The sequence below is a fragment of the Streptomyces sp. NPDC005151 genome, assembly GCF_053599875.1.
Map to the genome: position 1 here is coordinate 1 of NZ_JBSFYR010000068.1, position 42,104 is coordinate 42,104.

Annotated in this window: 28 protein-coding genes, 1 tRNA gene and 3 pseudogenes; 12 read left to right on the top strand and 20 right to left on the bottom strand. The window is 69.6% G+C overall.

Annotation, left to right across the window (positions count from 1 at the left end; genetic code table 11):
* The first annotated feature begins 190 nt into the window (after positions 1 to 190).
* The gene (locus ACWD6R_RS28770; RefSeq protein ID WP_451821385.1) at positions 191 to 853 is read left to right on the top strand and encodes a DUF6461 domain-containing protein; all 663 of its coding nucleotides are present in this window, start codon (positions 191 to 193) and stop codon (positions 851 to 853) included.
* 145 nt (positions 854 to 998) lie between these two features.
* Here ACWD6R_RS28770 and ACWD6R_RS28775 read toward each other — a convergent pair whose 3' ends face one another.
* A complete protein-coding gene (locus ACWD6R_RS28775) occupies positions 999 to 4,031 on the bottom strand; it encodes a Tn3 family transposase (RefSeq protein WP_451821363.1) in 3,033 nt (1,010 codons plus the stop codon).
* A gap of 280 nt (positions 4,032 to 4,311) precedes the next feature.
* On the opposite strand from ACWD6R_RS28775, the gene ACWD6R_RS28780 reads away from it, so the two are divergent.
* The 3 genes from ACWD6R_RS28780 to ACWD6R_RS28790 all read left to right on the top strand — a co-directional run bounded on the left by ACWD6R_RS28780 (position 4,312) and on the right by ACWD6R_RS28790 (position 5,415).
* Positions 4,312 to 4,383: a putative leader peptide gene (locus ACWD6R_RS28780; RefSeq protein ID WP_309544753.1), complete on the top strand. Its 72-nt coding sequence runs from the start codon at positions 4,312 to 4,314 to the stop codon at positions 4,381 to 4,383.
* 73 nt (positions 4,384 to 4,456) lie between these two features.
* Complete coding sequence (locus tag ACWD6R_RS28785; protein WP_451821364.1) at positions 4,457 to 5,011, top strand: cysteine dioxygenase; 555 nt, start codon at positions 4,457 to 4,459, stop codon at positions 5,009 to 5,011.
* Positions 5,008 to 5,415: a rhodanese-like domain-containing protein gene (locus ACWD6R_RS28790; RefSeq protein WP_451821365.1), complete on the top strand. Its 408-nt coding sequence runs from the start codon at positions 5,008 to 5,010 to the stop codon at positions 5,413 to 5,415. The genes ACWD6R_RS28785 and ACWD6R_RS28790 overlap by 4 nt, the downstream gene beginning before the upstream one ends.
* Before the next feature lie 61 nt (positions 5,416 to 5,476).
* Here ACWD6R_RS28790 and ACWD6R_RS28795 read toward each other — a convergent pair whose 3' ends face one another.
* Together ACWD6R_RS28795 and ACWD6R_RS28800 are read right to left on the bottom strand one after the other, a co-directional pair.
* Positions 5,477 to 8,050, bottom strand: coding sequence for an FtsX-like permease family protein (locus tag ACWD6R_RS28795; RefSeq protein WP_451821366.1), 2,574 nt, complete (start codon positions 8,048 to 8,050; stop codon positions 5,477 to 5,479).
* Positions 8,047 to 8,658 (bottom strand): ArsR/SmtB family transcription factor, encoded by a 612-nt coding sequence (locus ACWD6R_RS28800; protein ID WP_451821367.1) that lies wholly within the window; start codon positions 8,656 to 8,658, stop codon positions 8,047 to 8,049. Before ACWD6R_RS28800 ends, ACWD6R_RS28795 begins: the two co-directional genes overlap by 4 nt.
* Positions 8,659 to 8,899: 241 nt before the next feature.
* On the opposite strand from ACWD6R_RS28800, the gene ACWD6R_RS28805 reads away from it, so the two are divergent.
* Complete coding sequence (locus tag ACWD6R_RS28805) at positions 8,900 to 9,538, top strand: DUF6197 family protein (protein WP_451821368.1); 639 nt, start codon at positions 8,900 to 8,902, stop codon at positions 9,536 to 9,538.
* Between the two features lie 146 nt (positions 9,539 to 9,684).
* Here ACWD6R_RS28805 and recX read toward each other — a convergent pair whose 3' ends face one another.
* Both recX and recA read right to left on the bottom strand, forming a co-directional pair.
* A complete protein-coding gene (gene recX, locus ACWD6R_RS28810) occupies positions 9,685 to 10,413 on the bottom strand; it encodes a recombination regulator RecX (protein ID WP_451821369.1) in 729 nt (242 codons plus the stop codon).
* A gap of 3 nt (positions 10,414 to 10,416) precedes the next feature.
* Positions 10,417 to 11,547 (bottom strand): recombinase RecA, encoded by a 1,131-nt coding sequence (gene recA, locus ACWD6R_RS28815; protein WP_451821370.1) that lies wholly within the window; start codon positions 11,545 to 11,547, stop codon positions 10,417 to 10,419.
* Positions 11,548 to 11,838: 291 nt separating this feature from the next.
* Between recA and ACWD6R_RS28820 the strand changes: the two are divergent.
* Positions 11,839 to 12,680, top strand: a pseudogene (locus ACWD6R_RS28820) (SDR family oxidoreductase).
* 99 nt (positions 12,681 to 12,779) lie between these two features.
* On the opposite strand, the gene ACWD6R_RS28825 reads toward ACWD6R_RS28820, so the two are convergent.
* A complete protein-coding gene (locus tag ACWD6R_RS28825; RefSeq protein WP_451821371.1) occupies positions 12,780 to 13,949 on the bottom strand; it encodes an AI-2E family transporter in 1,170 nt (389 codons plus the stop codon).
* A gap of 183 nt (positions 13,950 to 14,132) precedes the next feature.
* Complete coding sequence (locus tag ACWD6R_RS28830) at positions 14,133 to 14,327, bottom strand: DUF3046 domain-containing protein (protein ID WP_451821372.1); 195 nt, start codon at positions 14,325 to 14,327, stop codon at positions 14,133 to 14,135.
* Positions 14,328 to 14,406: 79 nt separating this feature from the next.
* Between ACWD6R_RS28830 and ACWD6R_RS28835 the strand changes: the two are divergent.
* A pseudogene (locus ACWD6R_RS28835) lies at positions 14,407 to 15,322 on the top strand (hypothetical protein).
* A gap of 60 nt (positions 15,323 to 15,382) precedes the next feature.
* Here the strand turns inward: ACWD6R_RS28835 and ACWD6R_RS28840 are convergent.
* The 3 genes from ACWD6R_RS28840 to ACWD6R_RS28850 all read right to left on the bottom strand — a co-directional run bounded on the left by ACWD6R_RS28840 (position 15,383) and on the right by ACWD6R_RS28850 (position 17,401).
* Positions 15,383 to 15,688, bottom strand: a complete 306-nt coding sequence (locus ACWD6R_RS28840) for an AzlD domain-containing protein (RefSeq protein ID WP_358858896.1) — start codon at positions 15,686 to 15,688, stop codon at positions 15,383 to 15,385.
* On the bottom strand, positions 15,685 to 16,422 hold the full coding sequence (locus ACWD6R_RS28845; RefSeq protein ID WP_451821386.1) for an AzlC family ABC transporter permease: 738 nt from the start codon (positions 16,420 to 16,422) through the stop codon (positions 15,685 to 15,687). The genes ACWD6R_RS28840 and ACWD6R_RS28845 overlap by 4 nt, the downstream gene beginning before the upstream one ends.
* An 85-nt stretch (positions 16,423 to 16,507) precedes the next feature.
* Positions 16,508 to 17,401 (bottom strand): AraC family transcriptional regulator, encoded by an 894-nt coding sequence (locus tag ACWD6R_RS28850; RefSeq protein WP_451821373.1) that lies wholly within the window; start codon positions 17,399 to 17,401, stop codon positions 16,508 to 16,510.
* A 150-nt stretch (positions 17,402 to 17,551) separates the two neighbouring features.
* Here ACWD6R_RS28850 and ACWD6R_RS28855 point away from each other — a divergent pair, with 150 nt between their 5' ends.
* The 3 genes and pseudogenes from ACWD6R_RS28855 to ACWD6R_RS28865 form a co-directional block, all read left to right on the top strand.
* Positions 17,552 to 22,219 carry a DEAD/DEAH box helicase gene (locus tag ACWD6R_RS28855; RefSeq protein WP_451821374.1) on the top strand — a complete coding sequence of 1,556 codons (4,668 nt, stop codon included), beginning with the start codon at positions 17,552 to 17,554 and terminating at the stop codon, positions 22,217 to 22,219.
* 88 nt (positions 22,220 to 22,307) lie between these two features.
* Positions 22,308 to 23,108, top strand: coding sequence for a DNA-formamidopyrimidine glycosylase family protein (locus ACWD6R_RS28860; protein ID WP_451821375.1), 801 nt, complete (start codon positions 22,308 to 22,310; stop codon positions 23,106 to 23,108).
* A gap of 107 nt (positions 23,109 to 23,215) precedes the next feature.
* Positions 23,216 to 23,445, top strand: a pseudogene (locus ACWD6R_RS28865) (SDR family oxidoreductase); the annotation flags it as partial.
* Here the strand turns inward: ACWD6R_RS28865 and ACWD6R_RS28870 are convergent.
* The 9 genes from ACWD6R_RS28870 to ACWD6R_RS28910 all read right to left on the bottom strand — a co-directional run bounded on the left by ACWD6R_RS28870 (position 23,393) and on the right by ACWD6R_RS28910 (position 37,776).
* A complete protein-coding gene (locus ACWD6R_RS28870) occupies positions 23,393 to 23,707 on the bottom strand; it encodes a hypothetical protein (protein ID WP_384140525.1) in 315 nt (104 codons plus the stop codon). The pseudogene ACWD6R_RS28865 and the gene ACWD6R_RS28870 overlap by 53 nt on opposite strands.
* 481 nt (positions 23,708 to 24,188) lie before the next feature.
* Positions 24,189 to 24,572: a helix-turn-helix domain-containing protein gene (locus ACWD6R_RS28875; protein ID WP_018105285.1), complete on the bottom strand. Its 384-nt coding sequence runs from the start codon at positions 24,570 to 24,572 to the stop codon at positions 24,189 to 24,191.
* A 109-nt stretch (positions 24,573 to 24,681) separates the two neighbouring features.
* Entirely contained in the window at positions 24,682 to 25,191 is a 510-nt protein-coding gene (locus ACWD6R_RS28880; RefSeq protein ID WP_451821376.1) for a CinA family protein, read from the bottom strand.
* A complete protein-coding gene (gene pgsA, locus ACWD6R_RS28885; protein ID WP_451821377.1) occupies positions 25,188 to 25,892 on the bottom strand; it encodes a CDP-diacylglycerol--glycerol-3-phosphate 3-phosphatidyltransferase in 705 nt (234 codons plus the stop codon). Before pgsA ends, ACWD6R_RS28880 begins: the two co-directional genes overlap by 4 nt.
* Positions 25,889 to 27,367 carry a 30S ribosomal protein S12 methylthiotransferase RimO gene (gene rimO / locus ACWD6R_RS28890; protein ID WP_451821378.1) on the bottom strand — a complete coding sequence of 493 codons (1,479 nt, stop codon included), beginning with the start codon at positions 27,365 to 27,367 and terminating at the stop codon, positions 25,889 to 25,891. Before rimO ends, pgsA begins: the two co-directional genes overlap by 4 nt.
* A gap of 123 nt (positions 27,368 to 27,490) precedes the next feature.
* Positions 27,491 to 28,291 (bottom strand): helix-turn-helix domain-containing protein, encoded by an 801-nt coding sequence (locus ACWD6R_RS28895; protein WP_451821379.1) that lies wholly within the window; start codon positions 28,289 to 28,291, stop codon positions 27,491 to 27,493.
* 204 nt (positions 28,292 to 28,495) lie between these two features.
* Entirely contained in the window at positions 28,496 to 31,258 is a 2,763-nt protein-coding gene (locus ACWD6R_RS28900) for a DNA translocase FtsK (RefSeq protein ID WP_451821380.1), read from the bottom strand.
* Between the two features lie 166 nt (positions 31,259 to 31,424).
* The gene (locus ACWD6R_RS28905) at positions 31,425 to 32,102 is read right to left on the bottom strand and encodes a response regulator (protein WP_451821381.1); all 678 of its coding nucleotides are present in this window, start codon (positions 32,100 to 32,102) and stop codon (positions 31,425 to 31,427) included.
* A 244-nt stretch (positions 32,103 to 32,346) separates the two neighbouring features.
* On the bottom strand, positions 32,347 to 37,776 hold the full coding sequence (locus ACWD6R_RS28910) for a HAMP domain-containing protein (RefSeq protein WP_451821382.1): 5,430 nt from the start codon (positions 37,774 to 37,776) through the stop codon (positions 32,347 to 32,349).
* Positions 37,777 to 38,189: 413 nt separating this feature from the next.
* Between ACWD6R_RS28910 and ACWD6R_RS28915 the strand changes: the two genes are divergently transcribed.
* Positions 38,190 to 40,805: a SpoIIE family protein phosphatase gene (locus ACWD6R_RS28915; RefSeq protein ID WP_451821383.1), complete on the top strand. Its 2,616-nt coding sequence runs from the start codon at positions 38,190 to 38,192 to the stop codon at positions 40,803 to 40,805.
* Between the two features lie 41 nt (positions 40,806 to 40,846).
* Entirely contained in the window at positions 40,847 to 41,752 is a 906-nt protein-coding gene (locus tag ACWD6R_RS28920; RefSeq protein WP_451821384.1) for an oxidoreductase, read from the top strand.
* 44 nt (positions 41,753 to 41,796) lie between these two features.
* Here ACWD6R_RS28920 and ACWD6R_RS28925 read toward each other — a convergent pair.
* Positions 41,797 to 41,869 (bottom strand) — tRNA-Thr (locus ACWD6R_RS28925).
* Positions 41,870 to 42,104: the final 235 nt, after the last annotated feature.

Genomic DNA, 42,104 nt, shown 5'->3' on the forward strand with positions numbered 1-42,104 from the left:
AGCTTCCTACGCCCCTGCGGCCCCCGGTCCGCGCGTATCTCGAAGTCCATTGCATCCCCTGAGCTGGGGTGTTGCAACGACCACTAGAACTCAAGATGATTCTCGGGGCCCTTCCGTAGAGCTGAAGGAGATCAACGTGGAAGACTCGCCGCCCATGCCGTGGGCATGGGTCACAGATCCGAGCACGGTGATGTGGTGCGTGACCTTCACCCGCTGCATCACACCGCACGACGTCCTTGCCCGGTACGGGGCCGACAGCCGAACCGCCCAAATCCTGACTCGACAGCAAGCCGTGCAGCTCAGCGGGAAAGAGGGATCGGTGCTACGTGCCGGGGCCCTGGACGACTGGTCGTTCTGCTTCGAGGAGTACGGGGTCATGGGCGCAATGTCCGGCCCTCTGTCGGCACTATCCCAAGGCACCGAGACCTTCAGCGTCCTACGGGGCGGGGACGGCATGAATGGCTTCGCGCGCTGGCGCGACGGTCAGTGCACCGAGCGTTTCGAGCCCGGCTACACCTACACCAGACCACCTGCACCACACCCCTGGTGGGACGCGGTGCAGGAACAGCTCGACGCAGAGGGCACGGAGCATCCCGGTCTGGTACCCGTGCTGAAAGCTGTAGCCCACCACACCGAGGCGGCGCTCGGCACCGACACCCTCAACGGCCCGCTGCTAACCCTGCTCCTCGACGACAACAGCCGAACCCCCGATCCACCACCTCGGCCGCACCCTGGACCCCTTCAGCCACCGGGACGTCTGCTGGGACCTGCCCTGCCTCCGCCGCCTGCGGCACGGCACGCCCCCAACGTCTCCACCATCCAGCACACGCACAGCCTCAAGACCGAGGAATAGCAGCATCGCCCTTGGCGAGCGCGCACGTAATGGTGCGTGGCCCAGATTATGCCAACCCCAGGTCTACGGCCGTGGCTACGCAGGATCGAGGTAGTCCGTTCCACCAGGCTGGACTGACGGAACGAGGGGCAGCCGACCATCCTCATCAGCTCCCGGCCGCAGCTGCCTCATCCTGCGGACTGCGCGGGCCGGGCACCGTGGCGGCGAGGTCCAGGTCGAGACGGCTGTTCATATCCAGTTCGAATCTTCCATACGGATTCACGTGGGTCCAGAACAGAGGCGACAGTGCCCGCCGGTCTGCCTCGGTGAGCTTGCCGGCCCACTTCGGGTCGGCCAAAACCTGCTGTACCAGCAAGGTGTTGACATGCACGAGACTGCTCTGCAAGAGGTGCAGGGCGAGCATCGAGACCTCCTGGCTCTCCTTGTCCGCCCCCGTCAGATCGCCGTCCTTGCCATAGAACAGGTCCTGGTTCGCCGAGTTCCAGTTCTCCACCACCTGCAGGCCCTCACCGATCTCCTTGCGCATGTCCGCGTCCGAGAGGTAGTCGCAGATGAACGCCGTGCGCACCGCGCGCCCCAACTCCTCGATCGCCTGGTAGGTCGGGTGCTTGGGGCCGCCCTTGGTGAACCGGCGCAAGACCTGCTCGGCCTCGGCGGTGCCCAGCCTGAGCGCGGTGGTGTACTTCACGATCTGGTCGTACTGCTGGGCGATCAGGTCCCAGTCGATTGTTCTGGTGGAGAGCACCGGGGCCAGGTGGGGCCAGTTCTTGTCCTCACCCGCCGCCGGCCGGTACAGCCGGGCCCGCCCGATGTTCTTCAGCCTGGGCATCAGCTTGAAGTCCAGCATGTGCGCGAAGGCGAACCCGACGATCGAGGCGCCGTGGGTGTCGGTGTACTGGCGGTCGACCTCCATGTCGGTGCAGTGCCGCAGCACGCCCTCGATCATCGCGGCGACCTCGGAGGCCGAACAGGACTTCAGCTGGCTGTAAATGCACACGGACTTTCGTTCCACATGCCAATAAATCATGACCCCGGGGCCCCGGTAGCGCTGGTGCCACTCCGTCATGAAGTTCGACGACCACGCGCCGAACTTGCGGCTGTCGGAGGCACACGCCGTACCCGTGCCCCACCAAATCTCATCGCGGACCGCGAAGGTGGCGTTGACCAGCTTCACCAGCGCGGCGCGCATGTTGGCCCGGTTCACGAACAGGTGCCGTACCCGGCGCAGCGTCGCTTCCGACTCGCCGTGCTTGCCCGTCACCGCGACCCTCTTGATGCCCATGTTGGTGCCCAGCCCGAAAAGGACCAGAAGCAGCCTTCTGCGAAGGACGTCCCGGGACAGGTTCTCCCTCGTTGCCACCGAGGTGAACTCGGCGATGAAGTCGGTGTCGAACTCCGCGTACTTCAAGATGTCCAGGAGGTCGATGGTGCCCCAGCGCCGTTCGATCTCAGCCTTCACCGCGACCAGGTTTTCCGGTTCCTCCTGCTTGGGCCGCGGCGAGACCTTGATCCACCCCTCGCCGTTCTTCTTCACGATCGCCACCCCGCCGGTGGTGTCCGTGGCCAGCGCGGCCTCGAACCGGTCCAGGGCTTCGCGGTGCTTGTGCTGCAGGGCCGCGATGAACTTCGCCGGGTCCTGGGGCTTTTGGATCGCGTCGTAGTGCACGTCCCGGTTGTCCTCGAAGTCCTGCGGCAGGTCGTCCTCCGGGTTGCGCCACCGGTTCGCCCCCACCACCCATATCTCCCGGCGCCGCAACGCTTCGCGCAGGCTGACCAGCGCGCACAGCTCGTACGGGATGCGCTCCACGCGGCCCTTGTCGTCCACCACCGCGGCCCGCCACTGATCGGGCACTACGCCCTCCAGCGGCACACTCTCCGCTGCGTCGAAGAACGCGCCCTCCTTGGCGATGGGCTGGTCCAGGTACCGCTGGAGCAGGTCGATCGAGTCCATCACCGGCCGGTACGCGGTGTTGTTGCACTTGAGCGTCAGCGCCTTCAGCAGCGGCTTGAGCATCCGGCGCCAGTGCGCCGAATACGCCGATCGTAGTACCGTGCGAATCCGCGCCTTGTACTTCGCCTCGTTCGCCGCCGCCTCCGCGGCCAGGGCCTTGAGCGTCTTCTCCCCGCCGACCACCGGATAGATCACCCTGCGGACCGTGCCCGAGGGCTCGGACAAAGCGGCCTCGGCGACCCGCAGCATCATCGCCTCCTTGCCCCGCACCTTCTTCAGCTCGCCCGTCAGCTCCTTGTCGACCTTCTTCTCCGCCCTGGTATTGATCTTCAGCACAAGCTGGATGAACAGCTCCACCAGCGAGTCAGTGATCTCCGTGTGCCGCACGTGGCACAGCGCAGCCAACAAGGTCAGGCGCATCGGCGGCTTCATCCGCTCCAGGTTCGCTGGGTACTCCTTCGCCGCCCGCGCCCGCCAGGCGTCCACCTGCTTCTCCGACACGTCGGCGAACAAGTCCGCGGGCAGCTCCAGCTTCCGCACCCGCTGGAGCTTGTCCACCTCCGCGAACAGGCTCTCCAGCCCCGGCGCCCCCGGGTCGGCCTTGAGCTCGGTGAAGAACGACCGCCCGCCACCGGTTGTCGCCTGGCCCCCCGACGGTTCCGTGCCCGCCTCACCGTCCGCGACCAGGTCCTCCAGCCGTGAACGCGTCGCGTGGGACAGCCGGTCCACGGTGTTGCGGCAGAACTGCGCGTCGAAATCCCTGACGGCCTTGCCCACCAGCCGGCCGACCTGACCGGGCGTCGGCGGCTCGATGTGGTCATTGCGGCAACGGGCGACGACCGCCTCCGCCAGCCGCTCGCGGGACATCTCCACCCCGCACAGTTCCGCCGTCAGCCACTCGGCCAGCTTCCCCTGGTCTTCCTCGGTGTTCGCCCGGAAACCGAAGGCGTCACGGATCTCCGTCCGGTGGCGGGTGGCTGCCCGGCCCCGCCAGTCGTACCCCGCCCACTCCTGCGCCGGCACCTTCACCTGCTGGGCCACATAAGCCACCGCAGCGGCCGGGACTTCCCCGCCGGTCTCCGGGAAGCGGGCCTCCACCTCGAAGAACTTCAGCAGCATCGCGAAGCCCAGCCTGTTCGCCCCGGACTTGTTCCGCAGCCGCTTCATATCGTCTTCGAGAAGTGTCCAGACCTCGATGAGCTCTTCCGGTTCCCAGTCCTGACGCACCCATTGCTCCTTCGCCCAGCCAGTTGGATCACCACATCGTGGCGATCCGTCAGCAGAAGCGGAACGAGCGAATCCAAACCGACGCCGGATGGTTGCTTAGCGTTACTAGTCTGGTGGCCGTAGCTATACGAGAACTGGGCCGGAACAACCCGCTTCGCGGGACGTTCCCGAAAACCGGGATCAACCCCTACAAGCCGACCCCACCGGGGTTGACGAAACAGATAGGGGCACCCCCCCCCGGGCAGCACATGGTGTACTCCGAAATGTGACCGACACCGATGTGCGCCTGTGGCGGAGGGTCCATATGGACCTCGTCCGCTATGCGGGCTGCGTGTGTCGCCCGTCCTGCTGAATCGCCTCTCCCCGCCGCGGCGTGTGCTCTGTCGCACGCCGGGCATCACGCGCGAACTCTCAGGACGGTCCCTGTGTCTGTCTCTCCCCCACCTTCTGTACGCACGCCTTCTTCCGGCCCGGACTCCGGTGCCGGTCCCACGGCTGCGGAACTGCTCGACTTCGTCCGTCGTACGGCGGCGGACCCCGGTCTGATCGCCTCGCTCCCCCTCGATCCCGAGGTGGGCCGCACCTGGATCCGGCTCGACGGCCCCGGCGGCAGCGAGGCCTGGCTGATCGGCTGGCCGCCGCGCACCGGCACCGGCTGGCACGACCACGCCGACTCGATCGGCGCCTTCACCACCGCGGCCGGCACGCTCACGGAGCGTTCGCTCGCGGCCAGGCTGCCCGCCGACGGCTGGAAAACCCTCGAAGTGGCCGAAGGCGTCGACCGGTCCCGGCAGTTGACGACCGGCCGGGGCAGGGCGTTCGGGCAGCACCATGTGCACGAGGTGCTGAACGAATCCGGCACCGAGCACGCGGTCTCGGTCCATGCGTACTATCCGCCGCTGCCGCAGATCCGGCGCTACAGCCGTACCGGTGCGCTACTCCGTCTTGAGCACATCGAACGCCCGGAGGACTGGCAGTGAGCGACGAGCGCAACAACGGTGCGGAGCGGCTGGGGATCGACGAACTGCTGGAGCGGGTCCGGGCCGGATACGACCGCATCGGTCCGCACGAGGCGATCGCCGCCGCAGCGGACGGCGCCCTGCTGGTGGACATACGCTACGCGGCGCTGCGCGAGCGGGACGGGCTGATTCCGGGGGCGCTGGTCGTCGAGCGCAACGAGCTGGAGTGGCGGCTCGACCCGCAGGGCAGCCATCGCGCGCCGGAGGCGGTCAGCCACGATCTGCGGGTGGTGGTGGTCTGCAACGAGGGGTACGCGTCGAGTATCGCGGTCGCGTCCCTGAGGCAGTTGGGGCTGCACCGGGCGACCGATCTGATCGGCGGGTTCCAGGCGTGGCGGGCGGCGGGGCTGCCGGTCGGCGCCTGACCGGTGGCGGGCCCGGCCGCGCTGCTCCCTGCGCCGTTCCGCCCGCCACCGGCCGGCGGTGTCACTGCTTGGACGTCGCCACCTCCACCGGGCTGACCTTGAGTGCCAGCCGGCCGGGCAGCGTCGAGGCGACGAGTGCCAGCAGTGCGGCTGCGCCCACCACTGTCGCGTACACCGACGGCAGGACGGTGGGCGCCGCACTGCCGGTCATGCCGATGCTGAAGGCGGTCAGCACGGCGAGGGCGATGCCGGTGCCGAGGGCGGCGGCGATCAGCAGAACCGACAGGGCTTCGATACGGAGCATCCGCAGGACCTGGCGTCGAGTGGCACCGGCCAGCCGGAGCATGGCAAACTCCCGGATCCGCTCGGACACGGACATGGCGAGGGTGTTGACGACCGCGATCGCGGTGAAGGCGAGAACCAGGCCCATGGCCAGATAGTTGACCTCTGCGTTCTGCTGCTGCCGGTCCGCCTGGAGCCGGTCGGCGGTGGCAGGGGCGAGCACGGCGATGCCGGGGAACTTCCGCAGCGCGGCGGCGAGGCGGCTGCGGTCGCTGTCTCCGGCGACCAGGACCGTGGCGGCGAGGGGGTTGTCCATGTGACGGGCGACCAGGTCGTGGGGCAGGGTCAGATCGCCGAAACCGAGGCCGCGGGTATAGACCGCGGCGACGGTGAGGGTGGTGGGTGTGCCGTCGCCGAGGTGCACTGTCAGTTCGCTGCCGGCGTGCAGCCCCAGCTGTTCGGCGGCGAGTTCACTGATCGCGGCGGTGCCGGGACGGGCTGCGAAACCGGCGAGCGAGCCGCTGGTCACCTCGGGGTCCCAGGTGTGGGCGAGACCGGCCTGGGTGACGCCCTGAGCAGTGAACTTCTCGAGGCCGACCCTGACCGTGGTCCGTACGACCTCGGTGGCGGCCGTCACACCCTGCGTCCTGCGCACGGCCTCGACGGCGGCGGACGGGACTCCGGGCCCCTGGGAGGAGAGGACCCAGGTGGCACGGGTTCCTTCGCGGGCCTGGGCGCGGGCGGCGTCACCGAGGGTCGGCTGGACGAAGAGAACCGTGCAGGTCATCGCGATGAGCAGGGTGAGCGGGGTGACGACGGCGGCCATCCGGGTGGAGTTTCCACGGATGTTCGCGGTGGCGAGAGTGCCTGCGGAACCGGTCGGCCGGAGCGGGCCCGCAAGCAGTGCCGCCGCCACCTTGACGAGAAGCGGTCCGAGTAGCGACACGGCCGTGGCCAGCACCACGACGGCCAGGAAGGTGACGGGGGTCGAGGCCGCCTCGTTGCGCAGGCTGCCGAGTACGGCGACGAGCGCTCCGCCGCCCGCGAGCAGCACCAGACCTGCGGCGATCCGGACCGCGGCCGGCCGCTCGCGCTCGACCGTGGACTCGGCCATGGCCTCGGCAGGGCGGATACGGGCGATCCTGCGGCCGGAGATCCTGGCGGCTGCCCAGGCACTAAGAAGGGTGACGGCGAGGGCGGCGAAAACCGGGAAGATGCCCGCGGTGCGTTCCAGCGACGGTGGGATCGCACCCATGTCGATGAATCGACTGTGGAGCCAGCCGGCGAGCGGCAGTCCGGCGAGCGAGCCCAGCACGCCGGCCACGGCCCCGACGACCAGCGCCTCACGCCCGAGAAGACGGCGGACCTGGCGCGGTGTGGCGGCGATGGCGCGCAACAGGGCCAGCTCACGGTGGCGCTGCTGGATGGAGAGCGCAAAGGTGCCGACGACCACGAGGATCGCGACGAGGAGTGAGGTGCCACCCATCGCACCGCCCATGGAAACGAGCTTGATCCGGGCGCCCGCGGCATCCAGGAACTCGACGGGGCCCCGGTCGTCGCCTGTGGACACCTGCGCGGTGGTGCCCCTGAGCGCCTGCTCCACCTGCTGCTTCAGCCGGTCGAGGTCCGTGCCCGGCGCGGGCACCACACCGAGGGCGGTGACCTGGCCGGGACGGGCGGAGAGGCGGGCGGCCTCGGCGCCGGAGAAGAAGAGGGAGGTCTGCTGCCGGAGGTCGCCGCGGTGGGCCGGGGCCGCGACACCGCTGATGCGGTACGGGCGGGGAGCGCCGGTGGACTGCACGGTGAGCCGGTCTCCGGGCTTCAGGCCGGTCCGCTCGGCGAGACCCCGGTCGATCACCACGTCGTCGGCGGAGACGGGGGGACGGCCTGCGGTGAGAGCGAAGGGCGTGAGGGAGGCGGAGGCCCAGGAGTGTCCGTACGAGGGCGTGGAGGATGTGGCGGGCTTGGCGACAGGCTTGCCGGCGGACTGGGCAACGGGCACGGCGAGGAAGGTGAGTTCGGGGACCACCTTGCGTACGCGGTCCACGTTCCGGATCCGGTCCGCGGTGGCTGCGGGGAGCCAGGCGCGCTCAGCGACGGGTTTCGCCTTGTGCTTGACCTTCGTCTTCCCGTTGCCCTTGTGCTTGACGGTGGTCCGGTGGACATTCTGGTCGGCGGAGACGATGAGCGGAGCCGCGGCATAGCGCTCGGTCGCGATCCGTCCGCGCAGGCCGGTCTCCAGAAGCGTGCCGCAGGCGGTGACAAGGGCAGCGGCGCACATCAGGGCCAGCAGGGCGCCGAGGAACCCGCCCTTGCGGTCTCGGATCGTCTGCAGGGCGTAGCGCAGCATCATGATGCGTCCGTCTCTCTCGTGCGGTTGTCGGCCGTAAGGGGCGGGGCCGGGAAGGCGAGCAGCCGGGTGTGGACCGTGCGGGCGCCCGGCGGAGTGTCGGCGTCGGACCGCTTGTAGCGGTTCATGAGGGCGATGTACTCCTCGAAGAACGCGTGGAGCTCGGGGAGCGTGAGCCGGATGGCGCCGCGCGAGTACGGGAACGCGTCGGCCCACTCGCCCCGTTCGCCGCTGTCGCGCTGAAGCTGCTCGAAGAGGGCGAGGTCGGCGGCGTATGCATGGCGGTTCAGCTCGTCCATGGCGAGCCGCACCTCGGGGCTCTGGCGGGACCGGGGCGGGAAGCGCCGGTCGCCGGGAACGGCCCGCCACCACCTCGTCCGACGCCCGTCCGGCTCCTCGGCCGGGATGTCCTCCACGAAGCCGTACCTGGCCAGTTCGCGCAGGTGGTAGCTGGTGGCCCCGGTGTTCAGCCCGAGAGCGCGGGCAAGGATCGCGGACGTCGCGGGGCCGTGCAGGGTGAGGTGCTGAAGGATCTGCTGCCGCCTCGGCTGCGCGAGCGCTCCGAGAGCGGCCAGTTCTGTGATGCCGGTGCCACCGGACTTCTCTGCCATGCGTCACACAGTGCTCTGTGCACAGGTACCTGGGCACTGGAGCGCGTCGGCGTCTTCGTACGGGGGTTTTCCCCCGGCAGCCGCTGTCCCGCCTCCCCTCGGAACCGCTCCGGAACCGACCCGGGACCGACCGGGATCCGACCCGACACGCACCCGAATGGCTCACCCCGGTGGAGCGCATTCACCACAAGACGGACATTCGCCTCATACAAGGGATCGATATGACGGAGATGCCACGCAGATGCCGACCACCGCCCTCACCCCCGACCAGCTCGACCGTCAGGCCGCCCGCCTCCATGACACGGAGGCCTGGCAGCAGATCGTCACGGGCTGGGACATCACCGTCCCCGAACCGGTGCGTTCCGCCTCACCCGGCTCCGTGCCGCACCCGGCGGACCGGCATCCGGCCGACTGGCGCGATCTGTTGTCCGTGCCCGTCGACCAGCTGATCGCCGACTCGGTCCGCTCCGTGCCCCCGGCCGCCCCGCGCGAGCGCCCCCTCCCCGGGCGCCTCGGCGCGATCCTCCCCGACCGGTTCCACAGCTGGCGCCGCATCGGGCAGCCCGAACTGCGGCCCTCCACCCACCTCGCCTATGCCCGGCAGATCCTGACCGAGTGGGGCTGGCAGAACACCCCGTACCGGCTGCGGAACGCCCGCGGCGCCCGGTGCGTCTGCGGCGCCCTTCTCACCGCACACCGCCTGGGCTACGGCTCCCTCGACACCGTGGACCGGGCCGGCGCCTGGATCGTCGCCGAGCTCCGCTCGCAGGGCTGGACCGACCTGATCGGCCCGTGGAACCGACACCCCGGCCGCACCGCGGCGGATGCTGTGGCCCTGCTGGACGCCACCATCCGCCGCTCCTCACATGCCGGGCAGTGACCGCCGCGCCTCCCCCGACCCGCAGCAACCCCCGGCGTGCACACCGTCACCGTGCACGCCCTCCGCGCGCAAGGCCCGCGCCGTGTACATCCGCTGCGTGCACGCCCCCTGTGTACGCAGCCCTGCACATCCCGATAGGGACGCCGTCAGAACGGCTCGTCCAGGCCTTCCGTGTCCTCGCCCTCTGCTTCGAGTGCCTGGCGCACCACGCGCAGGGCCATCCCCTCCCCGTACCCCTTGCGCGCGAGCATGCCCGCAAGGCGGCGCAGCCGCTTGTCGCGGTCCAGTCCGCGAGTGGAGCGGAGTTTGCGCGCGACGAGCTCGCGGGCCGTCTCCTCCTCCTGCTCGGAGTCGAGCTGCCCGACGGCCTCGTCGATCACCGCCGAGTCCACCCCCTTGGTGCGCAGCTCCCGGACGAGAGCGCGGCGGGCCAGCCCCCGGCCGTGGTGCCGGGACTCCACCCAGGCGTCGGCGAACGCCGCGTCGTCGATCAGCCCGACGTCCTCGAAACGCGACAGCACATCTTCGGCTGCCTCGTCCGGGATCTCCCGTTTACGCAAAGCATCCGCAAGCTGCTTGCGGGTGCGCGGAGTCCCGGTGAGCAGCCGCAGACAGATATTGCGCGCCTGCTCGACCGGGTCTCGCGGCTCCCCCTTCTCGGCCCTCGACGAGGAAGGGGAGCCGCTGTTCCTGGAGCGGGAGCGGGCACAACGGTCCGCGCCCTCGCCGACTCGCCCGCCCGAGCCGGTGCCGTAACCGGGACCGGCCTCCGGCCCGTATGCGGACTCGGACGCGGAATCGGCCGTGCGCCCGGCGGCTCCTGGGCCGGGACCGGCGCCGACAGCGCTGTCCGGCCACTCCGTACGACGCGTCACGGTCTAGCTCTTGGCCGCCGCAGCCTTGGCCGGCTTGGCCTTGCCGGCCGGAGCGGGCACCGACTTCGCGCCGTCGGCCGGAGCCGCAGCGCCGCCCGCCGCGTCCGCACCGGGCTCGACACTCAGAGCCGCGTCCGGCCTGACGCCGATGCCCAGCTTTTCGAGAATCTTCTTCTCGATCTCGTTGGCGAGGTCGGGGTTGTCCTTGAGGAAGTTACGGGCGTTCTCCTTGCCCTGGCCGAGCTGGTCGCCCTCGTACGTGTACCAGGCGCCCGCCTTGCGCACGAAGCCGTGCTCCACGCCCATGTCGATCAGACCGCCCTCGCGGCTGATGCCCTGGCCGTAGAGGATGTCGAACTCGGCCTGCTTGAACGGCGGCGCGACCTTGTTCTTGACGACCTTGACGCGGGTGCGGTTGCCGACCGCGTCGGTGCCGTCCTTCAGCGTCTCGATGCGGCGGATGTCGAGGCGCACCGATGCGTAGAACTTCAGCGCCCGGCCACCGGTCGTGGTCTCCGGGGAGCCGAACATCACACCGATCTTCTCGCGGAGCTGGTTGATGAAGATCGCGGTGGTCTTGGACTGGTTGAGCGCGCTGGTGATCTTGCGGAGCGCCTGGCTCATCAGACGGGCCTGCAGACCCACGTGCGAGTCACCCATCTCACCCTCGATCTCCGCGCGCGGCACGAGCGCCGCGACGGAGTCGATGACGATCAGGTCGAGAGCGCCCGAGCGGACCAGCATGTCCACGATCTCGAGCGCCTGCTCACCGTTGTCCGGCTGGGACAGGATCAGGTTGTCGATGTCGACGCCGAGCTTCTTCGCGTACTCGGGGTCGAGGGCGTGCTCCGCGTCGATGAAGGCCACCGAGCCGCCGAGCCGCTGCGCATTCGCCACCGCGTGCAGCGTCAGCGTCGTCTTGCCGGAGGACTCCGGCCCGTAGACCTCCACCACACGGCCGCGCGGCAGTCCTCCGACGCCGAGGGCGACGTCGAGCGCGGTCGACCCGGTGGGGATCACCTCGATGGGCTCGTTCGGCCGCTCACCGAGGCGCATCACCGCGCCCTTGCCGAATTGCCGTTCAATCTGTGCGAGTGCGGCGTCCAGCGCCTTCTCGCGGTCGGTTCCTGCCATGGGTTCCACCCGATTTGCTTGAGTCGATCGCTTCACGTCAAAGACGCTAACCCCTGCCACTGACAATGGGCCTCGACGTCCTCCCGGCCTGTGGACAACTCCACGGTCGGGCCCGGGAAAACCCGGCCGGAATCCCATGAGAATGGATGTTCGATTTCAGTGTCAAGCGCACCGCGCCGGACCGGCCCGCCCCCAGAGTAGCGCCTTAGCATCGCGCACTTTGGGAGTCAAGGAGACGTGGTGAACCTCATGCTAGATTCCGGCCATATGGTGACATCACCGGCAGAAAGAATGGCCCTGGTCGCTGGCGCCACGCGCGGTGCGGGCCGAGGCATCGCCGTTCAGCTGGGGGCGGTCGGAGCGACTGTCTATGTGACCGGGCGGACGACCGGGACCCAACGGTCGGAGATGAACCGTCCGGAGACCATCGAGCAGACCGCGGCTCTCGTGGACGAGGCGGGCGGCCACGGGATCCCTGTGCGGGTGGACCATCTCGTGCCCTCGGAGGTCTGCGCACTGGGGGCGCGCATCCGGCGGGACCACGGCTGCCTGCACGTTCTCGTGAACGACATCTGGGGAGCAGAGATCAAGTGGGGCAAATCGGTCTGGGAGTCCTCCCTGGACACCGGCCTGCACACCCTGCGCCTTGCCGTCGACACCCACGCCATCACCAGCCGCTACGCGCTTCCGCTCCTCATCACGAGTACAACGCCGCCACCTACCGGGTCTCCTTCTTCTACGACCTGGCCAAGGCGTCAGTGAACCGGATGGCGTTCGCCCTGGCACACGAACTGAAGCCGCACAGTGCGACCGCCGTGTCGCTCACGCCCGGCTGGCTGCGCTCCGAGGCCATGCTCGATGCCTACGGCGTCACCGAGGCGAACTGGCCCGACGCGATCGCCCGCGCGCCGCATTTCGCCATCTCCGAGAGTCCCGCATTCGTCGGCCGGGCCGTGGCCGCGCTCGCGCAGGACCCGGAGGTCGCACGCTGGAACGGACAGTCGTTGTCCAGCGGGCACTTGGCGCAGGTCTACGGCTTCACCGACCTCGACGGCAGCCGCCCCGACGCCTGGAGGTACGTCCCCGAGGTCCAGGACGCGGGCCGTCCGGCCGACGTGACGGGCTATCGCTGAGCCCGCCCGCGAACCGCACCCCCCACGCCCCCGCAACCCGCGCTCCCGCACCGCACGCGCGACGCAACCTGCCGGACCACGTGCCGTCCGGTTGTCGTTTCAGCCCTGCGGATCCGGGACGTTCGGCCGCTCGGCATCCGCGTCACCGTCGTTCCCCGGATCCCGGGTCGCCACGCGCCGCAGCCGTGGGAGCACCGACTCGCCGCGCCCCCACAGATGCCGGCCGTGCACCCGTGGGTCGTCCGTCACGTCGTAGCGCTTCACATAGGCACCGAGGAATGCCTGCAGCGTGGCGACGGCCGGGATCGCAATGAGCGCGCCCACGGCGCCCATCAGAGCCGTACCGGCGATGACCGAGCCGAAGGCGACCGCCGGATGGATGTCCACGGTTTTCGAGGTGAGCTTGGGCTGCAGCGCATAGTTCTCGAACTGCTGGTAGATCACGACGAATCCGAGCACCCACAGGGCGTACCAGGGGTCGACGGTGAACGCGATCAGCATCGGCAGGGCGCCCGCCAGATACGTACCGATCGTGGGAATGAACTGCGAGACGAGGCCGACCCAGACCGCGAGCGCCGGGGCGTACGGCACACCGAGGATCACCAGCAGGACGTAGTGCGCGATCCCGGAGATGAGCGCCATCAGTCCGCGCGAGTAGAGATAACCGCCGGTCTTGTCGACCGCGATCTCCCAGGCCCTCAGCACTTCGGCCTGCCGGGCGGGCGGCAGCACGGAGCACAGGGCGCGGCGCAGCCGGGGACCGTCGGCCGCGAAGTAGAACGAGAACAGGAAGATCGTCAGCAGCCGGAAGAGCCCGCCGAGCACGGTGGTCGAGACGTCGAGCACACCGGTCGCGCTGTTCTGGACGTACTTCTGCAGCCAGTCGGAGTGCAGCAGGCTGTCCTGAACCTCGACCCGGGAGAGATCGGTGTGGAAATTCTGGTTGATCCAGTTGATCACCGAGTCGAGGTACTTGGGGAACTCCTCGACCATGTCGACGATCTGGCCCGCGAGCATCGAGCCGAGCAGCACGACGAACCCGGCCCCGGCGATCAGCACCACGAGGAAGACCAGGAAGGTGGCCATACCGCGGCGCACGCCGCGCGCCGACATCCGGCTCACCGCAGGCTCTATGGCGAGCGCCAGGAAGAAGGCGATCAGAATATTGATCAACAGCCCGATGAGCTGGTCGAACGCCCAACTGCCGAGCTGGAAGCAGGCGTAGAGCGCCAGGGCGAGAACCATGGCTCGCGGCAGCCATGCGGGCATTCGGGCCGATCCGCCGCCGGAAGGCGGGGTCAATGGCGCGGCCGGCGGGGCGGGCGGGGTCAGGGGCGGCTGGGTCTGGGCTGTCTCGTCTGTCGGTACCACGGATCCAGTCTCGCCTACGGCTGTGACAGCCAGCCGCCCACCCCGGGAACAGCTGAGGTCCAGAGGTGGGCGGGCACGGCGTCAGCGTTTGTCGGCGGGAATGCCGACCGCCGTGCAGATACCGCGCCAGACGTCCTTCGCTTCCCAGCCCTCGGCCAGCGCCTGGTGCACCGTACGCCCGCCGAGCTCGGCCATCACATGGTCGCGCGCAAAGGAGTCGGCGTACCCCGCACCGAAGTGGTCCGCCATCCGTTCCCAGAAAATCGTCAACCGCATGACTTCAGTATCCCGCTCCTGAGAGTGCAGCCGGGCCGCTACGCATTGTCGAGAGCGCTTACCAGCCTACGGTCGGTCCATGGCCGGAACAGGAGCAAGCCCCCTCAAGCGTGCCGAGCAGTTCGTCTGGCTCACGGCCCGCGTCCTCAAACAGCGGCGGTTCGCCCATCACTTCCTGGGAGGGAGCGCGGACGCAGTGGAGACCGCGCTCGCCGCCTATCTCAATGAGGACGGCGGATACGGTCACGCACTCGAACCGGATCTGCGGGGACCTGTGAGCCAGCCGCTGCACACGGCCCATGCGCTCAGCGTCCTGGACTCCATCGGGCGCTGCAGCGGCCTGCGGGTGGAGCGGATCTGCCGCTTCCTGACCGATGTGTCGACCAAGGAGGGGGCGCTGCCCGCACTTCTCCCCTCGCAGCGCGGCTATCCGGCCGCGCCGTTCATCCCGATCGTCGACGACCCTCCGGCCCAGTTGCTGGCCACCGGCCCCGCCGTCGGACTGCTGCACCGCAACGCGGTGTGGCACGCCTGGCTGTTCCGGGCCACGGACTTCTGCTGGGCGGCGGTCGACGCGCTGGAGAAGTCGCATCCGTACGAGATCGAAGCCGCGGTCGCCTTCCTCGACGGCGCTCCGGACCAGGCACGGGCGGAGGCGGCGGCGGACCGCCTCGGGCGGCTGGTACGGGAAACAGCGGCTGGCCGTACTGGATCCGGAGCGGCGTGCGGAGTACCCGGTGGCGGCCGGGTACGCACCGGGCGAGCAGCATTTCCCGTACGACTACGCCCGCACCCCCGAATCGCTCGCCCGCCGCTGGTTCACCGACGAGGAGCTGGAACGCTCGCTCGACCATCTGGCGGCGGAGCAGCAGGCGGACGGCGGCTGGCCGGTGAACTGGCGGCAGTGGGCACCGGGCACCGCCCTGGAGGGCCGCCCCCTGGTGACGCTCAAGGCGCTGCTGACGCTGCGGGCCCACGGCCGCAGCCTCGACTGAGACCGGGCGGCGCGGTCGCTTCCGACGCCGTCGTCATGGGGCGGCGGACGCGCCGTCGGTCTATCCGAGCGCGCGCACCCCGGCCGTGACGACGACGGCAGCTCCCACGACCACCAGGAAGGGTGCGCGCAGCACCAGGGCGAGTGCGGCGGCAGCGAGCCCCGCACCCCGGGCGTCGAGCACCAGCTGCTGTCCGTTCCCGAAGGTCTGCTGCGCCGTGAGGGCCGCCAGGAGCGCCACCGGCAGGAGTGCGGCAAGACGCTGTACGAGCGGGCGTTCCAGTGCCCCCGCGGGGACCAGCAGTCCGAGCAGCTTGGCGAGGTAGCAGCCGGCGGCGGTGAGGGCGATCGCTATCCATACGTTCATCGGGCGTCCTCCGTCGTGGTCGCGTCCTTGGCCGGGCTGTCCGTGGCCGATGCCTTCCTGCGTCCCATCAGGAAGAGGACGGCAGGCGCGGCAAGCGCGGCAAGCAGCACGGGTACGCCCGCGGGCAGCATGGGCAGCGCCCCCAGGGCAAGCAGGACGGCGAGAGCGGCCGTGATGCGCTCCATGGTGCTCTTCAGCATCGGAGCGAGCAGGGCGAGGAAGACGGCGGGGCTTGCCGCGTCCAGCCCCCAGGTGTCGGTGTCGCCGAGCGCCTCGGCGCCCAGTGCCCCCAGCAGTGTGGTCAGGTTCCACAGCACGTACAGGGTGAGTCCGGTGACGGTGAAGCCGATCCGTGCGGCCCGCCGGGTTGGTTGCGGCAGCGTCACCGCGGTTGTCTCGTCGATGACCCAGTGGGCGGCGAGCGGTCGCACGGCGCGCGGGAGGGCGAGCAGCTGTGACAGCCGCAGACCGTAGAAGGCGTTGCGTACGCCGAGGAAGAACGCACCGGCGGCGGCGGTGTACGGGTTTCCGCCTGCGGCAAGTGCGCCCACCAGCGCGAACTGCGAGGCGCCGGTGAAGACGAGGAGGCTGAGCGCGCAGGTCTGGAGCAGGCTCAGGCCGGAGCCCGCCGAGGTGACACCGAAGGCGAAGCCGGAGAGGCCCACCGCGATACCGACGCCGAGCGCATCGCGGATGACGGCCGCGTCCTGCTTCGCCTCGCCGACGGCTGCGATGCCATCGGCGGTGACGCCGTCGGCGGTCTCGGCTGTCTCGCCGAGTCTCTCTGAGGATGCTGTCTGTTCTGGCACGTCGGGAACGCTACGCGGACGAATCAGGACCGGTCTTGTACGTTTTTGCGCGTTCGCGCTGGTACGCGCCGGGCGGAACCCCCACGATCCGGGTGAAATGACGATTGAGGTGCGGTTGATCGGTGAAGCCGACCTCTGCCGCCGCGTCCGCCGGCGCGATGCCCGCATCGAGCATCCGCCGTGCACGCCGCACCCGGGCATCGGTGAGCCAGGTGTGCGGCGGCATCCCGTACTGCTTCTTGAACGCACGCAGCAGGGCGAAGGGGCTGGTGCCGAGCTCGGCGGCCAACGTCTCCAGCGTCGGCGGCTCGGCCATGCGGCTCTCCAGCACCGCACGCGCCCGCTCCGCGTCCTGGGCGCCGGCCGACCGGGGAGCACGGGCGGGCAGCACGCTGCCGTGGCGGCTGAGCAGCCGCGCGACCATGATCCGCAGCATGCTGTCGGCGGCGAGCGCATTGCCCTCCTCGGCCGCCCGGTGCACCTCGTCGATGAGCCGGGCCGCCTCCGGGTCCAGGACGCTGGTCTCGGCGAAGCCGACCGTGCCGCGCAGCCGCGTCGTATCGGCCGCGATGTCGTTGATCACCTGCGCGGACGGGTACAGCGTGGCATACACCCAGCCCTCGGGGGCCCCGGCCCGGGCGGTGTGCGGCACCTCCGGATTGATCATGACGACGGTGCCGGGACCCGCGTGCACGGTGCCGCCGGGCAGCCCGACGTCTTCGATGCCCCGGGTGATGGTGCCGAAGACATAGCCCTCGTGGCTGTGGCGCGGGAAGGTGTGGCGGACGTACCGGGCGCGCAGAAGATCGAGGTCGGGCAGTTCCGCGTACTGCCAGTACCTCGCCCACTCCCCCGCAGCCGAAGCCGAATCCGGGGCCGGCCCCGGGACCGATGGTGCCGCCATACCCGGAATTCTCGCAGGTACCGGCCGTGGTCAGCGTCCGGTACCGGCCGTTCTCACCGTCCGGTACCGACCCTCGTCACCCTTGGGTACCGACCCTTGTCACCCTCCGGCATCAGTCCGTTGTCAGTGGTCGGGTGCACGATGGGGGACATGGCCGGCTCTGCTCTCGATGCGTTCTCCCCCGCCACCCGCAGCTGGTTCGCGGGTGCCTTCAGCGCGCCGACGTCCGCGCAGGAGGGCGCCTGGCGCGCGATCGGCGAGGGCTCGGACGTGCTGGTCGTCGCGCCCACCGGATCGGGCAAGACGCTCGCCGCGTTTCTCGCCGCGCTGGACCGGCTGGCAGCCGTTCCGCCGCCTGCCGAGGCGAAGAAGCGCTGCCGCGTGCTGTACGTGTCGCCGCTCAAGGCCCTCGCGGTCGATGTGGAGCGCAACCTCCGCTCGCCGCTGACCGGCATCCGCCAGGAATCGGTGCGCCTCGGGCTGCCCGAGCCCGATGTGCGGGTAGGCATCCGGTCGGGCGACACCCCGCCCGCCGAGCGCCGCTCCATGGCGACCCGCCCGCCGGACATCCTGATCACCACCCCCGAGTCGTTGTTCCTGATGCTGACGTCGTCGGCGCGCGAGGCCCTGTCGGGGATCGAGACGGTGATTCTGGACGAGGTGCACGCCGTCGCCGGTACGAAGCGGGGCGCCCATCTCGCTGTATCGCTGGAGCGCCTCGACGAGCTGCTGCCGCGTCCCGCGCGGCGGATCGGTCTGTCGGCGACGGTCCGTCCGGTCGACGAGGTGGCGCGGTTCCTCTCCCCGCAGCGCAAGGTGGAGATCGTCCAGCCGCCGTCCACGAAGCAGTTCGATCTGTCGGTGGTCGTGCCGGTGGAGGATCTGGGCGAGCTCGGCGGTTCTCCCGCCACGGACCCGGACCAGGGGGGCCAGGCGGACAAGCCGTCGATCTGGCCGCATGTCGAGGAGCGGATCGCCGATCTCGTCCAGGCACACCGCTCCACCATCGTCTTCGCCAACTCCCGCCGTCTCGCGGAGCGGTTGTGCAACCGGCTCAACGAGATCGCGTACGAGCGGGCCACCGGCGAGACGATGCCGGAGGCCCACTCCCCCGCCGAGATCATGGCCGAGTCCGGTGCGGCGAAGGGCGCCCCCGCGCTGCTCGCCCGCGCCCACCACGGTTCGGTCTCCAAGGAGCAGCGCGCCCAGGTCGAGGAGGACCTCAAGGCGGGCCGGCTGCCCGCCGTGGTCGCCACCTCCAGCCTGGAGCTGGGCATCGACATGGGTGCGGTCGATCTGGTGATCCAGGTGGAGTCGCCGCCGTCGGTCGCCTCCGGGCTGCAGCGGGTCGGCCGTGCCGGCCACCAGGTCGGCGCGGTCTCCACCGGAGTGGTGTTCCCGAAGTACCGGGGGGATCTGGTGCAGTCGGCGGTGGTCACCGAGCGGATGCGCACGGGCTCGATCGAGGCGCTCCGGATCCCGTCGAACCCGCTGGACGTGCTGGCCCAGCAGCTGGTCGCCATGGTTGCCCTGGACACCTGGCAGGTGGACGACCTGCTGGCCGTGACCCGCCGCGCAGCCCCCTTCGCCTCGCTCCCGGAGTCGGCGTTCACGGCCGTGCTGGACATGCTGGCGGGCCGCTATCCGTCCGATGCCTTCGCCGAGCTGCGTCCGCGCGTGGTGTGGGACCGCGTCGCCGGTACGGTCACGGGCCGCCCCGGCGCCCAGCGGCTCGCCGTCACCTCCGGCGGCACGATCCCCGACCGCGGGCTCTTCGGGGTCTTCCTCGCCGGGGCCGACCCCAAGAAGGGCGGCGGCCGGGTCGGCGAGCTGGACGAGGAGATGGTGTACGAGTCCCGGGTCGGCGATGTCTTCACCCTGGGCACCACGTCCTGGCGGATCGAGGGCATCACCCGCGACCGGGTCCTGGTGTCGCCCGCCCCGGGCGTTCCGGGACGGCTGCCGTTCTGGAAGGGCGACCAGCTGGGCCGCCCGCTGGAGCTCGGCCGCGCTCTGGGCGCGTTCCTCCGCGAGATCGGCGGGCTGTCGCCCGAGGACTCCAGGTCGCGGCTGCTCGCCGCCGGTCTCGACACCTGGGCCGCCGACAACGTCCTGTCGTACATCGACGAGCAGCGCGCCGCCTGCGGCCATGTCCCCGACGACCGGACCATCCTCGTCGAGCGCTTCCGCGACGAGCTGGGTGACTGGCGGGTCGTCGTGCACTCCCCCTTCGGCGCGCAGGTCCACGCCCCCTGGGCGCTGGCTCTGAGTGCGCGCCTCGCCGAGCGGTACGGCATGGATGCCCAGGTGATGCATGCCGACGACGGCATCGTGCTGCGGCTCCCCGACGCCGACATGATGGGCCTGGACCTCCTGGATTTCGATCCGTCCTTCGATCCGTCCGAGGATCCGGTCCGGGAACCGGCTGCCCCGTTGGCCGCGGCATACGACAGCGAACAGCCTCCGGTCGGCGCCGCGGACGTCGCCTTCGACCAGGGCGAGATCAACCAGATCGTCACCGACCAGGTCGGCGGATCGGCCCTGTTCGCCTCCCGCTTCCGCGAGTGCGCGGCGCGCGCCCTGCTGCTGCCCCGTCGCAGCCCCGGCAAGCGCACCCCGCTCTGGCAGCAGCGCCAGCGTGCCGCCCAGCTCCTCCAGGTGGCCTCCGAGTTCGGCTCCTTCCCGATCGTTCTCGAAGCGGTCCGCGAATGCCTTCAGGACGTCTTCGACGTCCCCGGGCTCGTGGAACTGATGGGCGACCTCGAAGCACGCCGCGTCCGCCTGGTCGAGGTGACCACCCAGGAGCCCTCGCCCTTCGCCCGTTCGCTCCTCTTCGGCTACGTCGCACAGTTCCTGTACGAGGGCGACTCGCCGCTGGCCGAGCGGCGGGCGGCCGCGCTCTCGCTGGACTCCCATCTCCTTGCCGAGCTTCTCGGCCAGGCGGAACTGCGCGAGCTGCTCGACGCCGAGGTGCTGGGCGAGCTGCAGCAGGAACTCCAGTGGCTCACCGAGGACCGCCGGATCAAGGACATCGAAGGCGTCGCCGATCTGCTGCGCGTCCTCGGCCCGCTCACCGAGGCCGAGTTGGCCGAGCGCGGCGCCGAGCACCCCTGGGCCGCGGAGCTGGCCTCGGCCCGCCGGGCCATCCGGGTCCGGATCGGCGGCGCCGGCCACTGGGCGGCGATCGAGGACTCAGGCCGGCTGCGGGACGCGCTGGGCACGGCCCTCCCCGTCGGCGTCCCGGAGGCGTTCACCGAGCCGGTGAAGGACCCGCTCGGCGATCTCCTTGCCCGCTACGCCCGCACGCACGGCCCGTTCACCTCCACCCAGGCGGCTGCCCGCTTCGGCCTCGGCGCCGCCGTCACGGACGGCGCGCTGCAGCGGCTCGCCGCCTCGGGCCGGATTGTGCAGGGCGAGTTCCACCCCGCCGGCATCGGCCAGGAGTGGTGTGACGCCACGGTGCTGCGCCGGCTCCGCCGCCGCTCGCTCGCCGCCCTGCGCCAGGAGCTGGAGCCGGTCCCGCCCGCAGCCCTCGCCGGCTTCCTTCCGCATTGGCAGCATCTCGGGAACAACAGCCTGCGAGGAATCGACGGACTGGCCCGCGCCATCGAGCAGTTGCAGGGCGCTCCCGTCCCCGCGTCGGCGCTGGAGAAGCTGATCCTGCCGGGACGCATCACGGAATACGCCCCGGCCCTGCTCGACGAACTCACCACCACCGGCGAGGTGATCTGGGCCGGCGCGGGTGCCCTTCCCGGCAAGGACGGCTGGCTGTCCCTCTACCTCGCCGACAGCGCACCCCTGCTCCTCCCACCCCCGCACCCTCTCGAACTCAGTGCGCTGCACGAATCCGTCCTCACCGCACTGACCGGCGGATACGGACTGTTCTTCCGGCAGATCGCCGATCAGGTGCGCGCCACCACGCACCCGGACTGCACCGATCCGCAACTCGCCGATGCCCTCTGGGACCTGACCTGGTCCGGCCGGCTGACCAACGACACGCTGGCCCCGCTGCGCTCGCTTCTCGGCTCCGGACGCACGGCGGGATCGACGGCCCACCGCGCCAGGCGCAGCGTCCCGCGCGGCCGTTACGGCTCGCTCACCGCCACGGTCCGCCCCGCATCGCGCACCGGTCCGCCCACCGTCTCGGGCCGCTGGTCCCTGCTGCCCGGAACCGAGCCCGATCCCACGCACCGCGCCCACGCTCTGGCCCGCACCCTCCTCGACCGGCACGGTGTGGTGACCCGTGGCGCGGTCCAGGCCGAAGGCGTCGAGGGCGGCTTTGCCGCGACGTATCGGATCCTTGCCGCCTTCGAGGACAACGGGCAGGCCCGCCGCGGCTATGTCGTCGAGGGTCTGGGAGCGGCCCAGTTCGCTATGGACGGCGCAGTCGACCGGCTCCGTGCGGTCTCCACCGCCCGCGACCGTACGGAACCGGGCTCGGCGCCCCGCGCCCTGGTTCTCGCGGCCGCCGACCCGGCCAATGCGTACGGCGCGGCCCTGTCCTGGCCCGAACCGCCGGACGGCGCCGGACACAGACCGGGGCGCAAGGCAGGTGCCCTGGTCGTCCTGGTCGACGGCGAACTGACGCTGTACATGGAGCGCGGCGGCAAGACGCTGCTCGCTTGGCCGACCGACCCGGAGGACCCCGCGCTCCGGGCGGCGGCCGAGGCGCTGGCCGGTGCAGCACGCGCCGGGGCACTCGGCACGGTCACGGTGGAGCGCACCAACGGCGCCTCGTCCCTGACCTCGCCGCTGGGCCGCACGCTGGAGACGGCCGGATTCCACGCCACTCCAAGAGGCCTCCGCCTGCGCGCGTGACCCCGCACCACACCTCAGCCCGCACACCGCCGCACACATCCACCGATACCCGCCCGCATCCCCACCCCGCACCACGCATCATGGAGGTATGCCCGAAGGAGATACCGTCCTGCAGACCGCCCAGCGTCTGCACACCGCGCTGGCCGGTCAGGTCCTCACCCACTCCGACCTGCGCGTCCCCCGCTTCGCCACCGCGGACCTCACGGGCCGGACCGTTCTCGACGTCACCCCGCGCGGCAAGCATCTCCTCACCCGGATCGAGGGCGGCCTCACCCTGCACAGCCATCTCGGGTTGGACGGCGCCTGGCGCCTCTACGCTCCGCGCGAGCGCTGGCGCGGCGGCCCGGGCCACCAGATCCGCGCGGTCCTCTCCACCGCCCACCTCACCGCGGTCGGCTACCGGCTCCCCGTTCTCGAACTCCTCCGCACAGCCGACGAGGAGAAGGCGGTCGGTCACCTCGGGCCCGATCTGCTGGGCCCCGGCTGGGACCCCGACACCGCCCTGCGCAACCTGCTGGCCGACCCCGCCCGCCCCCTCGGCGAAGCCCTCCTCGACCAGCGCAACCTGGCCGGTATCGGCAACATCTACAAGGCCGAGCTCTGCTTCCTCGCGCGCGCCACCCCCTGGCTCCCCGTCGGTGAGCTGCCCGCCTCCACCGCCGCCCGTCTGGTCACCACGGCCAAACAGCTCCTCGAAGCCAACCGCAACCGCATGGTCCGCACGACCACCCGAGCACAGCCCAACGGCTACGGCCCCCGTGAGCGTCTCTGGGTCTACGGCAGGACACACCACCCCTGTCTGCGCTGCGGCACCCCCATCCGCGCGGCGGAGCAGGACACCCGCCCCGCCTACTGGTGCCCCCGCTGCCAATCAGGCCCCACACCGTAGTTGACGCACCGTCAGATCCAGTCGTACGGTCCGGACATGCCTCTCACCGCGTACGACCTCACCGGCCGGTCCGCGTTCATCACCGGAGCGGCCGGCGGCAAGGAACGGTTCTGTATGCCTGCCAGGAGGTCGCCCGCAGCATGATCGCGCGCGGCGCACCCGGCTCGATGATCACCATGGCCTCGGGCGCGGTCGACGCCTCAAGTCCGGGCCGCTCGGCCGGGTGGGTGAGCCCGAGGACGTCGCCCACACGGTCCTGCATCTCGCATCCGATGCTTCGGCCTTCATGACGGGTCAGATTCTCCGTCCGAACGGCGGCGTCGCCATGCCCTGGTAGTACGCCAGGCCGTCTCGACACCGCGCACCCCGGCCACGCACCACGCGCCCGCGGCAGCACCGATCGTCTCCGCACGGGCCCTGATCGTTCCCGTGGGCCGGACGCTCGCGGCCACATGGACGGGCAGGAGGCTGAGCCCCCATCCGCCCGCCGTCACCGCGCCCTCGACCAGCCCGGCATGTTCTGGCTGAAGGACCAGCCGGAGCACGGCCCACCACCACACCCCGCCGAGAACGAGCGCGGGCACCCATCTCCGCACCATGGCTGCCTCCTCCGGCCGAACCTAGTCCGGCCCGATCGCCCAGCGGGAGGGCGCACCGGCGCAGTACCGGCGCGCATGTCCGGAGCGGACACCGTTACGCGCTCTCCGTCTGGCTCGTCCAGGCGTGTTGCCGCAGGTTCACGGCCCGAGCTGCGCATGGAACAGCACTCCGGAACCGATACCGCTCAGGCACTGCGCGATCTCGGTGACCGTGGTGTTCCTCTCCGCAGTCTCGCCCGGGACCACCGGAGCCGCATCCAGAACCTCCGGTGCGGCCGTCGAAGGGCAGCTGCTTCTACGCAGTGGATGAGCTGAAGCGGTGCTTCGGACGCAGGGCTCCTGAGGACGCAAGCTTCGTTGACCGGCGCACGCATCCGGAACGGCGCGCGAGTCCCTGACGGCAGCGTGCGCACACACCAGAGCCCCGGCCACCCCCGCGAAGGGGCCGGCCGGGGCTCTGGTTCACACCGGACCGCGCGGGTCAGGCGGCGACGACATCCACCGCTTCCGCGGGTGCCTTGATCGTCACCCTTCCCGTCGGCACACCTGCCACCGACGTCACGGAGACGGAATTGAGCATTGGGCGTACCGGCACTGGCACCGGATCGCTGGCTGCTGCCGACTCGGCCAGCTCAGCCAGCGACAGCTCATCGCTCACTTCACGCATGAGCTCGGACATCCGTACATCAAGCGCGTCGCAAATGGCGGAGAGCAGCTCGGAGGATGCCTCCTTCTGCCCCCGCTCCACCTCGGAGAGATAGCCGAGCGAGACTCGGGCGGACGAGGAGACTTCGCGCAGAGTACGGCCTTGGCGCTGGCGCTGCCGACGCAGCACGTCACCAAGCAGGCGACGGAGCAGAATCATCGGTGGCTCCCTCCTCGGACCGCGTAGCCGCATCCTTCACGCCCCACCGTACCGCCTCGCGCTGCGGCCGTGCGGGGAGCGATGTCGTGTTCACTCAGGGCTGCAAACATCAATTCCCCCCGTTCTGTTCCGTATCCTGTGCGCTCGCATTGTCGTCGAGTTCTCCGGAGAGCAGTTCGAGCAGGCTCCGTACGCTCTCTCTACGGATCGCCGCCCGGTCACCGTTCAACCGCAGCGCGGCCACTTTCTCCGCGCCGCCCGGCCCTGCCACGGCGACGTAGACCGTTCCGACCGGCTTTCCGTCCTGATCATCGGGTCCCGCGACGCCGGTGGTCGCCACTCCCCAGTCTGCACCGAGAATCCGTCGGACACCGATCGCCATCTGCCGGGCGACCTCGGGATCCACGGCTCCACGCGCTGCCAGCAGGGCCCCGTCCACGGCCAGCACATCCCGCTTCAGGGGCGTCGCGTAGGCCGTCACGGACCCGCGGAAGGAGCGCGAGGCACCGGGTACGGAAGTGAGTTCCGCCGCAACCAGGCCGCCGGTCAGCGACTCGGCGACGGCGAGGGTCTCCCCTCGCCGTACGAGCTGCTGCAGCACCCGGGCCGCGGCAGTCACCACTCGGCCTCCGCCGGGCCACGGACCTCGGACGCCTCGGCAGCCGCCGCTGCGGCCCGTTCGGCCGCCAGACCCTGGCGTCGCAGCACAACGGCCTGACGCACATAGTCGAGTCCGGTGACGACCGTGAGCACGACGGCCACCGCCATCACCCAGAAGCGCAGTGTGGCGAGCGGACCGGTCAGCGCCAGGACGTACATCCCGACGGCCGTCCCCTGTGCCAGCGTCTTCATCTTCCCGCCGCGACTGGCCGGGATCACCGCATGCCGGATCACCCAGAACCGCATCAGCGTGATGCCGATCTCGCGGAAGAGGATCACGCCGGTGACCCACCACGGCAGATCACCGAGGTACGACAGGCAGATCAGCGCGGCCCCCATGATCGCCTTGTCGGCGATCGGGTCGGCGATCTTCCCGAAGTCGGTGACCAGGTTGTACGTACGCGCCAGATGACCGTCGAAGAGGTCGGTGATCATAGCGATGGCGAACGCCGCCCAGGCGAAGGACCGCCAGGCGGGGTCGTAACCGCCGTTGTGAAGCAGCAGCACGACGAAACCCGGCACCAGCAGCAGCCGCGCCATGGTGAGGATATTGGCGATGTTCCACAGGCTGGCCTGGTTGACGGCCGCAGCGCCCAGCTTGCCGCCGCGGACCGGCTTCGCGCCGGAACCGCCTGCTGCGGATGCCGGGACTCCCGTCATCTGGCTGCCTCCGCAAGTTCGGAACACTCGGCCACCAGATCCACCCCTTCGGTGCCCACCACCTTTGCCTCGACCATACGGCCCGGCACGAGACCCTCGCGTGCGGTGAAGAGCACCTGGCCGTCCGTTTCGGGTGCCTGGTGCGCGGCACGTCCCACCGCGCGCGGCTCGTCCTCGGTGGGGTCGACGGACTCGACCAGCACCTGCAGGGACTCCCCGAGCCGCTCCTCGGCGCGCTGCGAGGTCAGCTCCTCGGCCAGCTGCGAGATGTGCGCGAGCCGCTCCGCGATGACGTCGGCGTCCAGCTTGTTGTCGTAACCGACCGCCTCGGTGCCCTCCTCGTCGGAGTAACCGAAGACGCCGATCGCGTCGAGCCGCGCGCCCGTGAGGAAGCGTTCCAGCTCGGCGAGGTCCGCCTCGGTCTCCCCGGGGAAGCCCACGATGAAGTTCGACCGCGCACCGGCCTGCGGCGCCTTGTTCCGGATGGTCTCCAGGAGCTCCAGGAAGCGGTCGGTGTCGCCGAAGCGGCGCATCGCCCGCAGCACACCGGGGGCGGAGTGCTGGAAGGAGAGGTCGAAGTACGGGGCGACCTTCGGCGTCGAGGTCAGTACGTCGATCAGACCGGGCCGCATCTCGGCGGGCTGCAGGTAGCTGACCCGGATCCGCTCGATCCCGTCGACGTCGGCGAGCTCCGGCAGCAGCGTCTCCAGCAGCCGGATGTCGCCGAGGTCCTTGCCGTACGAGGTGTTGTTCTCGGAGACCAGCATGACCTCCTTGACGCCCTGCTCGGCCAGCCAGCGGGTCTCCTGCAGCACGTCCGAGGGGCGCCGCGAGATGAAGGAACCGCGGAAGGACGGGATGGCGCAGAACGAGCAGCGGCGGTCGCAGCCGGAGGCAAGCTTCACCGAGGCGACCGGGCTGGTGCCCAGCCGGCGGCGCAGCGGGGCGCGCGGCCCGGAGACCGGAGCAACCCCGTCCGGGAGGTCCGCGGGGGCTGGGGCGGCTTCCTGCGCGTGTCCGGGCAGCGCGACGGCGGCGTCCTGCCGCTCGGCCGGGCTGATCGGCAGCAGCTTGCGCCGGTCACGCGGGGTGTGGGAGGCGTGGATGCCCCCGTTGAGGATGGTCTGGAGGCGGTCGGAGATGTCGGCGTAGTCGTCGAATCCGAGGACTCCGTCGGCTTCCGGCAGGGCTTCGGCAAGGTCTTTGCCGTAGCGCTCGGCCATGCAGCCGACTGCGACCACGGCCTGGGTCCGGCCGTGGTCCTTCAGATCGTTGGCTTCGAGGAGTGCGTCGACGGAGTCCTTCTTGGCGGCCTCGACGAACCCACAGGTGTTGACGACGGCGACATCCGCGTCGGAGGCATCCTCGACGAGCTCCCAGCCGTCCGCTGCCAAGCGGCCTGCGAGCTCCTCCGAGTCCACCTCGTTACGGGCGCAGCCAAGAGTGACAAGGGCGACGGTACGGCGTTCGGGCATGGGCTCAAGACTACTTTGTCCTGGCACTGGCCCCGCCGAGCAGGGTTCCCCTGTGACAGCGAGTAACAACGGGTCGAGCGCCCGGCTGAACGGCCGGGCGCTCGTGTCACAACGTGCTGTCGGTCAGCCGACCTCGGGGTCGCCCTTCGTGTACGTGAGCCGTTCGACCTGACCCGGCTGGAACTTGTCCTCGACCTTCTTGCCGTTGACGAAGAGCTCGATCGAACCGGCGTCTCCGAGGACGAGGTCGACGCGCTCCTTGTCCTGGAAGGTCTTGGACTGGCCCTTCTGCAGCAGACCGTCGAAGAGCATCCGCCCGTTGTGGTCCTTGGCGGAGATCCAGCTCTTGCCCTGAGTGGCGCTGAGCTTGACCGTCACCTTGTCCCGCGGGGCCGCGGCGATGGCGCTGTCGGAGGGTACGGGCTTGGGGTCGGCGGTCTTGGTGGGCTTGGGCTTGGGACTGGTCGTGTTGGGCGTCGAGCCCTCCGCGACCTGGGTGGTCGTACCGCTGTCGTCGCCACCCTTGAAGAAGGTGAAGCCGACGAAGCCGATGACGACGACGATCGCCGCGACCATGGCCGCGGTCCAGTTGGGCCGACGGGGATCGGAACGGATCCGCTCGGCTTCGAACAGCGGCGCCGCCGGTGTGGGCGCGGGTCGGCCGCCGTGCTCGCCGTCGTACTGCGAAACCAGCGGTTCCGGATCGATGCCGACGGCACGCGCCAGCGTACGGATATGGCCGCGTGCGTACACATCGCCGCCACAGCGGGTGAAGTCGTCCTCTTCGATCGCGTGCACGATGGGGATGCGCACCCGGGTGGACGAGCTGACCTCTTCGACCGTGAGACCTGCGGCGATTCGAGCCTGCTGGAGCACTCGACCGATCGAAGGCCGGTCGTCTTCGGGGGAGTTGCCGATGGACACGGGGGCGCCTTTCGAGCGTGAGCCACCTGCTGGGTGTTCAGTCTAGGGGTGGTACGAAAGGGTGGGGCAACCGGGAGAGAGGACTTTGTACGCCATCAGATTCGAACACTGTCCCATTCACCGGACCGCCCCGTGGAAGTACATTCTGCTGTCCCTCCAGTCAAATTGACGTACGACCCGACGAAACGGTTGCTCTTCCCACCCTTACGACGCGGTTTCCCCGCGGATCTGGGCCAACACCCCGTCCAGCTCGTCCGGTTTCACCATGACGTCGCGCGCCTTGGACCCCTCGCTCGGTCCGACGATGTTGCGCGACTCCATCAGGTCCATCAGTCGGCCTGCCTTGGCGAAGCCGACCCGCAGCTTGCGCTGGAGCATCGAGGTGGACCCGAACTGGGTGGAGACGACCAGTTCGGCTGCCTGGCAGAGCAGATCGAGGTCGTCGCCGATGTCCTCGTCGATCTCCTTCTTCTTGGCGGAGCCGACCACCACGTCCTCGCGGAAGACCGGCGCCATCTGATCCTTGCAGTGCTGGACGATGGCCGCGACCTCGCCCTCCGTGACGAAGGCGCCCTGCATGCGGGTGGGCTTGTTGGCACCCATCGGCAGGAACAGTCCGTCACCCTTTCCGATGAGCTTCTCGGCGCCGGGTTGATCCAGGATCACGCGGCTGTCGGCGAGCGACGAGGTCGCGAAGGCGAGCCGAGAGGGCACGTTCGCCTTGATCAGACCGGTGACGACGTCGACCGAGGGCCGCTGGGTCGCGAGCACCAGGTGGATACCGGCGGCGCGCGCCAGCTGGGTGATGCGGACGATGGCGTCCTCGACGTCACGTGGAGCGACCATCATCAGGTCGGCGAGTTCGTCGACGATCACCAGGAGATACGGGTACGGCGAGAGCTCGCGCTCGCTGCCTTCCGGCGGCTTGACCTTGCCGTTGCGCACAGCCTGGTTGAAGTCGTCGATGTGCCGGTAACCGAACGCGGCGAGGTCGTCGTACCGGAGGTCCATCTCCCGTACGACCCATTGCAGGGCCTCGGCGGCGCGCTTCGGGTTGGTGATGATCGGCGTGATCAGGTGCGGGATGCCCTCGTAAGCGGTCAGTTCGACGCGCTTGGGGTCGACCAGCACCATCCGGACGTCGTCCGGGGTCGCCCGCACCATGACCGAGGTGATCAGGCAGTTGATGCAGGACGACTTGCCGGAACCGGTCGCACCGGCCACCAGCACGTGCGGCATCTTCGCGAGGTTGGCCATCACGTAGCCGCCCTCGACGTCCTTACCGAGCGCGACCAGCATCGGGTGGTCGTCCTCGGCCGCGTCCGCGAGGCGCAGCACATCGCCGAGGTTGACCATCTCCCGATCGGTGTTGGGGATCTCGATGCCGACGGCGGACTTCCCCGGGATCGGCGAGATGATCCGGACGTCGGGGCTGGCGACGGCGTACGCGATGTTCTTGGCCAGCGCGGTGATCCGCTCGACCTTCACGGCCGGGCCGAGCTGCACCTCGTACCGCGTCACCGTCGGTCCGCGGGTGAAGCCGGTGACGGCGGCGTCGACCTTGAACTCGGTGAAGACGTTGGTCAGGGAGGCGACGATCGCGTCGTTGGCAGCACTCCGGGTCTTGCCCGGACCGCCGCGTTCCAGCAGATCGAGCGAGGGCAGCGCGTACGTGATGTCGCCGGAGAGCTGCAGCTGCTCGGCGCGGGCCGGCAGGGGCTGGGACTGCGACGGATCGGGGGCGGGCTTCGTCAGATCGGGTACACCGCCGGAGGTCGCCGCGCCCTTCCCCGCCCCGGTGCCCGGCTCCGCCTCGCGGGCGCCCGGCACCGGAGTGCCCGAGCGCTCACGGTCACGCTCGACGGAGACGCCCTGGGTCAGGTCGGCGACGATCGCCGAGGGCGGCATGCCGTTGAGCACCGCGCCGTCGAGCGCCGCGGCCGCGGCCGCGGCGACATCCACCGCGTCCATGGTGCGGTTCATCGCGGGCTGCACGGACGGCCTGCGCGGCCTGCGGCGCTTGGAGAGTGCCTCGGCCTCCGCCTGCTCGGGGGCGTACTCCTCGGGCACCTCGGAGCGGCGCACGGAGGAGCGCCGCGAGCGGGCGGGAAGCGCCTCGCGCCACTGCTCGTCGTACCGCTCGTCGTCGCTCTCGTCCTCTGCCTCAGGGTCGTACACCGGGTCGACGATCCCCAGCCTGGAGCCGAGCAGCCGCAGCCGCTGCGGGATCGCGTTCACCGGGGTCGCGGTGACGACAAGCAGGCCGAAGACAGTGAGCAGCAGGAGCAGCGGTACGGCGAGGACCTCGCCCATGGTGAAGACCAGCGGCTTGGAGGCGGCCCAGCCGATGAGTCCGCCGGCGTCCTGCATCGCCCCGGTGCCGTCCCCGCGGCCGGGCGATCCGCACGCGATGTGGACCTGCCCGAGCACGCCGATGACCAGGGCGGAGAGTCCGATGACGATACGGCCGTTGGCCTCGGGCTTCTCGGGATAGAGGATCAGCCGTACGGCGATGGCGCCAAGCAGTATGGGTACGAGCAGATCGAGCCGCCCGAAGGCGCCGGTGACGAGCATCTCGACGAGGTCGCCGACGGGACCCCGCAGATTCGACCAGGTGCCCGCGGCCACGACCAGCGCGAGACCGAGCAGCAGCAGCGCGACGCCGTCCTTGCGGTGTGCGGGATCGAGTCCCTTGGCACCGCGGCCTATACCGCGGAACATCGCGCCGACGGCGTGGGCCGCACCGAGCCAGACGGCGCGCGCCAGCCGGTACACACCCCCGGTGGGAGACGGTGCGGGCCTGGGCGCAGCCGCCTTCTTCGCCACCGCCTTCTTGGCTGGAGCCTTCTTCGCGGGTGCGGTCTTCTTCGCGGGCGCGGCTTTCTTCGCCGGGCCCCCGGTACGGCCGGGACGCTTCGCGGTGCCCGCCGTGCCCTGGGAACCCTTGCCGGACGTACGTGAGGCCATGGGGCCGAGGTTACCGGTGTTGGCCGCCGTGAACACGTGCCCCTCTTGGTTCACCCGACCGTGTCGCCCTACAGAGACCGGAAACTGACGCGCCCTCACCAGGGGCGGATCGAGCGGCCGTCCCCGAACCCGGTTCCCGGGCCGGGGGGTTCGGCGAGCGGCAGCGTTACGAGGGAAGCGCGGCCGTGCCGCTTCCGGTGCCGGGCTCCAGCGCATCGAGCGCGCGCCGCAGTCCGGTCAGTTTCCGTTCGAGATGGGCCGCGGTGGCCACCGCGGCCGCGTCCGCCGACTCGTCGTCGAGTTGCTTGGAGAGCGCCTCCGCCTGCTCCTCGACGGCCGCGAGGCGCGCCGAGAGTTCGGCCAGCAGACCGGCAGGCTCCTTCTCCCGGTCGGCGCCGGGGTGGCCGCCGCCCTCCAGCTGCAGCCGCAACAGCGCCGCCTGCTCACGCAACTGGCAGTTCTTCATGTACAGCTCGACGAAGACCGAGACCTTGGCGCGCAGCACCCAGGGATCGAACGGCTTCGAGATGTAGTCCACCGCGCCGGCCGCGTAACCCCGGAAGGTGTGATGCGGACCGTGGTTGATCGCGGTGAGGAAGATGATCGGGATGTCCCGGGTCCGCTCCCGCCGCTTGATGTGCGCGGCGGTCTCGAAACCGTCCATGCCCGGCATCTGGACGTCCAGCAGAATGACCGCGAAATCGTCCGTGAGCAGCGCTTTGAGCGCTTCCTCCCCTGACGATGCCCGTACCAGCGTCTGATCGAGCGCAGAGAGGATGGCCTCCAGCGCCAGCAGATTCTCCGGCCGGTCATCGACCAGGAGGATCTTGGCCTTCTGCACCATGGCCCGTCCTCCTCGCCCCGGAATTGCACCGGGCGCCGCCCCAGGGGACGACTCCCTTACGCCGTCCGACCTTGTGCCGGTCATGGTAGCCGCACCCCGCCCGTCACCACACCCTGTCACCGCGATGTCACTGTGCACGTACCGGAAACGCGGTGGGAGACCAGAAGGTTCCCCGTCCACCGCGTTCTCACACCCCTTCAAGCACAGTCGATCAGCAACTTATCGCGATTCGCTCCAGAGGCGATCACTCTCCGCGCATCCACTGCTCCATGACGGAGAGCAGATGATCAGCATCGGCAGGCTTGGTGACATAGTCGGAAGCACCGGAGTCGATCGCCTTCTCCCGGTCGCCCTTCATCGCCTTCGCGGTCAGCGCGATGATGGGCAGCCCGGCGAACTGCGGCATCCTGCGGATCGCCGTCGTCGTCGCGTAGCCGTCCATCTCCGGCATCATGATGTCCATCAGCACGACCGTCACATCGTCGTGCTGCTCCAGGACTTCGATGCCCTCGCGCCCGTTCTCCGCGTACAGCACCGAGAGCCCGTGCTGCTCCAGCACGCTGGTGAGCGCGAAGACGTTACGGATGTCGTCGTCGACGATGAGGACCTTCTCGCCGTTGAACCGGAAGACCCTGCGGACCTCGGGCTCCTCCTGGCCGGACTGGGTCAACGACTCCTGAGCCGGTGCAGCCGGCTCGGTGTGCCCGGCAGGCCTGGGCGGCAGCGCGGTCCGCCGCTCCGCCCCGCCGAGCGCCTTGCGACGCCGCCGGAACAGCCCCGCGGAACCGGCCGCGTCGTGCAGCGCCGTCCCCGAACCCGTCTCCGGGACCAGACCGTTCCCGGCCGCGGCACCGTGCACCTCGATGGAACCGGGGCCGATCTGCGGGTAGCCCTGCGGCGGCAGCTCGCTGAGGTGCAACGGCAGATACAGCGTGAAGGTCGAGCCGCGGCCCGGCTCGCTCGACGCATGGATCTCGCCACCGAGCAGCCGGGCGATCTCCCGGCTGATGGACAGCCCGAGCCCCGTACCGCCGTACTTGCGACTGGTCGTACCGTCCGCCTGCTTGAACGCCTCGAAGATCACCAGCATCTTGCTGGACGCGATCCCGATCCCGGTGTCGGTGACCGAGAACGCGATCAGACCGGCGTCGGCGTCGCGCAGCGAACCGGCTTCCAGGAGCTGCTCGCGGATGGCGTTCGGCACATCCGCGCCGGCAGGCCGGATCACCAGCTCGACGGCGCCGCTGTCGGTGAACTTCACCGCGTTGGAAAGGAGGTTCCGTAGTACCTGGAGGAGCCGCTGCTCGTCCGTGTGCAGCGTGGCGGGAAGCTCCGGCGACACCCGTACGGAGAAGTCGAGCCCCTTCTCGGCGGTGAGCGGCCGGAAGGTCGCCTCCACGTAGTCGACCAGCTGGACCAGTGCGATCCGGGTCGGGCTGACGTCCATCTTGCCCGCCTCGACCTTCGACAGATCGAGGATGTCGTTGATCAGCTGCAACAGGTCGGAACCTGCACCGTGGATCGTCTCGGCGAACTCCACCTGCTTCGGGGAGAGATTTCCCTCGGCGTTGTCCGCGAGCAGCTTGGCCAGGATGAGCAGTGAGTTGAGCGGCGTGCGCAGCTCGTGCGACATGTTCGCCAGGAACTCGGACTTGTAGCGCATCGAGACCGCGAGCTGCTCGGCACGCTCCTCCAGGACCTGCCGCGCCTCCTCGATCTCGGTGTTCTTCACCTCGATGTCGCGGTTCTGCTGGGCCAGCAGTTCGGCCTTCTCCTCCAGTTCGGCGTTGGACGCCTGGAGCGCCTTCTGCCGGTTCTCCAGCTCCTCCGAGCGGTCGCGCAGCTGCTCGGTCAGCTCCTGCGACTGCTCCAGGAGCTTCTCCGTCTTGGTGTTGACGCTGATCGTGTTGACGCTGGTCGCGATCATCTCGGCGAGCTGGTTGAGGAAGTCCCGCTGGATGTGGGTGAACGGCTGGAACGAGGCCAGCTCGATCACACCGAGGACCTGCCCCTCGAAGAGCACCGGCAGCACGATCACATGCGCCGGCGGTGCCTCGCCGAGGCCCGAGGAGATCTTCAGATAGCCCGGCGGCACGTTGTCCACCTGGATCGTCCGCTTCTCCTCCGCCGCCGTACCGATGAGTGTTTCGCCGGGCCGGAAGGACGTCGGCATCGAGCCTGCGGAGTAGCCGTAGCTGCCCCGCATGCGGAGTACGTACGCACCCTCCTGGTCCGCGTCCGCCACCACCGCGTCGGTGTCACCGGTCGGCATGGCCAGGAAGAACGCCCCGTGCTGCGCCGAAACGACCGGGGTCAGCTCGCTCATGATCAGCGAGGCGACGTCGTCGAGATCACGGCGTCCCTGCATCAGACCGGAGATCCGGGCGAGGTTGCCCTTGAGCCAGTCCTGCTCCTTGTTGGTGGCCGTGGTGTCGCGCAGGTTGGCGATCATCGTGTTGATGTTGTCCTGCAGGGCCTGGATCTCACCGGCCGCGTCCACATCGATCTTGAGGTTGAGATCGCCGCGGGTCACCGCGGTGGCGACGGCCGCGATGGCCCGCACCTGACGGGTCAGGTTCCCGGCCATCTCGTTCACGGACTCGGTGAGATCGCGCCAGGTTCCGTCGACGTCCCGGACCCGCGCCTGACCGCCCAGCTGGCCCTCGGTACCCACCTCACGGGCCACCCGGGTCACCTGATCGGCAAAGGACGACAACTGGTCGACCATCGTGTTGATGGTGTTCTTCAGCTCCTGGATCTCACCGCGCGCGTCGATGTCGATCTTCTTGGTGAGATCGCCCTTGGCGATGGCGGTGGTGACCGTGGCGATCTGGCGCACCTGACCGGTCAGGTTGGACGCCATCGAGTTCACCGACTCGGTGAGGTCCTTCCACGTACCGGAGACGCCCGGCACCCGCGCCTGACCGCCCAGCTCGCCCTCGGTACCCACCTCACGGGCGACTCGCGTCACCTCGTCGGCGAACGAGGACAGCGTCGTCACCATCGTGTTGACGGTGTCGGCGAGCTCGGCGACCTCGCCACGCGCCTCGACGGTGACCTTCTTGGTCAGATCGCCGTTGGCGACTGCGGACGAGACCCGGGAGATGTTCCGCACCTGGCTGGTCAGGTTGTTGGCCATCAGGTTGACGTTGTCGCTGAGGTCCTTCCAGATGCCGGTCGCGCCGCGCACCCGCGCCTGACCGCCCAGGATGCCCTCGGTACCCACCTCACGGGCGACCCGCGTCACCTCGTCGGCGAAGTTGAGCAGCTGGTCGACCATCGTGTTGACGGTCGTCACCAGTTCGAGGATCTCGCCCTTGGCGTCGACGGTGATCTTCTTGGAGAGATCGCCCTTGGCGACCGCGGTGGTGACCTCGGCGATGTTGCGGACCTGCAAGGTCAGGTTGTTCGCCATGCCGTTGACGGACTGGGTGAGGTCCTTCCACGTACCGGACACACCCTGCACCTCGGCCTGGCCGCCCAGGATGCCTTCCGTACCCACCTCACGGGCGACCCGCGTCACCTGTTCGGCGAAGTTCGAGAGTTGGTCCACCATCGTATTGAGGGTGTTCTTCAGCTCCAGGATCTCGCCGCGCGCGTCGACGTCGATCTTCTGCGACAGGTCACCGCGCGCCACCGCGGTGGCGACCTGCGCGATGTTACGGACCTGAGCGGTGAGGTTCCCCGCCATGCCGTTCACCGAGTCGGTCAGATCGCGCCACACCCCGGCCACGCCGGGGACCTGCGCCTGGCCGCCGAGCCGACCGTCGGTGCCCACCTCGCGGGCCACCCGGGTCACCTGGTCGGCGAAGGCGGAGAGCTGGTCCACCATCGTGTTGATGGTGTTCTTCAGTTCGAGGATCTCGCCGCGGGCGTCCACGTCGATCTTCTGCGACAGATCGCCCCGGGCCACCGCCGTGGTCACCTGGGCGATCTGACGCACCTGGGAGGTCAGGTTCCCGGCCATGAAGTTGACGGAGTCGGTGAGCTCCTTCCAGGTACCGGAGACGCCGTCGACCCGCGCCTGACCGCCGAGGCGGCCCTCCGTGCCCACGTCCCGCGCCATCCGGGTCACCTGGTCGGCGAAGGACGACAACTGCGCCACCATCGTGTTGACGGTGTTCTTCAGCTCCAGCATCTCGCCGGCCACATCCACGGTGACCTTCTGCGACAGATCACCGTTCGCGACCGCGGTCGTCACCTGCGCGATGTCCCGCACCTGCCCCGTCAGGTTCCGGAACGCCGTGTTCACCGAGTCGGTGAGGTCCTTCCACGTACCCGCCGCACCCGGCACCTCGGCCTGACCGCCCAGCCGGCCCTCGACACCGACCTCCCGGGCGACCCGGGTCACTTCCGAACCGAAGGACTGGAGCTGGTCCACCATCGTGTTGACGGTGTTCTTCAGCTCCAGCATCTCGCCGGCCACATCCACGGTGACCTTCTGTGTCATGTCCCCGCTGGCCACCGCCGTGGTCACCTGCGCGATGTCCCGCACCTGTGTCGTCAGGTTCCGGAAGACCGTGTTCACCGAGTCGGTGAGGTCCTTCCACGTACCCGCCGCACCCGGCACCTGCGCCTGACCGCCGAGCAGCCCCTCGCCACCGACCTCGCTGGCCACCCGCGTCACTTCGTCCGCGAAGGTCCGGAGCGTCTCGGTCATCTGGTTGATCGTCTCAGCGAGCTGCGCCACCTCGCCGCGGGCGCTCACGGTGACCTTCTGCGACAGGTCGCCACTGGCGACCGCCGTCGTCACCTCCGCGATCCCGCGCACCTGCGAGGTGAGGTTCCCGGCCATCGTGTTGACGGAGTCGGTGAGGTCCTTCCACACCCCGGCCACACCTGGCACCGTCGCCTGCCCGCCGAGCTCACCCTCCGTGCCCACCTCACGGGCGACCCGGGTCACCTCGGAGGAGAACGACGACAGCTGGTCGACCATCGTGTTGACGGTGTTCTTCAGCTGCAGCATCTCGCCGGCCACGTGGACAGTGACCTTCCGCGACAGATCGCCCTTGGCGACCGCCGTCGTCACCAGGGCGATGTCCCGCACCTGCGCGGTCAGCCGGTACGCCATCGTGTTGACGGAGTCCGTGAGGTCCTTCCAGGAACCGGACATTCCGCGCACCTGGGCCTGTCCGCCCAGCTTGCCCTCGGTACCCACCTCGACCGCGACCCGCGTCACCTGCTCGGTGAATGCCGACAGCTGGTCGACCAGGTTGTTGACCGTACGGGCCACCTTGAGGAACTCGCCGCGCAGCGGCCGCACGGTCTCGTCGGCCGTGTGCGACCGGAGCTCCATCCGCTGTTCCAGATCACCGTCGGCCACCGCCGACAGCACCCGCCCGACCTCCGAGACCGGTCGCGCCAGGTCGTCGACCAGCTCGTTCGAGGCATCGATGGCCGCGGCCCAGGAGCCCTCGCAGGCCCCTGTCTCCAGGCGCTCGGTGAGCTTCCCCTCACGCCCGACCACGCGACGTACCCGGGCCAGCTCGCCGGTGAGGTGGAGATTGCGGTCGGCGACCTCGTTGAAGACCGCCGAGATCTCCGCCATCGGCCCCTCGCCCGAGACGGTCAGACGCCTGCGGAAATTCCCGTCGCGCATCGCCACCAGGCCGGCCAGCAGTCTGTTGAGCGCCGCGGCGTCCACTTCGATGGTTCCATTGCGCTGTTTCTTCACGGACTGTCCGCCTTTTGTGCGCGTTCCTGATCCCCGCGCCGCCACGCCAGACTCCACCGTGTCCCTCCCACAGGGGTTGACCGTATCGCTCGGGCCTTACCTGGGATCTTGCCCAGTTCCACATTGGCTCACCGCCGCAGTCCACCGTCGACGGGTGACCATGCGGACGTCAAATCGTTGAAAGCTACCAGGCCGGAACTGATCGAGGTGGAACCTCCAACGGTTGTCCCGCATCCCTCCGTTGGGAAGACCACACTTGTCCGACCGGACACCGTTTCCTGGTCGCGCTTGCCCGAAGTCGGCCCTCGTGTACCCGACACCGAGAGCAAGCGTCTAGCCTGGCAGGCGAATCGAAGCGGCGAGAAACGGGCACAGGACTCGGGGAAGCGACGAGACACCATATGGGGAGTGCTGTGATCACCGCGCGCGCGGCTGCCACCTTCGACCCGGTCGGGCGCTCCGTCGCGACCGCCCGCGCCTTTGTCCGTGACACCCTGCAGGGGTGGGGGTACACCGACATCGTCGACGACGCGGTCGTGCTCACCAGCGAGCTCGTGACCAATGCTGTGGTGCATGCAGGCACCGCCGCCGACGTACTGTGCCTGCGTACGGAGCACGGCGTCCGGGTCGAGGTCTCCGACCACTACCCGGAGCGGGAGATCCCGCTCCAGAGCACCGGACTCGACTTCGGCAGCCCCGATCGTGAGGGCGGCCGCGGTCTGCTGCTCTGCGCGGCACTTGCTTCCCGGTGGGGCGTCGAGTACACCCCGGCGCACAAACAGGTCTGGTTCCAGCTCGATCTTCCCGAGCGCCCGGTGGGCATCCGTTCCGCGGGCCCGTTGCTCCCCATCGATCTCCTCCCGGTCGCGGACGAGCGCGTCCGGGTCGCCGTCGTACAGATCGACCACTCCGGTTCCATCGCCGGGTGGAACGACGACGCCGCGTTCCTCTTCGGCCACACCTCGGAACAGGTCACCGGCAAACAGCTCACCGACTTCACCGCCTGGCCGCAGACCCCCGGCACCAGCACCGGAACCGCCGACGCGCTCCAGCTCTCCCGCTGGGAAGGCAGTTACGGCATCCGGGGCGCCGACGGCCGCACCATCCCCGTGTACGCCTCCCACCTCAGAGTCCGCGACACCCGGGGCGAACCGTCCACGGTCTGTCTTCTGGTCCGCGACCACGAACGTGCCGTGCTCCAGTCACCGGTGCGCGCCCCGGTCACCGACGCGGGCTCCGAGAGCCGAACGACGGACCCCTTCGAGGTGTTCATCGGCTCCCCCGCTCCCGACGACCTCGACGGGCTGCTCCAGCGCACCGTCGAACGGGCCCGCGACATGCTCGACGCGGATTCGGCCTTCCTGCTGCTGGCCACCGATGACGAGACCGAGCTGGAGGTCCGGGCCACGACCGGCCTCCCGTCCGCCCGTCAGCGCTTCGCCCGCGTCCCCGTGGAAGCAGGCACGGGTCGGTACGGCTCCGCCCGGATGCCGGCCGTGCACGAAGACCTCACGGTCGTCCCCGGCGCCGTGCCGCTGCTCAGCGACACCGGTATGCGCTCTGTCGTGACCGTCCCGCTGAAGGTCGAAGGACGCCTCACGGGGTCGCTGGGCGTCGCGACGGAATCGCCCGGCCGGTACACCAACGAGGAGGCCCTGCGCCTCCAGTTCGCCGCGGACCGTATCGCGCTCGCCGTCGAATCGGCCCGCCTCGGCGAACTGGAACGGCTCCGCCGCGGTTCGCTGTCCTTCCTCGTCGAGGCGTCCGACCTCCTCGCCGGCACCCTCGACCGGGACCAGACCCTTGCCCTGATGGCCCAGATGACGGTCCCCACCCTGGCCACCTGGTGCGCCGTCTACACGATCGCCGACCAGTCCTCGGAGCCGTACCTCTCGTACGTCCTCCACGAGGACGAAGAACTCATCGACGGCCTCAAGGCCCTGCTCTCCAAGATCTCCCCGCCGGACCCCGTACCGACCCCTGGCGCCCGCGTCTGGGCCGCCCCCTCCGAGGCGGCCCACGAGGCCGCCCTGCGCGCCTCCATGCGCAGTCTCGGCCGCGACCAGCCAGACGGTCTCGGCTCCGGCATCCGTACGACCCTGGCCACCGCGGCTGCGGTGGGAGGCGAGACAGTGGTCCTCCCTCTCGTCGCCCGCAACCGCGTCATCGGCATGCTCACGCTCGGCAAGCCGTCCGACGACCACTTCCGTCAAGAGATCCTGGAACTCGCCGAGGACCTGTCCCGCCGCGCCGCGCTCGCCCTCGACAACGCCCGCCTCTACTCGGAACGCATGGCGATCAGCCAGTCCCTCCAGCGCAGCCTGCTGCCCCCGGGCCTGCCCGACGTCCCCAATGTCGAGATCGAGGTCATCTACCGGGCGGCGGGCGAGGGCAACGAGGTCGGTGGCGACTTCTACGACGTCTTCCCGATCCGCGACGGCGCCTACGGTTTCGCCATCGGTGACGTCTGCGGCACGGGCCCGGAGGCCGCAGCCGTCACAGGGCTGGCGCGCCACGCCCTGCGCCTGCTCGCCCGCGAGGGCTTCGGCGGTCCCGCCGTCCTGGAGCGCCTCAACGCGGCGATCCTCGACGAGGGCTCCCGCAGTCGTTTCCTCACCCTGCTCTACGGGGAGTTGTGGCCCCAGGAGGACGGCAGCGCCCTGCTGAAGGTGGTGTGCGCCGGGCATCCCCTTCCCCTGCGCCTGCGCCAGGACGGCACGGTCGAGGCCGCGGCCGAACCGCAGCCGCTGCTGGGCGTCATCGAGGACCTCGAACTGTACGAACAGACTGTCACCCTCGACCCGGGCGACGTCCTGCTGTGCGTGACGGACGGCGTCACGGAACGCCGCGAAGGCACTCGCATGCTCGGCGACGACGGTCTGGCCGATGTGCTCACAGGATGTACGGGCCTGACGGCCGGGGCGGTGGCGGGCCGTGTCCTGCGGGCGGTGGAGCGCTTCGCCGCCGACCCCGCCTCCGACGACATGGCCATCCTGGCCATGCGTGTCCCTGAACCGCCCGCCGTCTGACTGCGCTTCATCGGTGAGTCGTCTCTGACAGACTCCGGATCATGACTTCAGAGACGATCGCCGCGGATACCGCGGGCACGTGGCAGCTCGGCGACCTGACCGTCAACCGTCTCGGCCTCGGCGCAATGCGCCTGACCGGGAGCGCCGCCTTCGACCTCGGTACGCCGAGCAACCGTGAGCAGTCGATCGGAGTGCTCCGGCGCGCGATCGAGCTCGGTGTGAACCACATCGACACCGCAGCGTTCTATTTCTCGTCGCTGCGCTCGGCCAACGAGCTGATCAACCGGGCACTCGCGCCGTATCCCAAGGACCTGGTCATCACCACCAAGGTCGGCCCGGTCCGGGACCCGTCGGGCGCATGGCAGCCCCACGCCCGGCCGGAGGAGCTGCGCGGCCAGGTGGAGGAGAACCTGCGCCAACTGGGCCGCGACCACCTCGATGTGGTCAACCTCCGTCTCATGGGCCAGGATTCGGTCTCCGAGCACTTCGGCGCCCTGGCCGAGCTTCGCGAGGCCGGCCTCATCCGCCACCTCGGCATCTCCAACATCAACAGCGAACACCTCGCCGAGGCACAGTCTGTGGCCCCGGTGGTCTGCGTACAGAACCGCTACGGCCTCCAGTCCAGGTCCACGGATGCCGACGCCATCCTGCGGCTCTGCGGGGAGCACGGCATCGCGTTCGTGCCCTTCTTCGCCATCGCAGGCGAAGGCCGCGAGCAGGGGGCCAGTGCCGCCGACTGGAGCGGCGACGAGGTGTTGCGCACCATCGCCCGCGCGCACAGCGCGACGGTCGCACAGGTCCGCCTGGCCTGGACCCTGCAACAGGGCCCGCACGTACTGGCCATCCCTGGGACCGGCAATCCGGACCACCTCGTGGAGAACGTGACCGCGGCCGCGCTGCGCCTTCCAGCAGACGAACTGGCTCGCCTCGACTCGCTCCATGGGTAAAGCGAAAGGCCCCCACCATTGGCGGGGGCCTTTCGCTTTTACTGAGCCCCAATACGGAATCGAACCGTAGACCTTCTCCTTACCATGGAGACGCTCTACCGACTGAGCTATTGGGGCCTGCTGCCCTGCGGCAACGAGATAGAGCATACCCCGAATTCGGGGAAATGCATAACCACGCGCGAGGACGTCCGAAAGACCAGCCACGCGAAGCAGCAGGCCCCACAGGGACGCGACGACGGCCGGCCCCTTGAACGCAGAAAAGCCCCGCACCAGAGGTGCGGGGCTTTCCCGGAATAATTGTTCGGCGGCGTCCTACTCTCCCACAGGGTCCCCCCTGCAGTACCATCGGCGC

Excerpts from the sequence above, each read along its gene's own strand:
- ACWD6R_RS28770 (WP_451821385.1), top strand. The coding sequence starts at position 191 with ATGTGGTGCGTGACCTTCACCCGCTGCATCACACCGCACGACGTCCTT.
- ACWD6R_RS28795 (WP_451821366.1), bottom strand. The coding sequence starts at position 8,050 with ATGATGCTGCGCTACGCCCTGCAGACGATCCGAGACCGCAAGGGCGGG.
- ACWD6R_RS28800 (WP_451821367.1), bottom strand. The coding sequence starts at position 8,658 with ATGGCAGAGAAGTCCGGTGGCACCGGCATCACAGAACTGGCCGCTCTC.
- ACWD6R_RS28805 (WP_451821368.1), top strand. The coding sequence starts at position 8,900 with ATGCCGACCACCGCCCTCACCCCCGACCAGCTCGACCGTCAGGCCGCC.
- recA (WP_451821370.1), bottom strand. The coding sequence starts at position 11,547 with ATGGCAGGAACCGACCGCGAGAAGGCGCTGGACGCCGCACTCGCACAG.
- ACWD6R_RS28825 (WP_451821371.1), bottom strand. The coding sequence starts at position 13,949 with ATGCCCGCATGGCTGCCGCGAGCCATGGTTCTCGCCCTGGCGCTCTAC.
- ACWD6R_RS28830 (WP_451821372.1), bottom strand. The coding sequence starts at position 14,327 with ATGCGGTTGACGATTTTCTGGGAACGGATGGCGGACCACTTCGGTGCG.
- ACWD6R_RS28840 (WP_358858896.1), bottom strand. The coding sequence starts at position 15,688 with ATGAACGTATGGATAGCGATCGCCCTCACCGCCGCCGGCTGCTACCTC.
- ACWD6R_RS28850 (WP_451821373.1), bottom strand. The coding sequence starts at position 17,401 with ATGGCGGCACCATCGGTCCCGGGGCCGGCCCCGGATTCGGCTTCGGCT.
- ACWD6R_RS28855 (WP_451821374.1), top strand. The coding sequence starts at position 17,552 with ATGGCCGGCTCTGCTCTCGATGCGTTCTCCCCCGCCACCCGCAGCTGG.
- ACWD6R_RS28860 (WP_451821375.1), top strand. The coding sequence starts at position 22,308 with ATGCCCGAAGGAGATACCGTCCTGCAGACCGCCCAGCGTCTGCACACC.
- ACWD6R_RS28870 (WP_384140525.1), bottom strand. The coding sequence starts at position 23,707 with ATGGTGCGGAGATGGGTGCCCGCGCTCGTTCTCGGCGGGGTGTGGTGG.
- ACWD6R_RS28875 (WP_018105285.1), bottom strand. The coding sequence starts at position 24,572 with ATGATTCTGCTCCGTCGCCTGCTTGGTGACGTGCTGCGTCGGCAGCGC.
- pgsA (WP_451821377.1), bottom strand. The coding sequence starts at position 25,892 with ATGACGGGAGTCCCGGCATCCGCAGCAGGCGGTTCCGGCGCGAAGCCG.
- rimO (WP_451821378.1), bottom strand. The coding sequence starts at position 27,367 with ATGCCCGAACGCCGTACCGTCGCCCTTGTCACTCTTGGCTGCGCCCGT.
- ACWD6R_RS28900 (WP_451821380.1), bottom strand. The coding sequence starts at position 31,258 with ATGGCCTCACGTACGTCCGGCAAGGGTTCCCAGGGCACGGCGGGCACC.
- ACWD6R_RS28905 (WP_451821381.1), bottom strand. The coding sequence starts at position 32,102 with ATGGTGCAGAAGGCCAAGATCCTCCTGGTCGATGACCGGCCGGAGAAT.
- ACWD6R_RS28920 (WP_451821384.1), top strand. The coding sequence starts at position 40,847 with ATGACTTCAGAGACGATCGCCGCGGATACCGCGGGCACGTGGCAGCTC.